The sequence below is a fragment of the Pantoea wallisii genome, from assembly GCF_002095485.1.
Lineage (GTDB): Bacteria > Pseudomonadota > Gammaproteobacteria > Enterobacterales > Enterobacteriaceae > Pantoea > Pantoea wallisii.
Genome location: NZ_MLFS01000004.1, coordinates 56712 through 113699 on the forward strand (window position 1 = coordinate 56712; position 56988 = coordinate 113699).

The 56988-nt window shown below is 56.9% G+C and carries 52 protein-coding genes and 5 pseudogenes (2 of these 57 running past the window's edge); 26 read left to right on the plus strand and 31 right to left on the minus strand.

Annotation, left to right across the window (positions count from 1 at the left end; genetic code table 11):
- On the minus strand, positions 1-245 hold the 5' portion of the coding sequence (locus tag HA48_RS02335; protein WP_128599604.1) for an autotransporter domain-containing protein. The gene continues 448 nt to the left of window position 1, outside the view; the window shows 245 of its 693 coding nt (coding positions 1-245); it begins with the start codon at positions 243-245; its stop codon lies off the left edge, out of view.
- A 142-nt stretch (positions 246-387) separates the two neighbouring features.
- Here HA48_RS02335 and HA48_RS02340 point away from each other — a divergent pair, with 142 nt between their 5' ends.
- The 9 genes and pseudogenes from HA48_RS02340 (at position 388) to HA48_RS02380 (ending at position 9666) form a co-directional block, all read left to right on the plus strand.
- Positions 388-948 (plus strand): DNA-3-methyladenine glycosylase I, encoded by a 561-nt coding sequence (locus HA48_RS02340; RefSeq protein ID WP_128599605.1) that lies wholly within the window; start codon positions 388-390, stop codon positions 946-948.
- 110 nt (positions 949-1058) lie between these two features.
- Positions 1059-1720, plus strand: a pseudogene (locus HA48_RS02345) (OmpA family lipoprotein).
- A 158-nt stretch (positions 1721-1878) separates the two neighbouring features.
- Entirely contained in the window at positions 1879-2874 is a 996-nt protein-coding gene (locus HA48_RS02350) for a LacI family DNA-binding transcriptional regulator (RefSeq protein ID WP_128599606.1), read from the plus strand.
- A gap of 58 nt (positions 2875-2932) precedes the next feature.
- On the plus strand, positions 2933-3958 hold the full coding sequence (locus HA48_RS02355; protein WP_128599607.1) for a LacI family DNA-binding transcriptional regulator: 1026 nt from the start codon (positions 2933-2935) through the stop codon (positions 3956-3958).
- A gap of 245 nt (positions 3959-4203) precedes the next feature.
- A complete protein-coding gene (locus HA48_RS02360) occupies positions 4204-4953 on the plus strand; it encodes a sugar phosphate isomerase/epimerase family protein (RefSeq protein ID WP_128599608.1) in 750 nt (249 codons plus the stop codon).
- Between the two features lie 10 nt (positions 4954-4963).
- Positions 4964-5911, plus strand: a complete 948-nt coding sequence (locus HA48_RS02365) for a sugar kinase (protein ID WP_128599609.1) — start codon at positions 4964-4966, stop codon at positions 5909-5911.
- Positions 5912-6020: 109 nt separating this feature from the next.
- Positions 6021-7301 carry an MFS transporter gene (locus HA48_RS02370; RefSeq protein WP_128599610.1) on the plus strand — a complete coding sequence of 427 codons (1281 nt, stop codon included), beginning with the start codon at positions 6021-6023 and terminating at the stop codon, positions 7299-7301.
- Between the two features lie 61 nt (positions 7302-7362).
- Complete coding sequence (gene ghrB / locus HA48_RS02375; RefSeq protein WP_128599611.1) at positions 7363-8337, plus strand: glyoxylate/hydroxypyruvate reductase GhrB; 975 nt, start codon at positions 7363-7365, stop codon at positions 8335-8337.
- 82 nt (positions 8338-8419) lie between these two features.
- A pseudogene (locus HA48_RS02380) lies at positions 8420-9666 on the plus strand (valine--pyruvate transaminase).
- Here HA48_RS02380 and HA48_RS02385 read toward each other — a convergent pair.
- Positions 9663-11108 carry an aminotransferase-like domain-containing protein gene (locus HA48_RS02385; protein ID WP_128599612.1) on the minus strand — a complete coding sequence of 482 codons (1446 nt, stop codon included), beginning with the start codon at positions 11106-11108 and terminating at the stop codon, positions 9663-9665. The pseudogene HA48_RS02380 and the gene HA48_RS02385 overlap by 4 nt on opposite strands.
- 182 nt (positions 11109-11290) lie before the next feature.
- On the opposite strand from HA48_RS02385, the gene HA48_RS02390 reads away from it, so the two are divergent.
- The 6 genes and pseudogenes from HA48_RS02390 to HA48_RS02415 all read left to right on the plus strand — a co-directional run bounded on the left by HA48_RS02390 (position 11291) and on the right by HA48_RS02415 (position 17006).
- Positions 11291-12757, plus strand: coding sequence for a hypothetical protein (locus HA48_RS02390; protein WP_128599613.1), 1467 nt, complete (start codon positions 11291-11293; stop codon positions 12755-12757).
- A 17-nt stretch (positions 12758-12774) separates the two neighbouring features.
- Positions 12775-14052 (plus strand): ATP-grasp domain-containing protein, encoded by a 1278-nt coding sequence (locus HA48_RS02395; RefSeq protein ID WP_128599614.1) that lies wholly within the window; start codon positions 12775-12777, stop codon positions 14050-14052.
- Positions 14040-14750, plus strand: a complete 711-nt coding sequence (locus HA48_RS02400; protein ID WP_128599615.1) for a class II glutamine amidotransferase — start codon at positions 14040-14042, stop codon at positions 14748-14750. The genes HA48_RS02395 and HA48_RS02400 overlap by 13 nt, the downstream gene beginning before the upstream one ends.
- 5 nt (positions 14751-14755) lie before the next feature.
- Positions 14756-15556 carry a 2OG-Fe(II)-dependent halogenase WelO5 family protein gene (locus tag HA48_RS02405; protein WP_128599616.1) on the plus strand — a complete coding sequence of 267 codons (801 nt, stop codon included), beginning with the start codon at positions 14756-14758 and terminating at the stop codon, positions 15554-15556.
- Positions 15557-15580: 24 nt separating this feature from the next.
- Positions 15581-16080 (plus strand): annotated as a pseudogene (locus tag HA48_RS02410) (YbaK/EbsC family protein).
- Between the two features lie 20 nt (positions 16081-16100).
- Entirely contained in the window at positions 16101-17006 is a 906-nt protein-coding gene (locus HA48_RS02415; RefSeq protein ID WP_128599617.1) for an EamA family transporter, read from the plus strand.
- Positions 17007-17073: 67 nt separating this feature from the next.
- On the opposite strand, the gene ibpA is transcribed toward HA48_RS02415, so the two are convergent.
- Positions 17074-17490, minus strand: a complete 417-nt coding sequence (gene ibpA, locus HA48_RS02420) for a small heat shock chaperone IbpA (RefSeq protein WP_010617843.1) — start codon at positions 17488-17490, stop codon at positions 17074-17076.
- A gap of 283 nt (positions 17491-17773) precedes the next feature.
- Between ibpA and HA48_RS02425 the strand changes: the two genes are divergently transcribed.
- Complete coding sequence (locus HA48_RS02425; RefSeq protein ID WP_128599671.1) at positions 17774-18133, plus strand: YceK/YidQ family lipoprotein; 360 nt, start codon at positions 17774-17776, stop codon at positions 18131-18133.
- On the opposite strand, the gene HA48_RS02430 is transcribed toward HA48_RS02425, so the two are convergent.
- The 7 genes from HA48_RS02430 to yidA form a co-directional block, all read right to left on the minus strand.
- Positions 18111-19373 (minus strand): YidR family protein, encoded by a 1263-nt coding sequence (locus HA48_RS02430; protein ID WP_128599618.1) that lies wholly within the window; start codon positions 19371-19373, stop codon positions 18111-18113. The two genes, HA48_RS02425 and HA48_RS02430, sit on opposite strands and share 23 nt — an antisense overlap.
- A gap of 155 nt (positions 19374-19528) precedes the next feature.
- Positions 19529-20821 (minus strand): MFS transporter, encoded by a 1293-nt coding sequence (locus HA48_RS02435; protein WP_128599619.1) that lies wholly within the window; start codon positions 20819-20821, stop codon positions 19529-19531.
- A gap of 251 nt (positions 20822-21072) precedes the next feature.
- Positions 21073-22221, minus strand: a complete 1149-nt coding sequence (gene dgoD / locus HA48_RS02440) for a galactonate dehydratase (RefSeq protein WP_128599620.1) — start codon at positions 22219-22221, stop codon at positions 21073-21075.
- The gene (locus HA48_RS02445) at positions 22218-22835 is read right to left on the minus strand and encodes a 2-dehydro-3-deoxy-6-phosphogalactonate aldolase (RefSeq protein WP_128599621.1); all 618 of its coding nucleotides are present in this window, start codon (positions 22833-22835) and stop codon (positions 22218-22220) included. The genes dgoD and HA48_RS02445 overlap by 4 nt, the downstream gene beginning before the upstream one ends.
- A complete protein-coding gene (locus HA48_RS02450; RefSeq protein ID WP_128599622.1) occupies positions 22819-23697 on the minus strand; it encodes a 2-dehydro-3-deoxygalactonokinase in 879 nt (292 codons plus the stop codon). The genes HA48_RS02445 and HA48_RS02450 overlap by 17 nt, the downstream gene beginning before the upstream one ends.
- Entirely contained in the window at positions 23694-24392 is a 699-nt protein-coding gene (locus tag HA48_RS02455) for a FadR/GntR family transcriptional regulator (RefSeq protein ID WP_128599623.1), read from the minus strand. Before HA48_RS02455 ends, HA48_RS02450 begins: the two co-directional genes overlap by 4 nt.
- Before the next feature lie 303 nt (positions 24393-24695).
- Positions 24696-25505 (minus strand): sugar-phosphatase, encoded by an 810-nt coding sequence (gene yidA / locus HA48_RS02460; protein ID WP_128599624.1) that lies wholly within the window; start codon positions 25503-25505, stop codon positions 24696-24698.
- Positions 25506-25711: 206 nt separating this feature from the next.
- Here yidA and HA48_RS02465 point away from each other — a divergent pair, with 206 nt between their 5' ends.
- Positions 25712-26065 (plus strand): type II toxin-antitoxin system RelE/ParE family toxin, encoded by a 354-nt coding sequence (locus tag HA48_RS02465; RefSeq protein WP_128599625.1) that lies wholly within the window; start codon positions 25712-25714, stop codon positions 26063-26065.
- The gene (locus HA48_RS02470; protein WP_128599626.1) at positions 26062-26367 is read left to right on the plus strand and encodes a helix-turn-helix domain-containing protein; all 306 of its coding nucleotides are present in this window, start codon (positions 26062-26064) and stop codon (positions 26365-26367) included. Before HA48_RS02465 ends, HA48_RS02470 begins: the two co-directional genes overlap by 4 nt.
- Positions 26368-26401: 34 nt before the next feature.
- Here HA48_RS02470 and gyrB read toward each other — a convergent pair whose 3' ends face one another.
- From gyrB to dnaA, 4 genes are all read right to left on the minus strand, one after another.
- A complete protein-coding gene (gyrB, locus tag HA48_RS02475) occupies positions 26402-28810 on the minus strand; it encodes a DNA topoisomerase (ATP-hydrolyzing) subunit B (RefSeq protein ID WP_128599627.1) in 2409 nt (802 codons plus the stop codon).
- A 17-nt stretch (positions 28811-28827) separates the two neighbouring features.
- Positions 28828-29913: a DNA replication/repair protein RecF gene (recF, locus tag HA48_RS02480; protein WP_128599628.1), complete on the minus strand. Its 1086-nt coding sequence runs from the start codon at positions 29911-29913 to the stop codon at positions 28828-28830.
- A gap of 172 nt (positions 29914-30085) precedes the next feature.
- Entirely contained in the window at positions 30086-31186 is a 1101-nt protein-coding gene (gene dnaN / locus HA48_RS02490; protein WP_128599629.1) for a DNA polymerase III subunit beta, read from the minus strand.
- Positions 31187-31191: 5 nt separating this feature from the next.
- Positions 31192-32595, minus strand: coding sequence for a chromosomal replication initiator protein DnaA (dnaA, locus tag HA48_RS02495; protein WP_128599630.1), 1404 nt, complete (start codon positions 32593-32595; stop codon positions 31192-31194).
- Between the two features lie 601 nt (positions 32596-33196).
- On the opposite strand from dnaA, the gene rpmH reads away from it, so the two are divergent.
- The 6 genes from rpmH (at position 33197) to HA48_RS02525 (ending at position 37844) form a co-directional block, all read left to right on the plus strand.
- On the plus strand, positions 33197-33337 hold the full coding sequence (rpmH, locus tag HA48_RS02500; RefSeq protein ID WP_003849659.1) for a 50S ribosomal protein L34: 141 nt from the start codon (positions 33197-33199) through the stop codon (positions 33335-33337).
- A gap of 15 nt (positions 33338-33352) precedes the next feature.
- On the plus strand, positions 33353-33712 hold the full coding sequence (rnpA, locus tag HA48_RS02505) for a ribonuclease P protein component (RefSeq protein ID WP_128599631.1): 360 nt from the start codon (positions 33353-33355) through the stop codon (positions 33710-33712).
- Positions 33676-33933: a membrane protein insertion efficiency factor YidD gene (yidD, locus tag HA48_RS02510; RefSeq protein ID WP_128599632.1), complete on the plus strand. Its 258-nt coding sequence runs from the start codon at positions 33676-33678 to the stop codon at positions 33931-33933. Before rnpA ends, yidD begins: the two co-directional genes overlap by 37 nt.
- Before the next feature lie 2 nt (positions 33934-33935).
- Positions 33936-35582 (plus strand): membrane protein insertase YidC, encoded by a 1647-nt coding sequence (gene yidC / locus HA48_RS02515; RefSeq protein WP_128599633.1) that lies wholly within the window; start codon positions 33936-33938, stop codon positions 35580-35582.
- A gap of 83 nt (positions 35583-35665) precedes the next feature.
- Positions 35666-37030 (plus strand): tRNA uridine-5-carboxymethylaminomethyl(34) synthesis GTPase MnmE, encoded by a 1365-nt coding sequence (mnmE, locus tag HA48_RS02520; RefSeq protein ID WP_128599634.1) that lies wholly within the window; start codon positions 35666-35668, stop codon positions 37028-37030.
- A gap of 223 nt (positions 37031-37253) precedes the next feature.
- Positions 37254-37844 carry a malonic semialdehyde reductase gene (locus tag HA48_RS02525; RefSeq protein ID WP_128599635.1) on the plus strand — a complete coding sequence of 197 codons (591 nt, stop codon included), beginning with the start codon at positions 37254-37256 and terminating at the stop codon, positions 37842-37844.
- Positions 37845-37881: 37 nt separating this feature from the next.
- On the opposite strand, the gene HA48_RS02530 is transcribed toward HA48_RS02525, so the two are convergent.
- The gene (locus HA48_RS02530) at positions 37882-38391 is read right to left on the minus strand and encodes a flavin reductase family protein (protein WP_128599636.1); all 510 of its coding nucleotides are present in this window, start codon (positions 38389-38391) and stop codon (positions 37882-37884) included.
- Positions 38392-38684: 293 nt separating this feature from the next.
- Between HA48_RS02530 and HA48_RS02535 the strand changes: the two genes are divergently transcribed.
- Entirely contained in the window at positions 38685-39443 is a 759-nt protein-coding gene (locus HA48_RS02535; protein WP_128599637.1) for a 4'-phosphopantetheinyl transferase family protein, read from the plus strand.
- Positions 39444-39474: 31 nt separating this feature from the next.
- Here HA48_RS02535 and HA48_RS02540 read toward each other — a convergent pair.
- Positions 39475-40787: pseudogene (locus HA48_RS02540) on the minus strand (NCS2 family permease).
- Positions 40788-40937: 150 nt separating this feature from the next.
- Between HA48_RS02540 and yieH the strand changes: the two are divergent.
- Positions 40938-41606, plus strand: a complete 669-nt coding sequence (gene yieH, locus HA48_RS02545) for a 6-phosphogluconate phosphatase (RefSeq protein WP_128599638.1) — start codon at positions 40938-40940, stop codon at positions 41604-41606.
- A gap of 113 nt (positions 41607-41719) precedes the next feature.
- On the opposite strand, the gene HA48_RS02550 is transcribed toward yieH, so the two are convergent.
- From HA48_RS02550 to atpE, 15 genes and pseudogenes are all read right to left on the minus strand, one after another.
- Complete coding sequence (locus HA48_RS02550) at positions 41720-42958, minus strand: MFS transporter (protein WP_128599639.1); 1239 nt, start codon at positions 42956-42958, stop codon at positions 41720-41722.
- 119 nt (positions 42959-43077) lie between these two features.
- On the minus strand, positions 43078-43812 hold the full coding sequence (phoU, locus tag HA48_RS02555) for a phosphate signaling complex protein PhoU (protein WP_128599640.1): 735 nt from the start codon (positions 43810-43812) through the stop codon (positions 43078-43080).
- Positions 43813-43826: 14 nt separating this feature from the next.
- Positions 43827-44600: a phosphate ABC transporter ATP-binding protein PstB gene (gene pstB, locus HA48_RS02560; protein ID WP_128599641.1), complete on the minus strand. Its 774-nt coding sequence runs from the start codon at positions 44598-44600 to the stop codon at positions 43827-43829.
- A gap of 44 nt (positions 44601-44644) precedes the next feature.
- A complete protein-coding gene (gene pstA, locus HA48_RS02565) occupies positions 44645-45532 on the minus strand; it encodes a phosphate ABC transporter permease PstA (protein ID WP_128599642.1) in 888 nt (295 codons plus the stop codon).
- Positions 45529-46491, minus strand: a complete 963-nt coding sequence (gene pstC / locus HA48_RS02570) for a phosphate ABC transporter permease PstC (protein WP_128599643.1) — start codon at positions 46489-46491, stop codon at positions 45529-45531. The genes pstA and pstC overlap by 4 nt, the downstream gene beginning before the upstream one ends.
- A gap of 87 nt (positions 46492-46578) precedes the next feature.
- On the minus strand, positions 46579-47622 hold the full coding sequence (gene pstS, locus HA48_RS02575; protein WP_128599644.1) for a phosphate ABC transporter substrate-binding protein PstS: 1044 nt from the start codon (positions 47620-47622) through the stop codon (positions 46579-46581).
- 174 nt (positions 47623-47796) lie between these two features.
- Complete coding sequence (gene glmS, locus HA48_RS02580) at positions 47797-49626, minus strand: glutamine--fructose-6-phosphate transaminase (isomerizing) (protein WP_128599645.1); 1830 nt, start codon at positions 49624-49626, stop codon at positions 47797-47799.
- Between the two features lie 144 nt (positions 49627-49770).
- Positions 49771-51140, minus strand: a pseudogene (gene glmU / locus HA48_RS02585) (bifunctional UDP-N-acetylglucosamine diphosphorylase/glucosamine-1-phosphate N-acetyltransferase GlmU).
- A gap of 230 nt (positions 51141-51370) precedes the next feature.
- On the minus strand, positions 51371-51790 hold the full coding sequence (locus HA48_RS02590; RefSeq protein WP_128599646.1) for a F0F1 ATP synthase subunit epsilon: 420 nt from the start codon (positions 51788-51790) through the stop codon (positions 51371-51373).
- A 24-nt stretch (positions 51791-51814) separates the two neighbouring features.
- Positions 51815-53212, minus strand: coding sequence for a F0F1 ATP synthase subunit beta (atpD, locus tag HA48_RS02595; RefSeq protein ID WP_128599647.1), 1398 nt, complete (start codon positions 53210-53212; stop codon positions 51815-51817).
- A 63-nt stretch (positions 53213-53275) separates the two neighbouring features.
- A complete protein-coding gene (gene atpG, locus HA48_RS02600; RefSeq protein ID WP_128599648.1) occupies positions 53276-54142 on the minus strand; it encodes a F0F1 ATP synthase subunit gamma in 867 nt (288 codons plus the stop codon).
- Between the two features lie 52 nt (positions 54143-54194).
- Positions 54195-55736 (minus strand): F0F1 ATP synthase subunit alpha, encoded by a 1542-nt coding sequence (gene atpA / locus HA48_RS02605; protein ID WP_128599649.1) that lies wholly within the window; start codon positions 55734-55736, stop codon positions 54195-54197.
- 14 nt (positions 55737-55750) lie between these two features.
- Entirely contained in the window at positions 55751-56284 is a 534-nt protein-coding gene (atpH, locus tag HA48_RS02610; RefSeq protein ID WP_128599650.1) for a F0F1 ATP synthase subunit delta, read from the minus strand.
- A gap of 14 nt (positions 56285-56298) precedes the next feature.
- Positions 56299-56769 (minus strand): F0F1 ATP synthase subunit B, encoded by a 471-nt coding sequence (atpF, locus tag HA48_RS02615; protein WP_128599651.1) that lies wholly within the window; start codon positions 56767-56769, stop codon positions 56299-56301.
- A gap of 108 nt (positions 56770-56877) precedes the next feature.
- Positions 56878-56988, minus strand: partial view of a F0F1 ATP synthase subunit C gene (gene atpE / locus HA48_RS02620; protein WP_003849523.1) — the end only. The gene runs 129 nt beyond the window's last position; the window shows 111 of its 240 coding nt (coding positions 130-240); the start codon falls outside the window, past its right edge; it ends in the stop codon at positions 56878-56880.

Sequence of the window (56988 nt, forward strand, 5' to 3'; positions counted from 1 at the left end):
TGCACAATCATTCTGCCGTCGCCCGGCGGATTGAGCGCAGCATCTAACAGGCTGACCTCAGGGTTTTCCGTCACCATCAGGTGATTACTGGAAATTTTTTCAGCCAGTATCGCGTTGTAATCGGGCCCGTTGCTTTGACGCAGTTGATCCTGTGCGAAGCCGGGCGCGGCCACAAAAAGCAGCCACAAACCGCCAAAAGCCAGCGCAAGATTGTGCTGGCCTGTCCGCTGACTTTTCTGCAACATGAGTGACTCCTGACGAGCCGGAAAGGGAACGGGTGTGTAAGTTTTTGGTCTTTCCATTATCGGCACCCATTGATTAACTATTAATCGATTCCGCCATACGTCAAGGAAATAACAGCTTTTTTCATGCGACGGGAGGGATGCAATGCAACGATGTGGCTGGGTAACCGCCGATCCGCTTTATCTGGCGTACCACGATATGGAGTGGGGCGTGCCGCAAACCGATAAGCGCGCCTTATTTGAGATGCTGTGTCTGGAGGGTCAGCAGGCGGGCCTTTCATGGATCACCGTACTGAAGAAACGTGAAAACTACCGTCGGGCGTTTCATGAATTCGATATCAGCGCAGTAGCACTGATGGATGAAGCGGACCTGATGCGGTTACTGCAGGATAGCGGCCTGATTCGTCATCGCGGCAAGCTGACGGCGATTATCGAAAACGCCAAAGCGACGCTGGCGCTGGAAGCAACCGGTGAAGACTTTTCGCGCTTTATCTGGTCATTTGTCGATAATCAGCCGATTTTGCACCATTATGCCGACTATAAACTGGCGCCAACGACCTCTGAGCCAGCAATAGCCCTGTCGAAAGCGCTCAAAAAACGTGGTTTTAAATTCGTCGGCCCGACAATCTGCCACTCCTTTTTACAGGCCTGCGGCCTGATTAACGATCATCAAACCAGCTGTTTCTGCCATCCTGATAATCTTTAACGCAAAACTTTACACTTTAAGAGTGCGCCTCACGCTTTTTTCCATTATTGAACGGCATAATATTGCCGTTTTGGGGTGTTTTCCCCATTGGAATGTGTGAGGGATTTTGCATGAAAAAGCGTGTATTGACGCTGGCCTTGTTATTAAGCGGCAGCGTAGCGCTGTCGGGTTGTACCACCAATCCTTATACCGGCGAATCGCAGGCGGGTAAATCAGGTATCGGCGCCGGCCTGGGCGCCATGCTTGGCGCGGGCGTTGGCGTGCTCTCATCGTCGAAAAAAGATCGCGGCAAAGGTGCGCTGATTGGCGCTGCATCAGGTGCGGCACTCGGCGGCGGCGTTGGTTATTATATGGACGTGCAGGAGGCAAAACTGCGCGATAAAATGCGCGGTACCGGCGTCAGCGTGACGCGCCAGGGCGATAATATTGTTCTGAATATGCCGAATAACGTGACATTTGACTCCAGCAGCGCGAACCTGAAACCGGCTGGGCAAATACCCTGACAGGCGTCGCGATGGTGCTGAAAGAGTATCCAAAAACTGCAGTGAATGTGGTTGGCTTTACCGACAGCACCGGCACGCGGGCGCTGAATATGCGCCTGTCACAGCAGCGCGCCGAAAGCGTTGCCAGCGCGCTGGTACTGCAGGGCGTGGCGCAGAATCGTTTGCGCACACAGGGCTCAGGACCGGATAATCCTGTCGCCAGCAACAGTACCGAAGCAGGCAAAGCGCAGAACCGCCGCGTCGAAATTACTCTCAGCCCGCTGGGATAATCCTGTCGCCGGTCTGCTGTGACAGGCCGGCTTTTTTCCGCGCTTTTCCGCTATTACTGACGCTTTTCGCATCAGAAATCGCTCAAAAATCGCCGGGTAATAGAGCCGAAGATAACTTTATGCTAGCGTGATCAAAATTTGATCAGTGGAACACCATCATGTCACTCAAAGCGATTGCCGCCGCGCTCGGCCTCTCTGTCACTACGGTGAGCCGTGCGCTTAATGGCTTTGATGATGTGGCTGAAGCCACGCGCAAACGTATTGAAGCCGAAGCGGACCGGCGCGGCTATCGCCCCAATGCGGCAGCACGCCGCTTAAAGACCGGCCGCGCCAATGCGGTGGGCCTGGTGTTCCCCGTGAGCAATGCCTCGTTGAATGACAGCTTCTACAGCGAAATGCTGTTGACGCTCGATCAGTGCCTGGCCCGGCATGAGATCGATCTGCTGCTGCTACCGGATAAAAACCCGGACCAGCAGCGCAATCTGCTGCGTATGCTGCGCAGCGGTGCGCTTGATGCGCTGATTGTTACCCACACCACACCGCACGACCCGCGCCTGTTGCGCCTGCAGCAGAAGGGTTTCCGCTTTCTCACGCTTGGCCGCAGCCGCTTACCACAGCCCTACGCCTGGTTCGATTACGATAATCACGCCGGTACGCTGCTGGCCGCGCAGCACGCCCTGCAACAGGGTTATCAAAATCTGGCCTACCTTGGCGGTAATGAACTGAGCACCTACATTCTGGACCGTCGTCAGGGGTTTATGGATGCGCTGATGGCGCGCCCGCTGTCACAGCATATGGCTGCCCTGCCGCCGACACGCCGCTCAGGCTATCAGCAAACCCGCGCCTGGCTGGCGCAGGGCAGCATCCCGGATGCCATCATCACTGACAGCAGCCCGCTTGGCGAGGGTGCTGCGATCGCGCTGCAGCAGGCCGGGCGGCTGAGCGGCGCGCAGGCCATTGCGCTGTATGTCTACGATGGTCTGCCGCATGACTCCATTATCGATGAGCCGGTTAACGCCATTCTGCAATCATCCCAACAGCGTATCGGTGAGCGCGTGGCGGAGATGGTACTGCAACTGCTGGATAATCAGCCGCCCGAACAACTCCAGACGCTGTGGCAGCCCATGCTGCGCCTCACTTCTGACGCACAATGATTGCGTGCACCCCGAGCTGTGATAGTCTTCGCCTGATGCAATTATTCAGGTGTACCCAATGAAAACCAGGCCGCCACGAGCCACAATCAGTGACGTTGCCCGCACGGCAAAAACCGGTAAAACCAGCGTTTCCCGCTATCTTAATGGTGAAGTGCATCTGCTTTCGCCCGATCTCAAGGCCCGTATCGAACAGGCGATTGCTGAGCTGAATTATCGTCCAAGCCAGATGGCGCGTGGCCTGAAACGCGGGCGCACACGCCTGATCGGCCTGATTATTGCTGACATCACCAACCCCTACTCTGTCGATGTGTTGAGCGGTATCGAAGCCGCCTGCCGCGCGCGCGGCTTCACGCTGCTGATGTGTAACACCAACAATGAGGTCGATCTGGAGCAGCACTATCTGCAACTGCTGAGCAGCTACCAGGTTGAAGGCATTGTGGTGAACGCCGTCGGAATGCACGAAGCGGTGCTAAACCGGCTGCAGCAGTCGATGCTGCCGATGGTGCTGATTGACCGCAAGATCCCCGATTTTGACTGTGATGTTGTTGGCCTCAACAACCCGGAAGCGGCGCAGCTCGCTACGCAACACCTGCTGGATAACGGCTACGAAGCGTTACTGTTCCTGAGCGAGCCGCTCGGCAGCGTTAACACGCGCCGGGAACGTCTGGCCGCGTTCTTCGCTACGATAAAAAATGCGCCCCGGGTGGTGGCCGAGAACGCTGAAGTCCCGCTGCATCAGCCGTTACCGCTGGAGACCGCGCTGCGTGCTTTTCATCAGCGCCATGCTGATAAACGTTGCGCAGTGATGGCCGCTAACGGCGCGCTGACGTTACAGGTTGCGCGTGCACTTCAACGGCTGGATCTGCGCTGGGGCGAGAATATCGGCCTGCTCGGCTTTGACGAGCTGGAGTGGGCCGCGCTGGCCGGTGTGGGGATTACCACGCTGCAACAGCCAACGTGGCAAATTGGTTACGCCGCGCTGGAGCAGGTTATCGCCCGCATTGAAGGCAGCGAACAGCCAATTCGCGAACAGGTTTTCTCCGGTGAACTGATCGTGCGCGGCTCCAGCCAGCCGCTGCGCTAACTCCCCCCTTTCTGGTTCACTTCGTGAGCAGGATCATAAATCCGGACTCTGCTGCTTTCCTTTGGAACCGGTTCCATTAAGCTTTTTATATCAAATTGTCGTGGGGTCGCGGATACGGTGCGGGATTCCTGGTCGCGGTGAAAGGCGATACGGCACAAATCCTGTAGGGTGCGCATTCATGCGCACCGGAAAGCGGCTCAGAATATTTGCGGGAGCGCCCGACACGCTCCCGCCGCGGAGAAATCATGAAAAAACCGGAAATCATTGTGGTCACGGCCGCATACGGCACGCAGCAGGTGGCAGAACTGGGCGGCCAGGCGGCGCTGCTGCCGATCATCAAAGATGCTGGCGCGGATGGCGTGGAGATCCGCCGTGAGCTGTTCAGCGATACGGAACTCACCCAGTTGCACGCGCTCGGCCACTCGATTCGTCAGCATCAGCTGAGCGCCAGCTACTCAGTACCGGAAGCGCTGTGGCTGGAAGACGGTACGCTCAACCCGCGCCTGGCGCAGTACCTGCAGGAAGCGGAGCAGCTGGGCGCGCAGCGTCTGAAGCTGGCGCTCGGATATTTTGTTGATCTCTCTGACCGTCAGTTGGTTGAGGTGCTGGCTACCTCCGGCGTGACGCTGGTAGTGGAGAACGATCAGACGCCCGCCAGTAAACTCGCCCCGATGCTGCAATTTTTCCATCGCGCCTGCGATGCCGCCCTGCCGCTGGATATGACATTCGATATGGGCAACTGGCTCTGGACTGGCGAGGACGCTTTACAGGCGGCGGCGCAGCTCAGCCGATATGTGAGCTACATTCATGTTAAGGCCGCGGTTCCTCACGGTGACAGTTTCCGCGCTATCGCGCTGGACGATGCGGATGATCAGTGGCGCACGCTGCTGAATGCGCTGCCTGCCGATGCACCTCGTGGCATCGAATTCCCACTGCAGGGCGATGATTTGCGGGCGGTTACGCGCCATTACGTTGACCTGCTGCGTGCGGTGTAAGGAGTTGAACATGCAACAATCTGCTCAGCTGGATGTGGTAACCATTGGCGAAGCGATGGCGATGTTTATCGCTCAGCAAACCGGCGATCTCGCTGCCGCTGAAAGCTTTGTAAAACGCATTGCCGGCGCTGAACTTAACGTGGCCATTGGACTGGCGCGCCTCGGTCTGCAGGTGGGCTGGGTCAGCCGCGTCGGCGATGACAGTTTTGGGCGCTTCACGCTACAGCAGCTGGCAAAAGAGGGCGTTGATCACCGCTGCGTAACCACTGACAGCCACTACCGTACCGGCTTTCAGCTTAAAGCCCGCGTCGAGGATGGCTCCGATCCGGAAGTAGAGTATTTCCGTAAAGGCTCTGCCGCCAGCCATCTCTCGCCTGACGATTTTAATGCTGACTACTTTGGCAGCGCGCGCCATCTGCACCTGAGCGGTGTGTCTGCCGCTCTTTCGGAGAGCTCTCTGGCGCTCTCTCAATACGCGGCCAAAGAGATGCGCGCCCGCGGCAAAACCATCTCTTTCGATCCTAACCTGCGCCCGGTGCTGTGGCGCAGCGAAGATGAGATGCGTAAGCAGCTGAATCTGCTGGCAGAATATGCCGACTGGGTGCTGCCGGGTGAAAAAGAGGGGTGGATTCTCACCGGTTATCGCCAGCCAGAAGCCATCGCCGATTTCTATCTGGATAAAGGCGTGCGCGCCGTAGTGATTAAAACCGGCTGCGATGGCGCATGGTACAAAACCGCTGACGGTGAAAAGGGACTGATTGAGCCGATTCGTGTGGATAATGTCGTCGATACGGTCGGCGCAGGCGATGGTTTTGCCGTGGGCCTTATCAGCGGATTGCTGGAGGGCAAATCGCTGCCGCAGGCGATTTTACGCGGTAACAGGATTGGCTCGCTGGCGATTCAGGTCGCCGGTGACAGTGAAGGGCTGCCGACGCGCGCCGCGCTCGGCGATTATTAATACAACCGCCAGGGTACGCTGATGCGCATCCGGTAAACATGGTCTCTGTAACCCTATTATTTCGAGGCACATCAACAGAATGTGCCCGCCTCAACCAGAGGAGTCACCCATGAAATCGCAGACAATCGCGCCAAAACGCTGGTGGTATATCATGCCCATCGTGTTTATCACCTACAGTCTGGCGTATCTGGACCGGGCGAACTTTAGCTTCGCCTCTGCCGCAGGGATAAACGACGATCTCGGCATTACTAAAGGCATGTCATCGCTGCTGGGCGCCCTGTTCTTCCTTGGCTACTTCTTCTTCCAGATCCCCGGCGCGGTCTACGCCGAGCGCCGCAGCGTCAAGAAGCTGATCTTCTGGTGCCTGATCCTGTGGGGCGGCTGCGCCTCGCTGACCGGTATTGTCAGCAACATTCCAATGCTGGCGGCAATCCGTTTTGTACTGGGCGTGGTGGAAGCAGCAGTGATGCCGGCGATGCTGATCTACATCAGTAACTGGTTTACCAAATCTGAGCGCTCCCGCGCTAACACCTTCCTGATCCTTGGTAACCCGGTCACCGTGCTGTGGATGTCGGTGGTTTCTGGCTATCTGATCAACTCGTTCGGCTGGCGTGAGATGTTCATCATCGAAGGCTTCCCGGCGGTGATCTGGGCGATCGCCTGGTGGTTCCTGGTTCAGGATAAGCCGGCACAGGCCAAATGGATGAGCGATGAGGAGAAAGCGGCGCTGCAGGCGCAGCTGCAGAAAGAGCAGGAGAACATCAAAGCGGTGCGTAACTACAGCGAGGCGTTTCGCAATCGCAACGTGATTATCCTCTGCCTGCAATATTTCGCCTGGAGCATCGGCGTGTATGGCTTCGTACTGTGGCTGCCGTCGATTCTGCGTAATGGCACACAGATGGGCATGGTCGAGGCCGGCTGGCTGTCAGCGGTGCCCTATCTGGTGGCGACCATTGCGATGATTGTGGTGTCGTGGGCGTCGGACAAGACGCAAAACCGCAAACTGTTCGTCTGGCCGCTGCTGTTGATTGGTGCGCTGGCGTTCCTCGGTTCGTATCTGGTCGGCTCCAGCAACTTCTGGCTCTCTTATGCGTTGCTGGTGATCGCCGGCGGTGCGATGTATGCCCCTTATGGTCCCTTCTTCGCCATCATCCCGGAGATGCTGCCGCGCAACGTCTCGGGCGGTGCAATGGCGCTGATCAACAGTATGGGTGCGCTGGGTTCCTTCATCGGCTCGTGGATTGTAGGCTATCTTAATGGCGCGACCGGCAGCCCTGCCGCCTCTTACATCTTTATGGGTGCTGCGCTGCTGGCTTCGGTATGGCTGACGCTGATCGTCAAGCCGGCGGAGAACAAATCGCCGCCTTTTCCCGGCGCGAAGCCCGCTTAACAGCGCATCAACTCACTCCGGAGGCCTGGCGGCCTCCGCACTATTCTACAGGGAGCAACCGATGAAACCTGCTGTAATTCTGTACAAGAGTCTGCCCGATGATCTGCGTGCGAAACTGGATGACCACTTCAGCGTGACCGAAGTGAAGGATGTCTCGCCGGAAACGGTTAAACAGCATGCGGAGCAGTTTGCCTCTGCGCAGGGCCTGCTGGGCTCCGGCGGCAAAGTCGATGATGAACTGCTGGCCGCCATGCCGGCGCTACGCGCCTGCTCTACCGTCTCCGTGGGTTACGACAACTTTGACGTGGATGCACTCAATCAGCGTCACGTGCTGCTGATGCATACCCCAACCGTGCTGACGGAAACCGTGGCCGATACCATGATGGCGCTGGTGCTGAGCACCGCGCGTCGCGTTCCCGAGCTGGATAAATGGGTGAAAGCAGGTCAGTGGCAGAAGAGCGTTGGGCCTGCTGAATTTGGCATCGATGTGCATCATAAGACGCTGGGTATTCTCGGCATGGGCCGTATTGGCCTGGCGCTGGCGCAGCGTGCACACTTCGGTTTTGGCATGAACATCCTGTATAACGCGCGCCGTCAGCATGAAGAGGCGGAGAGCCGCTTTGGCGCACGCGCCTGCGATTTAGAGACCCTGCTGAAAGAGAGTGATTTTGTCTGCATCAGCCTGCCGCTGACCGAACAGACGCACCATATGATCGGCGCAGCGCAGCTTAAACTGATGAAGCCGAGCGCGATTCTGATCAACGCCGGACGCGGTCCGGTGGTGGATGAGCAGGCGCTGACGGCCGCGCTAAAGGACGGTACCCTGCACGCTGCCGGTCTGGATGTGTTTGAGGTTGAACCGGTGCCCGCCGATGCGGAGATCCTGACGTTGCCGAACGTGGTGGCGCTGCCGCATATCGGTTCGGCTACCCATGAAACCCGTTACGGCATGGCGCGTGACGCCGTGGATAACCTGATCGCGGCGCTGAACGGCAAGGTCGATAAAAACTGCGTTAATCCACAAATCCAGGCGTAACCGCCGCTCTTTAGCCATTGCGCCTGCCCGCAGCGGGCGCTATGGTGGTCTCCCATTCGCGATAACAAAATTTTTACCTCTTATGTCTTTTTCTCAGTTCGGCGATAAATTTACCCAACACACCGGCATCTCACGTCTGATGGAGGACATGGGAGAAGGTCTGCGTACGCCTGGCACCATTATGCTGGGCGGCGGCAATCCGGCGCAGATTCCGGCCATTGATGATTACTTCAGCCAGCTGCTGCTGCAGATGCATCAGGATGGCAAACTCAATGAGGCCCTGTGCAACTACGACGGTCCGCGCGGCAAAGCGCTGCTGCTGGATTCACTGGCGGCGCTGCTGCGTGACGAGCTGGACTGGCCGGTTACGCCGCAGAACATCGCCCTGACCAACGGCAGCCAGAGCGCGTTTTTCTATCTGTTTAACCTGTTCGCCGGTCGCGCGCCGATGGCAGTAAAAAGCGCGTGCTGTTCCCGCTGGCGCCGGAGTATCTTGGCTATGCCGATGCCGGACTGGAGGAGGATCTGTTTGTCTCTGCCCGGCCAACCATTGAGCTGCTGCCGGAAGGCCAGTTCAAATATCACGTCGATTTTGATCATCTGCCGCTGAATGACGACGTGGGTTTAATCTGCGTGTCGCGCCCCACCAACCCAACCGGCAATGTCATCACCGATGACGAGCTGCTGCAGCTGGATGCGCTGGCGCAGCAGCATAAGGTGCCGCTGCTGATCGATAACGCCTACGGCGTCCCCTTCCCCGGCATTATCTTCAGTGAAGCGCGCCCGCTGTGGAATCCCAACACTATCCTCTGTATGAGTCTGTCGAAGCTGGGCCTGCCGGGTGCGCGCTGCGGCATTATCGTGGCGGATGAGAAGACCATCGGCGCGATTGGCAATATGAACGGCATTATCAGCCTGGCTCCGGGCAGCATTGGTCCGTCCATCGCCAACGAGATGATTGTGCGCGGCGACCTGCTGCGCCTGTCTCAGGATGTGATTAAGCCGTTTTATCAGGCTAAAGTGAGCGAAACCATTGCCCTTCTGCGCCGCTATCTGCCGGAGGAGCGTTGTCTGATCCACAAGCCGGAAGGCGCCATCTTCCTGTGGCTGTGGTTCCGCGATCTGCCGATCACCACCGAGGCGCTGTATCAGCGGTTAAAAACTCGCGGCGTGCTGATGGTGCCCGGCCACTTCTTCTTCCCCGGTCTGGAGCAGGCGTGGCCGCATACGCATCAGTGCATGCGCATGAACTATGTACCGGATGCGGACCAGATTGAGCGCGCAGTACAGATTCTGGCCGAAGAGCTGGACAACGCATGGCAGGCTTAACCCGCCGTTAATGAGAGCTGGCACCACTGTGCCAGCTGGCGAATCGCCTCTTCCACCTCAGCATTCCAGCCAAAGCCGGCGTTAAGCCGGAAGCAGTGATCGTAGCGGTGATCGGTAGCAAAAATGTGCCCCGGCGCGATACCGATGCCGGCGTTGCGCGCTTTCAGAAACAGCGCGCGCACGTTCAGCGCCTGCGGCGGCATCTCAACCCACAGCACATAACCGCCCTCCGGCTCCGAGACGCGCGTGCCCGGCGGGAAGTAACGCAGCACGGCCTGACGCATGTGGTGGATCTGGTTTTTCAGCTCGCGCCGCAGCTTGCGCAGATGGGCATCATAGCCGCCGCTGCGCAGCAGTTCGGCAATCGCCGCCTGCGACAGCACCGACGTGCCCATGCTGGTGGTGTACTTTAGCGATGCGAGTTTGCGCATGTAATTGGCGCTGTGCACCCAGCCGATCCGGATACCGGGCGCGACGGTTTTTGAGAAGCCACTGCATAAAATGGCGTTGGGGCTAAAGGCACGCATCGGGAACGGGCGGCGCTCGCCGAATGCCGTATCGCCGAAGATATCATCCTCAATAATCACCACATCGTTCTCATCCGCCTGGCGGGCAATATAGGCTTTTTGTTCATTGGGAATGCTTTTTCCCAGCGGATTATTGATGTTGTTGATGGTGAGATACGCCTGGACGGCTTTGCGCTGAAACAGTCCGGTCAGCTTCGGAACGTTCACGTACCCTTCCGGTCCCGCTTCCACCTCAATGACGCGCAGATTGAGATTGTGCAGCATCTGCAGCAGCACAAAGTAGCAGGGCGACTCCACGGCCACGATATCGCCGGGGCGCGTGGTAGCGCGCAGCGCCAGCGAAATCGCTTCGATGCAGCCATTGGTGATCAAGATGTCATCTGCGCTGATGTTGCAGCCATACTCCACCGCACGCCGCGCAATTTCCGCCTTCAGCGGCCCATAGCCCGTCCCTTTCACCGTATTGCCCAGCAGCGCCGGTTTGCTGTAGCCCATCTGGCGCATCAGCAGGCCGATCTTCTTGACCGGATAGAGGGAGATATCACCGTTAGCGAGGTCAAGCCGCACGCGGCAGTCCGATCCCAGCATCGCCAGATGCAGTTCGGTCTGTTCATCCAGCGGCGCGACCTCACGCGGCTGCTCGCTGGCGGCTGCGGGTAGCTTCATCTCCAGCGGCTGCGGGGCGACAAAAAAACCGGATTTCGGGCGCGCCACTGCGTAGCGCTCATCCTCAAGCGTGCGTAATGTTTTCAGCGCGGTGGTCATGCTGACATTGTACTGCGTCGCCAGCGTGCGCACCGAGGGTAAACGGCTGTCGGGTGCCAGCGATCCGCTGTGAATGGCTTGTTTTATCTGCTCGGCGATCTGACGGTAGCGACTGCCCTGACTCTCCTGTTCACGCGTTTCATCCGTCATCTGTTCCACCCCATATCGTGCTGATCTGTGCATATCCAGCAGATTACATTCAAAGTACTTTAGGCTGCATCTGTTAATTCAGCCGCAGACATTCATTCCGTTGCACCTTCGTGGCCCCTTTTCCCGTCAGTTGCCGCCCGCACGGCAGCTGCGATTTTAATAGCCAAAGGATGAAGTGAAACATGAATAATCTGTCCACCATGATGAGAGAAATTGAAGGATATCTCACCCCTGCGATTATCGAATCAGCCCGCCGCTGCTCTCGCCGCCTGCTTGCCGCCTTGCCCAATCCTGAACATCCGGCCGAAAACCGCGTCCTGCTCGCCTATGGCGGCGGCAAAGACAGCAGCTATATGGTGGCATACGTACGTTACATTCAGGGTGTGATCTGGCAGCAGCGCGGCACCACTTTTCAGCTGCGCATCAGTACCAACCGCCATGCAGCAATGAACGACAGCGTGATGGAGAATATCGACCGCGTTTACCGCGCGCTGCATATTCACGATGACGACTTCACCGAGTGCCTGGTCACTGATGGCCTGCAGATTCGCCATTTTGCGCGCCATTTACCGATGCCCGACAGCGTACGCCAGCAGAATCGCAACGATGTGCTGATGAATGGCCACCGCTTCCGCGCTGACGCCCGCTCCACCTTCTGCAATGCCTGTAACCTGAGCATGGTGAACTCGTTTGGCCTGGCGGCCCACTACGCGGGCGGCGTCGACGTGATTATTACCGGCGACTCCCCGCAGGAGCAGACGGCTTATCTCGCCTGGGCACGCCACCTCTCCCGCCTGTTTGATGCGCCGGTTGCGGATAAATCACGCGGCTTTAGCGGCTTTCTGCACACGCTGGATGGCGTGGCTGAGCGCTACTTCGCGGAGATCTATGGCGCCGATCAGGTCACGCCGGCTCACCGCATTACGTGGCAGCTGGCGCGCGACCCGCTTTTTTTCAATATCTATCAGGACACCGCTTATGAGGCAGGCGCGCACTGGGCGCTGCTGACGGAGTTCATGCATTTCCGCTTCGATGCGCTGATGTTCAGCTTTTCCGAATCGGATTGCGGCAACCCCACGTTAATGGCACATATTCGCGGTCTGCGTGCGGAGACGCTGTTACAGCGCAGCTACGCCGAAGGCATTCGCGAATATGTGCGCTTTGCGCTCGGACTCATGCGGCAGAAAGATTTCCCGCCGCAGCTGATTGAGGAGATGGCCGCGCGTTATCAGGACGATGACGCCATTGCGCGCCAGCGCCAGCGTGCTGCGCAGTTTGCCCTGGCGGCATTTGACCTCAGCGAAACGCAGCTGGTGTGCATGATCTATTCGCCCTTTATCGCCGAAGGCCAGCAGCTGAAAGCCTGGCTGCAGCAGTTGCCTGACGCGCCGGACGAGAACCAGGTGCGTGCGCTGCTCTCCGGCGACAGCAGTGACCTGATGCTGGCACAGCAGCTGACGCAGCTCTCTGGCCTGACGCTGGCACAGATGCGCCACTGCTGGCGCAGCGCGCAGGTGAGTTCACTGCTGGACGGCACGCGCGGCGATGCGCTCTCCCGCGTGCTGCGTTTCGATCCCCATAAAGCAGTGATTCAGGTGAATAACGGTGCGGTGCAGGACATCGTCACTGAAGTGATCTCCGGGCGATAACCCGGTAAGGCGACGCGATGAGAAAGATTTTTCTGCAGATTGGTGCCACGCGCGACGGGCAGAACCCGTACTGCGCCGTGGCAAAGCGTGAAGGGTATTTCACCGTGCTGGCGGAGATGGGTGATTTTGTCGATTACCAGTCGCTTAGCCTCGCGCTGCCGTTCGATCAGATTGTGCGTCTCGATCGCCCGGAAAATCCGTGGGATGTGCTGCAGGCCTGCCTGCACGCCGGATTGCTGGAGCATCCGCAGGTGGTGCTGGCGGGTTTTGAGGCCTATAACGCCAGCGCCGGCCGCGTGCGCGAACTGCTGGCCGGACCGGATGCCGGCCCCTGCTTCATCCCGCCGGACAAATACGCCCAGCGCATGGCGCTGCGTAAAGCCTGTCCGCGCCTGCCGCAGCCGGAGTTCCGCTTCTTCGCCTCGCCGCTCAGCATCCGCGATGCGCGTGAAGCGCTGCTCTACCCCTGCGTTATCAAGCCGGTGGACGGCGGCGGCGGATTGGGCATCTGGCTGGTAGAGGAGGCCAGCCAGCTGGATGCGGCCATCGCGAAACTGCTTAACACCGTCAATTATGGCGGGCGCGGCTTTAGCGGCTTTATCGTTGAGAGCTGCCTTATCGGGGACGAATATTCGCTGCAGGGCGTCGTGAACAAGGGGCAAGCCGTGGCGCTCACCTGCTGTCAGAAGGTAATTGAGCACGCGATCGATGCTGCTGGCTGTATCAGTTTCTACGAATCCGGCCATGTAGCGATGGCCGCACAGCAGCTGCCCGCCGCGTTCGTCCGCCTGATGGACATCTGTTGCGAAACCTTTGGCTATCAGCGCGGCGCTTTTCATCTCGACTTCATCATGGTGAACGGCGAACCGCACTTCCTGGAGATGGGATTCCGGCTGTCTGGCATGGGCGTGGTGAATCTGGTGGAGGAGGTGACCGGCATCAACTGGGCGGATGTCGCCTTCCAGGTGGAGGCCGGACGCGGCATGCCTGTGCTGCACTTCCCGGAGCAGCCGCAGGCGATAGGCCGTTTGCGGCTGCGTCAGCGTTTACAGTACGACGCAGCGGAGCGCTGGATTATGCAGCATCAGCACGGCCAGCTGCTGCCGCCGCTTAATCTGCCCGCTCTTAACGTCTCACCCCGCTCATCGCTGTATGCCGATTTGACGCGCCACGCGGGCATCCTCGCCACGCTGCGGCTCAGCGGCGCCAGTCGCGATGACGTGCTGGACGCCTTTCATCACATTCTTGACGTTACCGATGTTGCCGCATGGAGAGATTTACTATGTGCAGAATGATTCTGGCACACGGCCAGTTTGATGCCTTAGCGGTACTGGAAGCTGCGCGCGCTATGAGCTGCGGCGAAACTGCCTGCCACGATGGCCCGATTAAACAGCACCCGAACGGCTGGGGGTGCCTGTGGCTGGAGCAGGGGCATATCCGCACGCTGCACGGCACCGGCACCTTTGCCGAGGCGCTTCCGGGCATTGAGGTGGATCGCCTGCGGCATAGCCGCTTTCTGGCGGTGCACGTGCGCCATGCGACGCTAAGCAAAAACCACGGCATCGAATTTTCTCACCCACTGTGGCGCACCAGCGGTGCAACGCAGTGGTACATGATGCATAACGGCTTTTTACCCACCGTCTATGCCCAACTGGGGATGGCGGAGTCGCGTTTTGATTCGGCGGAGTATCTGGAGTACATCGTGGATCGCGTTACCCCGGCCGATTTCACCCGCGATTATCTGCGCGGGAAAATGGCGCAGGTTGCGCCTGGCGGCAGCGCGGCCAATGCCATTTTTGTCACCCGTGAGAGAGCCTGGGCCTGGCAGTGGCATCCCGATGACACGCCCTATCCCGACTATTTCACCCTGCATCGTTGCCAGCAGAGCAACAGCACCTTTATCTCTTCTGAACCTGTTTTAACACTGGGCGCGGCGTCGCAATGGCACCGTATGAGCAACCATGAACTTCATGAAATTCCTTTTGGAGAGTGAACAGCATGGCCATATTCAATCAGATTCGCATCATCAATCCGCAGATGTTCGTAGAAAGCACCTGGCTGGACGATATCGTGACCGCACGCGTGCCGCTGCTGGTGCTGCGCAACTTCCTGACGCCGGCGATCCGCCACGCGGTGGTGAATGATTTGCAGCAGTGCCGTGAACAGGTGCGGGTGTCGCACTATCCCAACGGTGCACTGACCACGCTCGGCCCCTATCTGGCAAAGCACACCGCAGCGCCGGAAAACTACTTCACTGAGCTGCGCGATATTCAGCCGGCGTTGCCGGCATCGCTGCACACGCTGCGTGGCCAGATCTATGAGTGGGTACGGCATGCGCTGCGTCTGGAGAGTCTGCAAACCGCCAGCGAGCCCGGTTCAGGTGACTATGCCGGTTCAATCGTGCGCTTTCACGCCGACGGCGTCGCCAATCCCCTGCATAACGACAACATTGTCCGCGATGCCGCCGGCAGTGGTCTGGTCGTGACGAACATTCTGCACCAGCTGAGCTGCGTGGTCTGTTTACAGGAGTGCAACGCGGGGGGTGAGCTGCGCATCTTCAATAAAAAGTGGCAGGCCGCCGATGAGCGCTTCAAAACGCCGGGTGAACTCGGCTATCAGCGCGGCGTCGTGGAACAGAGTGAGATCTGTGAGTTCGCGCCGCGCAGTGGCGATATCTATCTGTTTAACCCTGCGTTTTACCACGAGATTGATCGCGTGGAGGGCGACACGCGTATCACCATGGGCTTTTTCTTTGGCCTGACCGACAAAAAAATGAAACACGCCATTGCCTGGAGCTGATCCGGCCTCGACGAGGAGATAAGCATGACAACCTATGACAACGTAATTGCACTGCTGGATGCGCACCAGGCCAGTTATCGCGTGACAGAGCACGAGGCAATTGGCCAGACCGACGTAATCAGTGCGATTCGCGGTAACGATCTCAATCAGGCCGCCAAAGCGATGGTGCTGGAAGTGACCATGCCGGAAGGCGCCGACGCACGCTACCTGCTGGCGATTGTCCCCGGCGACTGCAAAATCAACTTCAAGAGCGCCGCGCGCGCCATCGGCGGCAAAAAATCGAGCTTTGCCGCGCCAGAGAAAGCGCAGGCGCTGACCGGCTGCGTGATGGGGGCGGTCCCGCCATTCAGTTTTGATGATCGGCTGGCGCTGCGGGTGGACGAACGCCTGCGCGATGTAGGCACGCTGTGTTCAACGCAGGGGCTTTAGAGCGTTCCGTGGCGCTGGATGTGAAGGACTTTTTCCGGATTGTCGGTGAAACATGCTGCGCCGATATCGCCACACCGGTGACGGCAACGGCCTGATCGCGCAGTAAGGAAGAGCTATGTCAGTAAAAGATATGTTGTTAGCGCTGTGCGTGGTAGTGGCATGGGGCGTGAATTTTGTGGTGATCAAACTGGGCCTGCAGGGCATGCCGCCCTTTTTACTGGCGGGATTACGCTTTACCCTGGTGGCCTTCCCGGCCATCTTCTTTGTGCAGCGTCCGACGATTCCGCTACGCTGGCTGGTGGTGTATGGCATGACCATCAGTTTCGGTCAGTTTGCTTTTCTGTTCCTCGCCATCAAGCTGGGCATGCCCGCCGGACTGGCTTCGCTGGTACTGCAGGCGCAGGCGTTCTTTACCCTGCTGCTCGGCGCACTGCTGCTGGCGGAGAAACTGCGCTGGAACCATATCGCCGGCATTCTGGTGGCGACGCTGGGGATGTTTATGCTGGCAACCGCCGGTATGGAGGGTCAGACCACTGCCGGGATCACGCTGACGACGATGATGCTAACGCTGGCGGCGGCGCTATCCTGGGCGCTGGGCAATATCACCAACAAAATCATTCTGCGCAATCGTAAGGTGCCGGTGATGTCCCTGGTGGTCTGGAGCGCACTGGTGCCGATCGGGCCGTTTTTCGCCTGCTCGTGGTGGTTTGACGGCCAATCCGCCATCGTTACCAGCCTGCTGGAGATCTCTCTGCAGACGGTGCTGGCTCTGGTTTATCTGGCGTTTGTCGCCACCATCGTCGGCTACGCTATCTGGGGAAATCTGCTCAGCCGTTATGAGACCTGGCGCGTAGCACCGCTCTCTCTGCTGGTGCCGGTGGTGGGGATTCTCAGCGCGGCGCTGATTCTGGATGAGACGTTATCCGCGCAGGAGATCCTTGGTGCTTCAGTGATTATTTTCGGCCTGCTGGTGAATGTATTTGGCGGCATGGTGAGCCAGCGATTTCTGGTAAGAACCTGAGCCTTAGCGTTATATCGCCCATAAAAAACGCCGCATTGCTGCGGCGTTATGCTTCACTGCTTTATCCTTATTTCAGGATCTCAATCCGGCGCGGTTTCGCCTCTTCAGGGACGATGCGTTCCAGATCGATGCTTAACAGACCCAGTTCGAGACGCGCGTCGCGTACAACGATGTGATCGGCCAGCTGGAATTTGCGCTCAAAGTTGCGCTCGGCGATGCCCTGATACAGGTATTTACGCTCCTGTTGTTCTTCAGGATGCGCGCCGCGTACCACCAGCATGTTGTCATGGGCAGTGATGTCTAATTCGCTCTGGGCGAAACCTGCCACGGCAATGGTGATGCGATAGTGGTTCTCATCCACCAGCTCAACGTTATACGGAGGATAGCCGCCATTTGCCTGATTTTGGTTGGACTCAAGCAGGTTGAACAGACGGTCAAAACCAATAGCAGAACGATAAAGCGGAGAGAGATCAAAGTTACGCATAATAAGACTCCTGATAATCAGCAAGTTTTGGCAACCTTCCACCATGGACAGGTTGTCCGGCCCGCTGCGTCCCTTTCGGCGACAGCCGCGCGACCGTGATCTTAAGATGGGTGCCACGTGGTCGCTTTCAAGAGGTAATGCGTATTTTTTTGCAGCAATCCTGATGATTTGACATACACTCAGGAAACTCTTCATCTGTAAGGAGAGACATTGCCACAGAGCATGCAGACCGCAGATGACACACTTCAGCCAGGGCCACGCCATGACTGTAGGGATGATGATGATGAAAATGATGAAACGTGTTCCGTTCACTGGCCTGCTGATTTGCTGCGCCTGTGCGGCTTCGGGTTGTTCCAGCGTCATGTCGCATACCGGCGCCAGTCAGGGGTACTATCCTGGCACACGCGCCAGCGCGGAGATGCTGACCGATGACCAGACCAGCTGGGCGATGAAACCGCTGGCGCTGATCGATCTGCCGTTTTCGGCGGTGATGGATACGATTCTGCTGCCGTGGGACTACTTCCGCGCTGACGATGACAGAACCAAAGACTCACCGCGTGAGCGCGTATTGCAAAGCGAAAAAATGGCCGGCACGCAGGCCAGCCTTGCCACGGCGGCCTCTATGCCTGCGGAAGCGCACTGACGCTAAACAGCTGACGCCAGCCGTCAATATCACGCATATAGGCAATTTGCTGACCGTCTGGTGACCACACCACCGCATCACCAGACGGCGGCTGCTCGCTCCGCGCCGTCAGGCGAGTACACTGGCCGCTGGCCACCTCACAGCGCATTACGCTGTTATCACAAATAAATGCAATTGCTTCGCCATCCGGCTGCCAGCTAAAGGCCGACTGAATACTGCTGTTCAGCTGCGTAACCTGCCGGGGCTCTCCGCCATTGGGTGAAACTGTCCAGAGCTGAATCACATGCTTATCGTCTGCCAGTAAAAAGGCGATGGCGCTGCCGTCCGGTGAGGCGCGCAGCCAGTGGCGCGGCTGCAGCGCCAGCCCCTGCGTGTGGGTGATACGGCGCTGCTGTACGCCAGCGGGCGGTGCCGGCAATTTTTCCGCCGTGCCCTGCAGGGGCGCCGCACCCGCTTTCGCGTAGTCCGCCAGCGATGCCGGCAGATCTACCACAAAGACCTCCGGCACTTTTTCGCCTGCCGCATTACGCGTATCGCCGATAAAGGCGATAGCCCAGCGTTGCCAGCTGCCATCCGACCGCTGATACCCGCGATCGCCAATCCAGCACTCTTCATAGGCGCGATCGATCTGATCGCTGCCCGGCTGCGGATCGCGCTGCGTCTGGCTCACCAGCACACAGTAATGGCTGCCCTCATATTCACGCGGGTGCTGCTTCGGTGGACACACCGGATGCAGCGGCACGGCGACGCCCACGTTACGCAAATCGTCACGGACGTCCCGCTCATGCATGACGTGATCGTTATAGGTAAAGCTCAGGCGAGAGCCATCCGGGCTGAACACATGCACATGCGAACCGCCCCGCAGCGCGCCGGGCGTATAGGGCGCGGTGATGTCACAGGCGTCGAGGTTTTCGGCCATGCCCTGCTGCACAATCACGCCACGCCGGTGGTGAAAATCGTAGTGCCAGTGCGCATCGGGGTGCTCCGGGCCATGTATGCAAACGTAGCGCGGCGGCAGATCCGGACTGACGGTGACCACGCCAACGTGCGCGCCATCACGAGCCTGAAACAGCACCTCAACCGCGCCGGTTGCAACATTCACACGTTCAATGGTCAGGCTGGTGAACGACGCGCCGGAGGGTCGCACATCAAATGCCAGCCACTGGCTGTCGGCGGTCCAGACGTTGATATTGGTCAGCTGATGATGACGCGCTGTAAAGGTGAGTTGTTTTTCAGACATGAGGGCAACCTTGCTTCGGACTGTTGCCGAACAAACTACGCGATTCCGGGAGGACGTGCAGCAGATTTGCTGCTGTTAAGCGGTCGCCATCAACGGCGACCCTGCAGATGAAAGCCTGTCTCTGGTGCGCATTATCCCGCCCCAGAAACAGATCGCTACCCCACGCGTTTCACATCGCCGACCAGCAGGATATAGGAGAGCGCGCCGACCAGTGCCACGGCAGAGATATAGACCAGCGCCGGGGCGAAGCCGTAATCCTGTGCCAGATAGCCGACCACCAGCGGAACGGTGATGCCGCCCAGACCGCCGATAAAGTTAAACATACCGCCGGTCAGCCCGATTAACCGCACCGGGGCGAGCGAGGAGACCAGCGACCAGGTGATCGAGGCGAAGCCGTTACCGAAGAAGGCGATTGCCATTAGCGTCATAATCCACAGGGGATCGTCGGTGTAATTGGCACCCATGATGCAGGTGGAGATCAGCAAACCGCAAATGATTGGCATTTTACGCGCAAAACCAAGCGATCGGCCGCTGCGCACCAGTCGGTCAGCGACGATGCCGGAAAGAATCACTCCGACGAAGGCCGCCAGAAAGGGCACTGTCGTCATGAAGCCGGCAGTCAGCGCCGCGATATGCTTCTCCTGCGTCAGGTAGTTAGGGAACCAGGTGAGGAAGAACCATAGCGTAGACGTGACGGCAAACTGCCCGAGGTAGACGCCGCACAGCTTACGATGGAACACCAGTTTCCAGTCGGCAGCCGTCAGCTTTGTACGCGCCCTCCTCTCTGCTGGCGCATCGCCATCCACCATTGCGCCGCCTTCCCGGATGTAGTCCAGCTCGGCTTTGTTGATGCCTTTACTGTTTTTCGGCGCCTGATAGACCTTGATCCATACCAGTGACCAGATAATGCCAATGCCGCCAGTGATGATGAACACCCAGTGCCAGCTCAGCAACTCCTGAACCCAGATCAACAACGGCGTAAGAAACGCCAGCCCGACGAATTGTCCGGAGGTATAAAAACCGACCGCCGACGCGCGCTCCTGCTCCGGGAACCAGCTGGTCACCAGGCGGTTATTGGTCGGAAAGGCCGGTGCTTCAAATACGCCGGTAATGGCACGTAAACCGATCAGCGATAAGAGTCCGGTGGCAAACCCCTGAAATAACGTTGCGATTGACCAGCCGAGAATAGCAATAAAATAGGTAACGCGTGAGCCAACGCGATCGAGAAACCAGCCACCCGGAATCTGGCAGAGAGTATATAACCAGGCAAAAGCGGAGAAAACATAACCCATTTCCGCTTTGGTAATACCAAACTCCGCCTGAATATGCGCAGAGGCAACGGCTAAATTTGCGCGATCGACATAACAGATAACAACGGTAATAAAGATCATCAGCAGCGTAATATAGCGGCGCCGCGTTGGTTTGGCCTGAACAGCAGAGAGTTCCATGGTGCATCTCCGTAGGGTGCGCCTGGCACAGGGCGTGCAGAAACGCCTGGCGCGGCACAGGGTAAGATTATCGAATATCAAACCGTTAAAACGGTAATGTTGCGCAGCGCGCTTCAGACGTAATAAAGCGCGCCGCCAGGGTAAAGTCGTGCTGGCCGGGTTTTATTTTTTACCAGCAAAAAAGCGTTAGCGTAATATTCAGCGCTATTTCAGCATCCGCGTGCTGAATTAAAAAATAGATTAAGCGGATATTACCACTCGGCAACCGCGCCATCAGGATAGCGCCATAATGGATTCCGCCAGTCCGGCGCATTTTTGCTGCGCGCAATCACCAGCTCTTCATTAATTTCCACGCCGAGCCCCGGTTTATTTAACGGATAGAAGTGGCCGTCATCCATTTTGAAATCATCTTTATTAATGACGTAATCGAGTAGTTCTGCGCCCTGGTTATAATGGATGCCCATGCTCTGCTCCTGGAACACGGCATTGCGCGAGACAAAATCAACGTGCAGGCAGGCCGCCAGCGCGATGGGGCCCAGCGGACAGTGCGGTGCCAGTGCCACGTCGTAAGATTCCGCCATCGCCGCAATTTTGTAGCACTCGGTGATTCCGCCGGCGTGTGACAGATCCGGCTGCAGAATTGCCAGCCCGCCCGCCTCCAGCACGCGCTTAAACTCAAAACGCGAGAACATGCGCTCGCCTGCCGCAATTGGCAGATGGGTTTGCGCCGCCAGGCGCGGATAGTACTCCGCCTGCTCTGCCAGCACCGGCTCCTCGATAAACAGCGGGCGGTACGGCTCCAGCTCTTTAATCAGTACTTTCGCCATCGGCGCGCTGACGCGACCGTGGAAATCGAGGCCAAACTCAATCTCGCTACCAAATGCTTCACGGATTTGCGCCACGGTGTTCACCGCCGCATCCACTTTGCGCGAGTTATCAATGATGCCCATCTCTTCGCAGCCGTTAAGCTTGAAGGTATCAAAACCGATAGCGCGCAGTTTTCGGATGCCATCGATCACTTCCGCCGGGCGATCGCCGCCGACCCAGCTGTAGGCTTTGATGCTGTCACGCACCAGGCCGCCCAGCAGCTGATAAACCGGCACACCCAGCGCTTTACCTTTGATATCCCACAGAGCCTGATCGATACCGGCAATGGCGCTCATCAGAATCGGACCGCCGCGATAGAAGCCGCCGCGGTACATCACCTGCCACAGGTCATTGATGCGCGCCGGGTCCTGCCCAATCAGGTATTCAGAGAGCTCGTGCACTGCCGCTTCAACGCTGCGCGCGCGCCCCTCAATCACCGGCTCACCCCAGCCAACAATGCCTTCGTCGGTCTCGATTTTCAGGAACATCCAGCGCGGCGGCAGGCGGTAAGTGGTCAGTTTGGTAATCTTCATTTTACAGCGTCCTTATATGCAGCAATAAATGCGCGGGCTTTCTCCACCGTGCGTGACAGCGGCTGACCGGCGCGATAGAGATCGCTGCCGAGGCCGGCGCCGATGCAGCCTGCGGCGATAAATTCATGCAGGTTCTCCGGCGTCACACCGCCCACCGCAAACACAGGCACTTCCGGCGGCAGCACCGCTTTAAGCGCTCTGATATAGCCCGGGCCAAAAGCCGACGACGGAAATATCTTCAGCGCCTGCGCGCCCGCTTTTAAGGCAGTAAACGCTTCCGAAGCGGTCGCGCAGCCGGCGGCGACGATCATGTCTTTTGCCACCGCCTGACGGATGACGGCCGCATCGGTGTTCGGTGTGACCACCAGTTTGCTGTGCAACGTAGCCAACTCATCCACCTGCTCAGGCTCCAGTACCGTACCGGCACCAATAAGGGCTCTCTCACCGAACGTTTGCACCGTTGCCCCGATGCTTTTCGCCCATTCAGGTGAGTTGAGCGGGATCTCGATAGCGTCAAAGCCGGCATCGATCAGAGCGCCAACATGCGCTTCCGCCTCATCCGGCGTAATGCCACGCAGGATAGCGATCAGCGGCAGTTTAGTGGGCCAGGACATGAGCAATACTCCTTATTCCGTGCTGGAAAGCCCGATCGCCCTCCAGCGTGACTGAATCGATATGCATAAAGGCCAGCGCCTGTTGGTAGCGCTGCGCCAGCGCGCTGCCGGCAATAATGGTGATCGGCTGGCTGTGGTGCGCCATCTGCTGCGTCATCTGTGCCACTTCATGTCCAATCAACAAACCCGACAAAAAATCACTGATATGGCGACGATCGCGTGCGCCCAGTACATGTGCGGCGCGCACTTCAAATAATCGTGTCAGAATTGAGCGATCATGCGTGCCCACCTCTAAACCATCACGGAAAGCGGCAGGACTCTCCTGCTGCTCTGGCAAGCCTGCGCCAATCAGCGACTGCTTCAGTAACAGATGGTGCAGCTCGCCCGTCATGACGGTACGGAAATCCAGCACCTTATCCTGCTCCAGCTGTACCCACTTTGCGTGCGTACCCGGCATGACATAGAGCGGTGCAGGATGCAGCGCCAGCGCGCCCAGTAACTGAGTCTCTTCGCCACGCATAACGTTGTAGTTGTCTTCACGTTCGACGCTTAATCCCGGCACGATCCACGCTTTATCCTCTACGCGCGTTAAGCGGCTGCTGATGTCACCCAGCGCAACCGGACAGGCTAAATAGGGCACCGACAGCCAGCCGGCATTGCTGCCGACCATGCCGGCCATTACTACCGGCACCTCGTTTACCGGCCAGCCAGCCGTGATACTGGCAAAGACCTGCGCCGGCGTGCGGTCGCCCAGGCGCGTTACGCCGGCTTCCGAGCGGCGTTCATCAACACAGACGCCCTGCTGATAGTGCCAGGCGCGCAGATTGGTTGATCCCCAGTCAATGGCAATGTAGTGGGTCACAAAATCTCCTTGAGTCGTGCCGTTGAGCTGGCAATCATCGCTTTTGCTGCCTGTTCCGCTGCATCGCTATTCTGGTGGCGAATGGCATCGAATAAGGCTTTATGTTCGGCTAACGTGCGCGGCATGTTGCCGGAGTCCGCCATGTAGGTTTGCGTGAACACGGCTCTTTGTAGCTGGCTAATCGCCACATTAAGCTGCTGCAGCACCGGGTTATGCACCGATGTCATTACCGCTTCGTGATAGCGGATATCAGCGTCGTTAAACGCTTCCCGATCCAGATGGTTGGCCACCATGTCGTTATAAGCCTGCTCAATGGCGGCCAGATCGGTTGAGGTGGCGCGCTCTGCGGACCAGCGCGCGATCTGCGGCTCCACCAGCACGCGTACCTCGTTCATGGCGGCAATCAGACGCGGGTCCTGATCGTGGGCCAGCGCCCACTGCAGTACATCGCTGTCGAGGTAGTTCCACTGATTCCGTGAGGTGACATAGGCGCCGCGATAGCGCTTCATCTCCATCAAACGTTTGGCGATCAAGGCGCGATGCACTTCGCGGATGATGTTGCGCGAGGTGCCAAAGCGTTCGCACAGCTCTGCCTCTGCGGGTAACGCCGCGCCCGGGGCATATTTTCCGGCGACAATCTCTTCGCCCAGGGTATGAATGATGCGCTCGGTTTTACTGAGTTGTTCTTGCGTCATGAGGTTCCGTTCCATGCAGGATGATTGCTCATCAGATTACTGCGTTCGCGCAGTGAAACCTAACGGCTGCCTGAACCATTGAGGATGATTGTAGTACTATTAGAATTGTTTGTACTACAATATGGATCACAAAAAAGACAATCCATATAGGGTTTACCGGTGAACTAATGGAGGGTGTGTGAGGAATCGCTGGCGGCTTACGAAAGGCCAGGATGGGTCGCAGCAGTGCTGATGACTAAGAAAGCAGAGAGAATGCAGTGGCGACCTGTCAGGGCCGCCAGATGTGGTACGTAATGTGAAAGGTTACAGCACCAGCTCTTCAATGGCGTGCGCAACGCCATCTTCCATATTGGTTTTAGTGACAAACTGAGCAATCTTCTTTACGGAATCAATGGCGTTACCCATCGCTACGCCGGTTCCGGCATACTCAATCATCGCCAGATCGTTCTCCTGATCGCCAATCGCCATCACCTCCGACTGCTGCAGGCCAAGTTTTTCCGCCAGCATTTTCACGCCGTAGCCTTTGTTCACCAGCGGGTTAAGGATTTCCAGATAGTAAGGCGCGCTTTTTAAAATCGTATAGCTGTCGCGGGCACGCGCAGGCAGGCCGGCAATAGCTTTATCCAGCAGCTCTGGCTTATCGATCATCATAATTTTCGGGAAGCGCGTAGCCGGGTCCATCTCCTCTACCGCACGATAGCGCACCGGAATGCCGGTCAGGCTGGCTTCATGGATAGTGTATTCGCTGATGTCTTTGTTCGGCGTATAGAGGAATGATTTATCAAACGCCTGGAAATGCACGCCAAGTTCACGCGCCAGCTGCTCAAGATATAGGTAGTCGTCAAAGCCCAGCGTCTTCTCCGCCACTACGTCGCCGCTGTCGGCACTGTGTGCCAGCGCACCGTTATTGCTGATGCAGTACTGGCCCGGCTGGCGTAGATCCAGCTCCATCAGATAGCGCTCAACCCCAACAAACGGGCGGCCCGTTGCCAGTACAATTGAAACGCCCTTATCGCGTGCGCGCCCAATCGCTGCTTTTACCGCCGGAGTGATTTCGTGCTGCGGATTGAGCAGCGTGCCGTCCATATCGATCGCAATCAGTTTTATCGCCATAACGTCCTCGGTTAATACAGGGTTTGGCTTTAATGCTAGCGTGATTCAGCTCACATTGACCAGTTAATCGACGTAGCCAGCCGCATATCCTTTGTGCCACTGATTCCGGATCGTCGCGCTGGTCATTTACACGCGGCTGGATGCTTGACCATATAAGTGATTGCTTATAAATTTATATAAGCAATCACTTATAGGGAGATTGCGTTATGTGGGAAATTATGTTTTCCAGTCACTTTAAGGAGTGGTTGCTGATACAAGAAATAAACCTGAAAAAGCGCCTTGCTTCAGCGCTTCTGAACCTTGAGCACTACGGGCCTTTGCTGCCGCGCCCGTATGCCGATACGGTTCACGGCTCCAGATATCACAATATGAAGGAGCTCAGGCTCCAGCACGCCGGCCGGCCAATCCGGATTTTTTATGCCTTTGATGCAGCGCGAAAAGCGATTGTACTTTGCGCCGGCGATAAGCGTGGAGATAAGCAGTTTTATCAGCGCATGATTGCACTTGCAGACCAGATCTTCACCCAACACCTCGCACAAACAGAGGAAAGAAACAAATGAGCGACCTGAAGAAGTTTCTCGATACCGAGTTTTCTGCAGCTGAAAGAAGGGAAATTCAGTTGCAAGCCGAGGAGTTAATACTGGAAACCGGCCTGCAGTTATTGAGAGAAGAGCTGCAGTTATCGCAACTGAAAGTGGCTGAAGCAATGGGCGTGAAACAGCCGCGGATTACACAAATTGAGCAGGGCGGTGCCGATCAGCGGTTAATCACGATTAAACGCTATATCGAGGCGATGGGCGGCAAACTGAGTCTGGTTATTGAGATGCCGGATGGTTCAGGAGGCAGGACGATACGGGTATAAAAAACCCTTCCCGGGCGGGAAGGGTTTCGGTACATCAGATATCGATGTTGGCAGCTTTCAGCGCATTCTCTTCGATGAAGGCGCGGCGCGGCTCAACCGCATCGCCCATCAGCGTAGTAAACAGCTGGTCAGCAGCAATCGCGTCCTTGATGGTGACGCGCAGCATACGGCGGCTGTCCGGGTCCATGGTGGTTTCCCACAGCTGATCCGGGTTCATCTCGCCCAGACCTTTATAACGCTGTACTGACAGGCCGCGCGTGGACTCCTTCACCAGCCACTCAATCGCCTGCTCAAAGCTGGTTACCGGCTGACGGCGCTCGCCACGCTCGATGAAGGCATCCTCTTCGATCAGGCCGCGTAACTGCTCGCCCAGCGCGCAGATCTTGCGATATTCCGGACCCGCGATGAACTCGCTGTCCAGCGGATAATCGGTATCCACGCCGTGCGTGCGTACGCGCAGCACCGGCTCGAACAGCTGCTGCTCACGGTTTTCACGCACCTGCGCCATATAGCTGCTGCCGTGCGCTTCACGCTCGTTGAGGTAAGCCACCAGCTCATCCAGCCAGGTTTTCACTGCGGCTTCGTTGCTAAGCTCGCTCAGCGTCGGGCGATAAACCAGCGCGCGCAGCAGCGCAACCGGATAGCGGCGCTCCATACGCTTGATCATCTTCTGCGTGCTGTTGTACTCAGCCACCAGATTCTCCAGCGGTTCGCCGCCCAGGGCTGGAGCACTGGCGTTGGTGTGCAGCGTGGCACCGTCCATGGCGATGGAAATTTTGTACTGATCCATCGCCTCATCATCTTTGATGTACTGCTCTTGCTTGCCTTTCTTCACTTTGTACAGCGGCGGCTGAGCAATATAGACATGACCGCGCTCGATGATTTCCGGCATCTGACGATAGAAGAAGGTCAGCAGCAGCGTACGGATGTGCGAGCCATCGACGTCCGCATCGGTCATGATGATGATGCTGTGATAGCGCAGCTTGTCCGGGTTGTACTCATCGCGACCGATACCGCAGCCCAGGGCGGTGATCAGCGTGGCGACCTCCTGCGAAGAGAGCATTTTATCAAAACGCGCTTTCTCTACGTTCAGGATCTTCCCTTTCAGCGGCAGAATCGCCTGGTTTTTACGGTTACGACCCTGCTTGGCTGAACCGCCCGCAGAGTCACCCTCCACCAGGTAGATTTCAGACAGCGCCGGATCGCGCTCCTGACAGTCCGCCAGCTTGCCCGGCAGGCCAGCCAGATCCAGCGCGCCTTTACGGCGGGTCATTTCACGTGCACGACGCGCCGCTTCACGCGCGCGTGCTGCATCGATAATTTTGCCGACAACGATTTTGGCGTCTGACGGATTTTCCAGCAGGTATTCGCTCAGCAATTCGTTCATCTGCTGCTCAACCGCCGATTTCACCTCAGAGGAGACCAGCTTGTCTTTGGTCTGTGAGGAGAACTTAGGATCGGGCACTTTAACCGAGACAACCGCGACCAGACCTTCACGTGCATCGTCACCGGTCGCACTGACTTTGGCTTTTTTGCTGTAGCCCTCTTTATCCATGTACGCGTTGAGCGTACGCGTCATCGCCGCACGGAAACCGGCAAGGTGCGTACCGCCATCACGCTGTGGGATGTTGTTGGTAAAGCAGTAGATGTTCTCCTGGAAGCCATCATTCCACTGCAGCGCCACTTCTACGCCAATGCCATCTTTCTCGGTTGAGAAATAGAACACGTTCGGGTGAATCGGGTTTTTGTTACGGTTCAGGTACTCAACAAAGGCTTTGATACCGCCTTCGTAGTGGTAGTGATCGTTCTTGTCGTCACGTTTGTCTTCCAGACGAATCGATACGCCGGAGTTCAGGAACGACAGCTCACGCAGACGCTTCGCCAGAATTTCGTATTCGAAATCGACTACGTTGGTGAAGGTTTCATGGCTTGGCCAGAAACGTACGCGCGTACCGGTCGCATCGGTATCACCGGTCACAGCCAGCGGAGCCTGCGGCACGCCGTGCACGTAAGTCTGCTGATGCACTTTACCGTCACGACGAATGGTCAGTTCCAGCTTCTGGGACAGGGCGTTAACCACGGAGACGCCCACGCCGTGCAGACCGCCGGAAACTTTATAGGAGTTGTCATCGAACTTGCCGCCGGCGTGCAGGACGGTCATGATCACTTCCGCCGCGGAGACGCCCTCTTCCGGGTGAATGCCGGTCGGAATACCACGTCCATCATCCTGTACGGAAACGGAATTGTCGGCGTGAATGGTCACCATGATGTCACTGCAGTGACCCGCGAGCGCTTCGTCGATGGCGTTATCCACGACCTCGAATACCATGTGATGCAGACCGGTGCCGTCATCCGTATCGCCGATGTACATACCCGGGCGTTTGCGTACCGCATCAAGTCCTTTCAGGACTTTGATACTTGAGGAGTCATAAGAATTCGACATCAACGTTTCTCGCTCATTTAATCTTCAGGTTGAACCGCTATTTTACCCTGTTCCACGCGGAACATCTTGCCCTTTTCGTCACTCATATCGATTACATGTTCGACACCAATGGCGCTGACAAATACCTGAGCCTGCGTGGCTTTCAGGCGCTCGGCGAGCAGGCGACGACGGGTGTCATCGAGCTCGGAAGCAAAGTCATCAATCAGGTACAAACAGCGACGTCCGCTGCTGCGCGTCAGGTATTCGCCCTGCGCCAAACGCAGCGCGCACATCAGCAGCTTTAACTGACCGCGTGAGAGTAAATCTTCTACCGGCGTGCCCTCCGCACGGATGCGGAAATCAGCTTTATGCGGGCCGCTGGCGGTGTACGTTAGCGCGCGATCGCGCTCAAAATTGCGCTCCAGCAGTTCACCGTAGTCGCTCTCTTTGTCCCAGCCGCGCTGGAACGAGAACGTCAGGTCGAACTCGGGTAAAAACTGGCCGCAGGTGGTGGTGATTTCGCTGGCGATGGCAGCGCTGTATTCGGCGCGCCACTGGCTGATCTGATCGGCCAGCGGCACCAGCTCCTGATCCCACGGGCGAATCTGGTTATAGCGCGAAACCTGGCGCAGTGCGGCGTTCCGCTGTTTGAGCAGACGCCGTAAATTGCTCCAGGCCAGGAAGAAACCAGGGTACGCATGAAAGCAGCCCCAGTCGATATAGGCTCTACGGTATTTGGGGCCGCCGTTGAGCAAAGTAAACCCCTCGGGCGTAATTAACTGCATCGGCAGCAGCTGCGCCAGCTCTGCCACTTTGTGACCGTCGCTGCCGTCAATGCGCACTTTGCTGTCACCGGCACGATTTTTGGTCAGCCCGACCGCCAGTTCACGCTCCGTACCGTCAATACGTCCGTGCAGGACAAAAGCATCCTGATCGTGGCGAATGACGCGCCCGGCCTGCAAGCTGCGGAACGCCCGGCCATGACCGAGTGTATAGATCGCCTCCAGCACGCTGGTTTTACCGCTGCCGTTAGCGCCTACAAGGAAATTGAAGCCCGGCGCTAGCATGAGATCGGCTTGCTCGATATTGCGGAAATCTTTAATCAGGAGGCGGGTTAAAGCCATGAATCATTCCAGCCAGAAGGGGGTTGCCTAACATTAACAATCCAGGCCGTCGGCGGCGCAGGCAGTCTGGTCACGGCCAGCGCGCAGGCCCCGGGAGCATACTGAAGTATGTGACCAGGGGCGAGCACTGCCCGGGACCAGAATGGCAAGCAAGCCAGGCCGATATTTTCTACTACAAGCGCATTGGCATGACTACGTAGGCCGCTGCTGGACTGGCGACATCTTCAATCTGCACACTGGAAACCGAATCCGTCAGCAGTAAGCGAACGTTTTCGCACTTCAGTGCATTCAGCACGTCCAACACATAACTGACGTTGAAACCGATCTCCAGCTCGGTGCCGTTGTACGACACATCCAGCATCTCTTCTGCCTCTTCCTGCTCCGGGTTGTTGGCAGTAATGCGCAGCTGATTTTCGGTGATATAGATACGAACGCCGCGGAACTTCTCATTGGAGAGGATTGCCGCACGGGCAAACGCCTGCTTCAGCAGATCGCAACCGGCTTCCAGCGCTTTATCCGGGTTTTTCGGCAGTACGCGGCGATAATCCGGGAAACGGCCATCAACCAGCTTCGATGTGAAGATAAAATCGCCGACGTGCGCGCGGATGTTACTGCTGCCAATCTGCAGCTGCAGCGGCGTTTCACCACCATCCAGCAGACGCACCAGCTCAATCACGCCTTTACGCGGTACGATCACCGAATGGTTCGGCAGCGCCTGACCGATCGGCATCGAACAGACCGCCAGACGGTGACCATCGGTAGCCACGGTACGCAACTCTTCGCCTTCGGTTTCAAACAGCATGCCGTTCAGGTAGTAGCGTACATCCTGATGCGCCATTGAAAACTGGGTGGCTTCAATCAAGCGCTTCAGTGTCGCCTGCGGCAACGTGAATTCGACTTCGCTTTGCCAGTCATCCAGGTTCGGGAAGTCGCTGGCGGGCAGCGTTGAAAGCGAAAAGCGGCTGCGGCCGGAGCGCACCAGCATGCGGTCGCCCTCCAGCGTCAGGGTAATTTCTGCGCCTTCCGGCAGTCCCCGGCAGATATCGAGGAATTTGCGCGCCGGTACGGTGGTCGCGCCTGGCTCATGCGGCTGGGTCAGCGCGACGCGCGCTACCATCTCCATCTCCAGGTCGGTACCGGTCAGCAGCAGCGTGCCTTCATTGACCTGCAGCAGTAAATTTCCGAGGATCGGCAGCGTCGGGCGTCCGCCAAGCGGGCCACTCACCTGTTGCAGCGGCTTCAGCAACTGCTCACGTTCAACAATAAATTTCATATGCGTCAGGAAGATAAAGTTCGAATAAGGTTAGAGAAATCTTCTTTGATGTCGTGGCTCTCTTCACGCAGCTGCTCGATTTTACGGCAGGCGTGGAGCACGGTGGTATGGTCGCGGCCACCAAACGCATCGCCAATTTCCGGCAGGCTATGGTTGGTCAGCTCTTTCGCCATCGCCATCGCCATCTGACGCGGACGTGCCACCGAGCGCGAACGGCGTTTCGACAACAAATCCGCCACTTTAATTTTATAATACTCAGCCACCGTCTTTTGAATATTGTCGATGGTGACCAGCTTCTCCTGCAGCGCCAGCAGATCGCGCAGCGCTTCGCGCACGAAATCGATGGTAATGGCGCGGCCGGTGAAGTTTGCGTTGGCGATAACGCGATTCAGTGCGCCTTCCAGCTCACGCACATTGGAGCGCAGACGCTTGGCAATAAAGAAAGCCACTTCACCCGGCAGGCGAATATCGTTTTCGTCGGCTTTCTTCATCAGAATCGCTACGCGCGTCTCCAGTTCCGGCGGCTCGATCGCGACAGTCAAACCCCAGCCAAAGCGCGATTTCAGACGATCTTCCACACCATTGATCTCTTTTGGATAGCGATCCGATGTCAGAATGATCTGTTGATTGCCCTCCAGCAGCGCATTGAAGGTGTGGAAAAACTCCTCCTGCGAGCGCTCTTTATTCGCAAAGAACTGAATGTCATCGATCAGCAGCGCATCAACAGAGCGGTAGTAGCGCTTAAACTCTTCAATTGCATTGTTTTGCAGCGCTTTTACCATGTCCTGCACAAAGCGCTCAGAGTGCATATAGACCACTTTGGCATTCGGCTTACGCGCAATGATGCCGTTACCCACCGCATGCAGCAGGTGCGTTTTACCCAGCCCGGTACCGCCATACAGGAAAAGGGGGTTATATGCCCCGCCGGGATTATCAGCCACCTGGCGTGCCGCCGCGCGCGCCAGCTGGTTCGATTTACCCTCAACGAAGTTGTCAAAGTTGTGGCGGTTATTCACATTGGAGCGGTAAGTGACATCAGCCGGGGCCGGAACCGAATCCCAGCTTGGACGCAGAGGCTGTGCCGGGGCCGGACGGTTTTCCACGGGCGCCGGCGCACTGACGCTGCTGGCCATTACCGGCTGCGTGGCCGCCATCTGTGCGGCCGGGCGCGTGCCCACTTCAAAACGCAGCGTCGGCACGTTCGCACCGCAGAACTCATTCAGCAGCCCATTAATACTGTTGAGGTATTTATCCCGAACCCAGTCGAGTACAAACCGATTTGGTGCATACAAGGCCAGCGTATTGTCGTTCAATTCAGCCTGCAGTGGACGAATCCACATGCTGAATTCGGTGGCAGGAAGCTCATCCTGCAAACGGGCAAGACACTGTTGCCAAAGCGTAAGTGACACGGCGGACTCCACTCGTACAAAATCGATAAGAATTTCAGGCGCTAATAAATAGAAACTGTCTTTTTGACACAGGCGATCAGAAAGCGCCTGCGACCGCTATCTGCGGTAGTCATCCCTGATGATCGGCGGTGAGGATCGTCAGCGGAAGGGCGGATCATAGCGCAAAGCGCCTCAGAGATCTTCCCTTTCTACACAGTTTTGATCCAATTTATCCACAGGGTACTCAACCGCTATTGAGTTTACGCGCTCTGGAGAAAAAGCGAGCAGGATGCAGGCTGAAAGCGACAAATTTTCAGGCGACCTCTCGTTTTCTTCACCCCGATCGCGCATTTGATCGCAAGAAGATCCTGGACGATCCTTGCGCTTTCCTTTATAGCCCGTATAATTCTCCACCCGGCATTGGCGCGTGAAGCCTTGATGCCCGGAATTAGCGGGCTGTATCAGGGTTTTCAGGTTCCGCGACCAGCGAAGTAAATTGACTCCGGACTGTACAATTATTACAATCCCGCCTCTTTATTTAAGACACATTGAGGCGTTGGTCGTTTTACTGGCCCGAAAACGCGTCACCCAGTGAAATTTTCAAGTTTAGGTAGAAATCGCCATGAAACGCACTTTTCAACCGTCCGTACTGAAGCGCAACCGTTCACACGGCTTCCGTGCTCGTATGGCAACAAAAAATGGTCGTCAGGTTCTGGCACGTCGTCGTGCTAAAGGCCGTTCTCGTCTGACCGTTTCTAAGTAATAAAAGCTAACCCTCGTGGTTAAGCTCGCATTTCCCAGGGAGTTACGTTTGTTAACTCCCGCTCAATTCACTTTCGTCTTCCAGCAACCTCTTCGGGCTGGCACGCCGCAAATCACCATCCTCGGCCGCCTTAATTCGCTGGGGCATCCCCGCATCGGTCTTACTGTCGCTAAAAAGCATGTGAAACGCGCCCATGAACGCAACCGGATCAAGCGATTGACCCGCGAAAGCTTTCGTCTGCGCCAACACGAGCTGCCTGCGATGGATTTTGTCATCGTCGCAAAAAAAGGGATTGCTGACCTTGATAACCGTGCGCTGACGGAAGCGTTGGAGAAATTATGGCGTCGTCACTGTCGCCTGGCGCGCGGCTCCTGATCGCCCTGATACGCGTTTATCAACGCGCCATCAGCCCACTGCTGGGACCTCATTGCCGGTTCCATCCCACCTGCTCGCAGTATGGGATTGAGGCCTTACGTCGCTTTGGCATCGTAAAAGGCAGTTGGTTGACGATTAAACGCGTATTAAAATGCCACCCTTTGAACCCGGGTGGTGACGATCCTGTGCCGCCAAAAACCTTTGATACCAGAGAACATTAACGATGGATTCGCAACGCAATCTCTTTCTCATCGCTTTTCTGTTCGTGTCTTTTATGATCTGGCAAGCCTGGCAGACGGACCACGCTCCGCAGCCACAGCAGACTCAGACCACGCAGAACACAAGCAGCACAGCGGGTGATGCCGCCACTTCCGGCGTGCCGGCCAGCGGCCAGGGCAAAACGATCACCGTTAAGACTGATGTCCTGTCACTCAACATTAACACCCGCGGTGGTGACATTGAGCAGGCGCAGCTGCTGACTTACCCGGATAAACTGGGTTCAGACGCACCGTTCCAGCTGCTGGAAACAACCCCGGCATTCGTTTATCAGGCGCAGAGCGGCTTAACCGGTCGTAACGGTCCGGATAACCCGAACAATGGCGCGCGTCCGCTGTATACCACCTCTCAGGATCACTTTGAGATGGCAGACGGCCAGACCGAACTGCGTGTGCCACTCACCTGGACCGGTGAAAATGGCGTGGTTTACACCAAAACCTTCGTTTTCAAGCGCGGCGAGTTTGCGGTTAACGTTGACTACAACATCAATAACGCCTCACAGCAGCCGCTGGAAGTCGCGATGTTTGGTCAGCTGAAGCAGACCATCGACCTGCCTAAGCACCGTGATACCGGCAGCAACAACTTTGCTCTGCATACGTTCCGTGGCGCAGCGTACTCAACCAGCGATGCAAAATACGAAAAATACAAATTCGATACCATCGCGGATAACGAGAACCTGAGCACCACTACCAGCAATGGCTGGGTGGCGATGCTGCAGCAGTACTTCGCAACGGCCTGGGTGCCGCGTACGCAGGGCAATAACACCCTGTACACCAGCAACCTTGGCAACGGCGTGGCGGCAATCGGCTATAAATCAGCACCGATCACCATCGGCGCAGGCGCACAGCAGGATCTCGGCGCTACCCTGTGGGTAGGTCCGGAAATCCAGGACAAAATGGCGGCTATCGCACCGCATCTGGATCTGACCGTAGATTACGGCTGGCTGTGGTTCATCTCTCAGCCGCTGTTTAAACTGCTGAAGTTCCTGCACAGCTTTATCGGTAACTGGGGCTTCTCCATTATCGTTATCACCTTCATCGTACGTGGCATCATGTACCCGCTGACCAAAGCGCAGTACACCTCAATGGCGAAGATGCGCATGCTGCAGCCGAAGATTCAGGCGATGCGTGAACGTCTGGGTGATGATAAGCAGAAGCAGAGCCAGGAGATGATGGCGCTGTATAAAGCGGAGAAAGTGAACCCGCTGGGCGGCTGTCTGCCACTGGTTATCCAGATGCCAATCTTCCTGGCGCTGTACTACATGCTGTCCGGTTCGGTTGAGCTGCGCCATGCACCGTTTGTACTGTGGATTCATGACCTCTCCGCGCAGGATCCGTACTACATCCTGCCGGTTATCATGGGTATCACCATGTTCTTCATTCAGAAGATGTCACCGACTACCGTGACCGATCCGATGCAGCAGAAGATCATGACCTACATGCCGGTTATCTTTACCGTGTTCTTCCTGTGGTTCCCTTCAGGTCTGGTGCTGTACTACATCGTCAGCAACCTGGTGACCATCCTCCAGCAGCAGATGATCTATCGCGGCCTGGAAAAGCGTGGTCTGCATAGCCGCGACAAGAAGAAAGCGTAACGCCCCGCTCCGCTGAGCAGGACGTATAATCAAGGGGCGACATTTATGTCGCCCTGTTTTTTTGTGTGACGATAAGGTGAATTATGAGCCACAGCGACACGATCATCGCCCAGGCAACGCCGCCCGGCCGCGGTGGCGTTGGCATTCTGCGTATCTCCGGCGCCAAAGCGGCAGAGGTGGCGCAGGCTGTTTTAGGCAAGCTGCCGAAACCCCGCTATGCCGACTATGTGCTATTCAGCGATGCCGATGGCAGCGTGCTGGATCAGGGCATTGCGCTGTGGTTTCCCGGACCGAACTCCTTTACCGGCGAAGATGTGCTGGAGCTGCAGGGACACGGCGGCCCGGTGATCCTTGATCTGCTGCTGAAGCGCATTGTCGCGCTGCCCGGCGTGCGCATTGCCCAGCCAGGTGAGTTTTCTGAACGCGCTTTCCTGAACGATAAGCTTGACCTCGCCCAGGCTGAAGCGATTGCCGATCTGATCGACGCCAGCTCTGAGCAGGCAGCCCGCTCCGCTGTCAATTCGCTGCAGGGCGCGTTTTCCATGCGCGTTAATGCGCTGGTGGAAGCACTTACTCACCTGCGTATCTATGTGGAAGCCGCTATCGACTTCCCGGATGAGGAGATCGACTTCCTGTCTGACGGTAAAATCGAAGCGCAGCTTAATGCGGTGATCGGTGACCTGAATGGCGTACGTGCCGAAGCACGCCAGGGCAGCCTGCTGCGTGAAGGGATGAAGGTCGTGATTGCTGGTCGCCCGAATGCGGGCAAATCGAGCCTGCTGAATGCGCTGGCGGGTCGTGAAGCCGCTATCGTCACCGATATTGCCGGCACCACGCGCGACGTCCTGCGCGAACATATTCATATCGACGGTATGCCGCTGCACATTATTGATACCGCCGGCCTGCGTGAAGCCAGTGACGAAGTCGAACGTATCGGTATTGAGCGCGCGTGGCAGGAGATTGAACAGGCCGATCGCGTGCTGTTTATGGTTGATGGCACCACCACCGATGCCACCGAAGCCGCCGCTATCTGGCCCGACTTTGTGGCGCGTTTACCGGCCGAACTGCCCATTACCGTGGTGCGTAATAAAGCCGATATGACCAGCGAGACGCTGGGCCTGACAGAAGTAAATGGCCACTCACTGATTCGCCTCTCCGCGCGTACCGGAGAGGGCGTGGACGCGCTGCGCGACCATCTGAAACAGAGCATGGGCTTTGCCGGCAATATGGAGGGCGGTTTCCTTGCGCGTCGCCGTCATCTGCAGGCGCTGGAGCTGGCCGCTACGCACTTGCAGCAGGGCAAAGATCAGCTGCTGGGCGCCTGGGCAGGCGAACTGCTTGCCGAAGAGCTGCGTCTCGCACAGCAGGCACTGAGCGAAATCACCGGCGAATTTACCTCTGACGATCTGCTGGGCAGGATTTTCTCCAGTTTCTGTATTGGTAAATAGCCTCTTTCTCAGGTCGCCATTAATGGCCACCCTACAGGAATCTCTGCGGTTCTGTAGGGTGCGCATTATGCGCACCGGGGTCGTTGTAAACATACATCTTTGTTATTTGGCTCCCCCTCTCCTTTGCCGTATAACGGTTGATGGTCGTTGCTAAAGCGCAGCGGCCGCATCCACTATTCATGCTAAACATCAGGTACGGTTTGTACCTGAACAGGAGAGAAACATGAGTACACCGCTCGACAGCGTGGCGCTGAATGCGCTGTTTAATGAAGCCCGCACCCACAGCTACTGGCAGGACAAGCCAATTTCTCAGGACGTACTGAAGCAGCTCTACGCGCTGACCGCGCTGGGCCCGACTTCGGCGAACTGTTCGCCGGGCCGCTTCGTGTTCGTCACGTCACAGGAAGGCAAAGAGAAGCTGAAACCGGCGCTCTCCTCGGGCAATGTGGATAAAACCATGGCGGCACCGGCGACGGTGATTGTGGCGTGGGATCCGGCGTTCTACGAAGCGCTGCCAAGACTGTTTCCGCACGGCGATGCGCGTAGCTGGTTCACCAGCAGCCCGGATCTGGCCAAAGAGACCGCGTTTCGCAACAGCAGCCTGCAGGCGGGCTATCTGATTCTGGCGGCACGATCGCTGGGACTGGATGCCGGCCCGATGTCCGGTTTCGATCCGGCCAAAGTCAACGACGCCTTCTTTGGCGACAGCAAATGGCAGGTTAACCTGTTGATCAATCTGGGCTACGGTGAAGCCAGCAAACTGCATCCGCGTTTACCGCGCCTGAGCTTTGAAGAAGCCGGCAAATTTGCCTGATTCCGTCGCGTCGTGCCGCGGCACGACGCGCTTACGCTTATCCCAGCGAGTGAAAACCGCTGTTGAAGTAGATCATCGGTGCTGCCGCTTCGCCCGGCAGGGCAATGCCGACAATACGCGCCAGCAGCACGCTGTGTGTGTTCCACTCCACAACCTTCTCCAGCTGACAGTCAAAACTTACCAGCGCATCCGCCAGCACCGGGGCACCGGTATTCAGCGTATGCCATTCGCCACTGCCAAAGCGTTCATCGCGGCGCGTGGACTGACTGAACTGCGCGCAGAGATCGTCATGCTGTTCGCGCAGCACGTTTACGGCAAAATGACCTGCCTGTAAAAATGCATCGTGGCTGGATGCACTGCGGTTAACGCACACCAGCAGACTGGGTGGCTCGGCAGCCAGCGAGCTCACCGAGGTGGCGATTAATCCCAGCTTTTCGCCCTGATATTCGGTGGTTACCAGCGAAACACCGGCGGTAAGACGGCGCATGCCGTGACGAAATTCATCAAGCGAGATCGATTCCTGGCGAACAGGCGAGGTAACTGACATAACAACTCCGACGTGCATAGTTTGCGATGCGCACGATTGGCAGATGGGTGAATAATCGTTTATGCACTTCGAGGTGCTTTTTTTACCGCCCAAATCCTACACCACAACGGCCGCTTCATCACCCTATCCGACATGAACATGCAAAAGCTTCATATGCTAATACAACATGCAGAATTATCACTTTTTCGGCGTTATCTGAATTTATCCCCTTTCCCTCTAAGCCGGATGCAAACTGATGAGAAAATTCTTACAATGCGGTTGATGATTATCCGACCATTTTCACGGAGCGACAGATGGCTAGTCATTTTGTTCGTTGGATGGGTAACCCGCCCCTCTCCTCTGAGACAACACGGGTGCCACAGGATGTGATTAACAGCGCCGGACGCTTGCCCGATAAGCGCCGTGGACGTTTTCTTGCTGCGCGCGAACTGCTGGCGCAACTGATGCTGCGGGTTTACGGCATTCGTGAACTTCCCGCGCTGATTGCCAGCAGCAGCGGCCGCCCCTGCTTTGCCGATCCCCACCTGCCCGATTTCAGTATCGCCTATGCCGGCAATATGGTTGGCGTACTGCTGGCGGAAGAGGGAGGACGCGCCGGGCTGGACATGGAAATTGTGCGCGCGCATAGCCGTCAGGCACAGGATGCCCTGACGCAGGATCTCTCCTCGGGTGAGAAAGCCTGGATCAATGCACAGCAGGATTTTATGGAGGCAGTGACGCAGATCTGGACGCTGCGCCAGAGCATCCTTAAGCTGACGGGCACGGCGGAGAGCAGCAATTCGCTGCGCCTGCATCCGGCTGCCGGTCGCCTGCGTTCCAGCGTGTATCCCGATATCCAGGCCGTATGCGATGCCGAACCGACGCTGGTATGGTCATGCGCGCTATCGCCAGGCAGTGAGCGATTACGGCTGTGGGAGATTGATGCGCAGCAGCAGTGGCAGGCACTGCGCGATGTCGAGATGAGCAAACCTAATATCGGGCCGCGTACGCTACGGCTTACCAGCCTGCCCGGTGAGCGTACCCTCAGCGCCCCGGAGATGGGACATCCCTGAGAAAACAGGCCGCAAACGCGGCCTGTTCTGTTTAGTGCGCGTCGATAAACGCAATCTTCAGTACAAACAGCAGCGCCACCACCACCACGCACGGGCTGATTTCACGCCAGCGACCGGTTCCCAGTTTCATGACGCAGTAAGAGATAAAGCCCAGCGCGATCCCCTCAGTGATGGAGAAGCTGAACGGCATCATCGCGGCCGTGACAAACGCAGGCACAGCTTCAGTGAGATCATCCCAGCGCACGCGCGACAGCGAAGCGGTCATCAAAACACCAACGTAGATCAGCGCACCTGCCGCCGCGTAAGCGGGCACCATCGCCGCCAGCGGTGACAGGAACATCACCAGCAGGAACAAAATACCGGTGACTACCGCCATCAGCCGGTGCGCCCGCCAATTGCCACACCGGATGAGCTTTCGATATAGGCGGTAACCGACGATGTACCCGCCAGTGAACCGGTAACCGAACTGATGCTGTCGACATACAGCGCCTGCTTCATACGCGGGAAGGTGCCCTTTTCGTCGGTCAGCCCGGCTTTATCGGTCACGCCAATCAGCGTGCCGGAGGAGTCAAACAGATTCACCAGCATAAAGGAGAAGATCACCCCGGCCATACTGATGTTAAATGCCCCTTTGATATCCACCTGGCCGACCACCGTGGTAATCGCCGGCGGCGCCGCAAACACGCCGGTGAATTTCACGTCGCCCGTCAGCAAGCCAATTGCGGTGGTCACGACTATCGAGACCAGCACCGCCGCGTGGATGTTGCGCGAGGCCAGAATCGCGATGATGAAGAAGCCAAGCGCACCCAGCAGCACGCTGTGCGAAGCCAGATTGCCTACCGTCACAATGGTGTCGGCGTTTGGCACAATAATCCCGGCATTTTTCAGCCCCATCATAGCGATGAACAGGCCGATACCCGCGGTAATGCCAACCCGCAGGCTAAGCGGAATATTGGCAATCATCCAGTAACGCACACGCAATAGCGTCAGGATCAGCAGGCCAAGCGCACCCCAGAAGATGGCACCCATACCAACCTGCCAGGAGTAGCCCATTGCGCCAACCACCACGAAAGCGAAGAAGGCGTTCAGGCCCATTGCTGGTGCCAGCGCCACGGGAAGATTGGCCACCAGCCCCATCAGGATGCTGCCAAACGCCGCAATCAAACAGGTGGTAACAAACACCGCCTGGGTATCCATGCCCGCAACGCCCAGAATCTGCGGGTTAACAAAAACGATGTACACCATCGTCAGGAAGGTGGTGAAACCGGCAATCACCTCGGTGCGCACCGTGGTACCGTGTTCCTGCAGCCTGAAGATACGCTGCAAAAGGCCCTGATTTGTCATTTCGCTATTCCGATGAAAAATTTATCGCCGCGTATCCTATAGGCTTTGGCGCGGCAAAACACGGATTTTTCGCAACCGGTTGCCCGGGTCGCTTTCTGCGCTCAGTGCGCTAGAGTGACAGCTGATTGTTTACTAAAAGGATGATGCACGATGTCAGTTGAATGTATTTTTTTTGATTGCGACGGCACGCTGGTCGATAGCGAGATGATCTGTACGCAATCCTACGTCAACACCTTTGCCCGCTACGGTATCGAGCTCTCGCTGCAGCAGATGTTTGAACAGTACAAAGGGGTCAAGCTTTACGACATCATCCGCGATGTGATGGCGCAGCACCAGGTTGAGCTGCCGCTGGAAGAGGTAGAGGCAGCCTATCGCGCTGAAGTGGCGCGGCTGTTTGATCTCGATCTGCAGCCGATTGCCGGTGCGAAAACGCTGGTTGAGCGCGTTAAGGTTCCGATGTGCGTGGTGTCGAATGGAACGGTGAAGAAGATGCAGCATTCGCTGGGATTAACCGGCATGCTGCCGCACCTTGAGGGCCGGCTGTACAGCGGTTACGACATCAACCACTGGAAGCCCGATCCAGAGCTGATGTACCACGCGGCAGAGCAGATGCAGGTACCGATTGAGAAGTGCATTCTGGTAGATGATTCTGAAGCGGGCGCGCGTGCCGGGATTGCAGCGGGGATTCCGGTGTTTTATTACTGCGCCGATGCGCATAATCCGGTGATCGACCACCCGCTGGTGACGCGTTTTGACGATATGGCGCAGTTGCCAGATCTGTGGCAGGCGCGTGGCTGGGATTTAACCCGCTCGGCATAAATACCGACCCTACAAGGTATGTGTATGTGGTCGGCATGAATGGCGACCCTACAGGGTTGCGCATCGTGTTATGTAGGGTGCGCATTCATGCGCACCGGATCCAGGCAACAACCTCAGCCAATCGCGCCCAGTGAATCTTCGTTGCCCTGCTTCTTCGGCAGCAGGAACAGCGTGGCAACGATATCCAGCAGATAAATCAACGCCAGCAGCGTAATCGCCGCGGTAAACGAAATATTTGCTGCCAGCATACCGATCACCAGCGGGCCAAAGCCGCCCACGCCGCGTCCCAGATTGAACAACACATTCTGCGCTGTGGCGCGCGCCTGCGGCGGGAACGTGTCAGAGATCAGCGCGCCGTAGCCGCCAATCATGCCGTTAACGAACATCCCCATAATCGCACCGGTAAACAGCATCACTGTGGGATCGCGCAGCTGCGCGTACACTACCACCATCGCTACCGCGCCGAACTGATACAGCAGGAAGATTTTCCAGCGCGCAAAGCGGTCCGCCAGCACGCCGAACAGCCAGATACCGAACGTCATGCCGACCACCGTGACAGCCGTCCACAGGCCGGATTTGGTCAGGCTAAAGCCGAAGCTGGAGGATAGGTAGCTCGGCATCCAGATCATCAGGCCGTAGTAACCAAAATTCTGTACCGAACAGAGAATAAAAATACCCAGACTGGCTTTGCTGGTGGCGCGATCGGCAAACAGCAGCCTGATACGCGCGGTAAACGACAGCTGCGGCGTTTTCTCTGCCACGCGGGTAAAGCCCTCCGGCTCGCCCATGCTGCGGCGAATGACAAACGACACCAGCGCCGGCAGCAGACCGACAAGGAACATGCCGCGCCAGCCAATCACGCTCAGCAGCGGCGGCGTGATAAATGCCGCCAGCAGCACACCAAGCTGCCAGCCGATACCAACCCACGCTGAGGCGCGGTTGCGCTTCTCTTGCGGCCAGGCTTCGGCGATCAGCGCCATGCCGATCCCAAACTCACCGCCCAGCCCCATGCCGGCCAGCGTGCGGTAAGCCAGCAGATCCCAGTAACCCTGCGCCACGGCGCACAGCCCGGTAAACAGTGAGAACATTAAAATAGTGATAGTCAGAATACGGATACGGCCAAAACGATCGCTGAGATGGCCAAACACGATGCCGCCGATCACCGCGCCAATCAGCGTCCAGGTGACCAGCGAACCGGCCTGAGAGGGATCGAGCGCCAGCGATACGCTGATTGCCGGTAACATAAAGCCGAGAATCAGCAGGTCAAATCCATCCATGGCGTAGCCGCTGATGGCCGCCAGCATCGCTTTCGCCGGCGTCACGGCAGTTTTTTTGGGGGTTGCAGAGGACATATCACAGCACCTGGCAGAAAAAAGTGCGCCAAGTATAAAGAGAGGCTAACGCGGAGAACAGGTACAAATCGCAACGGCTGCCGGTTAGCCACAGAGGTAACAGGCAGCCGCAGCGGCGATCAGGAGGGTTTATTGCTGCCGTCATCGCCGGACAGCAGTTCATCCAGCCTGTCTCCGCCAACGTGACGAAAATCCTGTCCTTTTACGAAATAGAAGATGATTTCGCAGATGTTCTGGCAGCGATCGCCAATACGCTCAATCGCGCGCGCGCAGAACAGCGCGGTCAGTACGCTGGGGATGGTGCGCGGATCTTCCATCATGTAGGTCATCAGCTGGCGCACAATGCCTTCGTACTCTTTATCCACCTTCTTATCTTCGCGGTAGATGTTAATGGCTTCATTAAGATCCATGCGCGCAAAGGCATCCAGTACGTCATGCAGCATCTGCACGGTGTGGTGGCCAAGGGATTCAAGGCTCACCAGCAGCGGTAAATGCTGCTGACCGAACTTCTCCAGCGCGGTGCGGCTAATCTTCTCCGCCACATCGCCGATACGCTCCAGCTCAGAGATGGCTTTGATGATCGCCATCACCAGGCGCAAATCGCTGGCGGTGGGCTGACGTTTGGCGATGATGCGCACGCAGGCTTCATCAATCTCCACTTCCATCATGTTGACCTTCTGGTCGCCATCGATTACGCGGCGCGCCAGCTCAGCGTCCTGATTGTGCATGGCGGTGATCGCATCAGTAAGCTGCTGCTCCACCATGCCACCCATGATCATCACCTGAGTGCGAATGTGCTCCAGCTCGGCATTAAACTGACCGGAGATGTGTTTGTTCAGATTTAAATTATCCATGTGCGTCTCCTGAATCAGCCGTAACGACCGGTGATGTAATCTTCAGTCTGTTTCTGTGCGGGCTTGGTAAACAGTGTATCGGTATCGCTGAACTCAATCAGCTCGCCCAGATACATAAAGGCCGTGTGGTCAGAACAGCGCGCCGCCTGCTGCATATTGTGTGTCACGATCACTACGGTGTAATCCTGCTTCAGCTCGGTGATCAGCTCTTCAATGCGGCCGGTTGAGATAGGATCCAGCGCCGAGCACGGCTCATCCAGCAGCAGCACTTCCGGACGAATCGCGATGCCGCGCGCGATGCACAGGCGCTGCTGCTGACCGCCGGAGAGACTGTAACCGCTCTGATGCAGCTTGTCTTTGGTTTCATTCCACAGCGCCGCTTTGGTCAGCGCCCACTGCACGCGCTCATCCATATCCGCGCGCGATAGCTTCTCAAACAGACGCACGCCAAAGGCGATATTGTCGTAAATCGACATCGGGAACGGCGTCGGCTTCTGGAACACCATGCCGACGCGGGCGCGCAGCAGGGCGATATCCTGATGCGAGGCCAGAATGTTATCGCCATCCAGCAGAATGTCGCCTTCCGCGCGCTGCTCCGGATAGAGCGAATACATTTTGTTAAAGGTGCGCAGCAGGGTTGATTTGCCGCAGCCGGACGGGCCGATAAATGCCGTCACCTGGTTTTTTGCGATATCCAGATTGATGTTTTTCAGCGCGTGGAACTTACCGTAATAGAAGTTCAGATTACGCACCTGGATTTTGCCGGCAGCCGTGTTTGCCATACTCATTGCTCATCTCTCATGTGCAGCGCCGCCGAAGCCGCGCCGGAAAATTAATGTTTGCCTTTGGCGAAAACGACGCGCGCTACGATGTTCAGCAGCAGCACGCACACCGTAATAATCAGTACGCCCGCCCACGCCAGGCTCTGCCACTCGGCAAAGGGGCTCATGGCGAATTTAAAGATGGTCACCGGCAGGTTAGCGATAGGCTGCATCATGTCGGTGCTCCAGAACTGGTTCGACAGCGCGGTAAACAGCAGCGGTGCCGTTTCACCGGCAATGCGCGCAATCGCCAGCAGTACGCCGGTGATAATGCCAGAGACCGAGGCTTTCAGCGTGATAGCGGAGATCATCTTCCACTTCGGCGTGCCCAGCGCGTACGCGGCTTCACGCATGCTGTCCGGTACCAGACGCAGCATGTTTTCGGTAGTGCGGATCACGATAGGCACCTGCAGCAGAGCCAGTGCCACTACGCCGGCCCAGCCGGAGAAGTGCTGCATCTGCGACACCACGATGGTGTAAACAAACAGGCCAACCACAATCGACGGAGCCGACAGCAGAATGTCGTTGATGAAACGAATCACTTCCGCCAGCCAGTGCTTACGTCCGTACTCGGCCAGATAGATACCGGCCATGATGCCCAGCGGCGTACCGAAGAAGGTGGACCAGAAGATCAGCAGGCCGCTGCCCGCCAGCGCGTTCGCCAGCCCGCCGCCAGCGGTATTCGGCGGCGGCGTTGACTCTGTGAACAGCGACCAGCTCAGGCCATCGATCCCTTTGGTTACCGTGGTGAACAGAATCCAGATCAGCCAGAACAGGCCAAATGCCATGGTCAGCAGGGATAACGTCAGGGCAATTTTATTTTTGGTGCTGCGCCACGCCTGCATTTTACGGCGTGAAGCCGCCAGCTCAGCGCGCGCCTGCATTTCAATTGCTGTCATGAACGGGCTCCTTCACTCTTCGCCAGACGCAGGATCATCAGTTTGGAGATCGCCAGTACGATAAAAGTAATCACGAACAGGATCAGCCCCAGCTCCATCAGCGCTGCCACGTGCACGCCCGACTCGGCTTCAGCAAATTCGTTCGCCAACGCGGAGGTGATGCTGTTACCCGGCATAAACAGCGAGGCGCTGTCGAGCTGGTAGGTATTACCGATGATAAAGGTCACTGCCATGGTCTCCCCCAGCGCGCGGCCAAGTCCGAGCATCACGCCGCCAATCACCCCGTTTTTGGTGAACGGCAGCACGATGCGCCAGATCACCTCCCAGGTGGTGCAGCCGATGCCGTAGGCCGACTCTTTCATCATTACCGGGGTTTGTTCAAATACGTCACGCATCACCGAGGCAATGTACGGGATGATCATGATGGCGAGGATCACCCCGGCCGCCAGAATACCGATACCGAATGCCGGGCCGGAGAACAGTGAGCCAACAATTGGCACATTAGCCAGTACATCGCCCACCGGCGTCTGGAAATATTCGGCAAACAGCGGGGCAAAGATAAACAGTCCCCACATGCCGTAAACGATGCTGGGAATGGCTGCCAGCAGTTCGATGGCGGTTCCCAGGGGACGGCGCAGCCAGCCGGGTGCCAGCTCGGTCAGGAACAGGGCAATACCAAAGCTCACCGGCACTGCGATGATCAAGGCAATTAGCGAGGTCACGAGGGTGCCGTAGATCGGCACCAGCGCACCAAATTCTTCATTTGGCGCATCCCAGGTTTTGGTCCACAGGAAGGAGAGTCCAAACTTCTGGATGCTCGGCCAGGAGGAGAAAATCAGGGAGACGATAATGCCACCCAGCAGCAGTAACACAATCAGCGCAGATAGCTTTACCAGCGCGCCGAAGATCATGTCGCCTTGCTTGCCCGGTGCTTTAAACGTCGGCTTAGTGGCAGCCATAGAATTCTCGTTCTCAGAAGGTAATCAGGGCGGCGATAGCGCCGCCCCTCAGATTGGCCCGCTGCAGTCGCAGGCCAGGTGGTTCACTTACTGGTACAGCGCTTTACCGGAGCTGTCTTTGATGTTGGCTTTCCAGGCGGCACGAATCTGATCCGCTACGCTCTCAGGCAGCGCGGCGTAATCCAGCGCGGTTGCGGTTTTGCTGCCGCCTTTGTAGGCCCAGTCAAAGAACTTCAGCACTTCGCTGCCCTTCTCCGCGTTCGCCTGATCTTTGTAGATCAGGATGAAGGTGGTAGAGGTGATTGGCCATGCGTCGTTGCCCTTCTGGAAGGTCAGGTCCTGGGCAAAAGATTTGCTCCAGTCTGCGCCTTTAGCCGCGTTGGCAAAGCTGGCTTCGCTTGGTGCCACCGGCTTGCCATCTGCGTCCATCAGTTTGGTGTAGGTCAGGTTGTTCTGCTTGGCGTAAGCGTACTCAACGTAGCCAATCGAGCCTGGCAGGCGCTGAACAAAGGCCGCCACGCCGTCGTTGCCTTTACCGCCCAGGCCGGTTGGCCAGTTCACGGTATTGCCTTTACCGATTTTGCTGTTCCACTCTTCATTCACCTTCGCCAGATAGCTGGTGAAGACGAAGGAGGTACCGGAACCATCCGCGCGGCGCACCACGTTGATGTTGGAATCAGGCAGCTTTACGCCCGGGTTCAGCTTAGTGATTGCCGGGTCATTCCACTTTTTGATGGTGCCCAGGTAGATATCGCCCACGGTCTTACCGTCGAGCGTCAGCTCACCGGATTTCACGCCAGGGATGTTCACCGCCAGCACCACACCACCAATGACGGTAGGGAACTGGAACAGGCCATTTTTCTGCAGATCTTCATCTTTCATCGGCGCATCGGACGCACCGAAGTCAACGGTTTTGGCAATGATTTGCTTCACGCCGCCCGAAGAACCAATACCCTGATAGTTAATTTTGCTACCGGTGGCTTGCTGGTACTCTGCTGCCCACTTGGCATAAACCGGTGCCGGGAATGTCCCGCCTGCGCCTGTGAGATCGGTGGCTGCGAATGCAGATACCGCGCTAACAGCGAAGGTGGCGGCGAGGATTCGGGCTACGGTGCTACGCATCAGTGTCATGTTCCCTCCAGGGGATTTAAAAATCAGGCTCGATGCCTTTTTAGTAAGAGTCAGTGATTGCTGCTGGAGGGAAAATAGGACAGTTTGATGACAGTGAAATGTACGAATTGTGACAGTTATATGACACTGGTGAAAAAGCAGGCGAGCCCGTTGCAGGCCCGCCCTGAGGACGAATTATTCGACCGTTACTGATTTTGCCAGGTTACGCGGCTGGTCAACGTCGGTGCCCTTAATCAGCGCCACGTGATACGACAGCAGCTGCAGCGGCACGGTGTAGAAGATTGGCGCAATCGCCTCTTCCACGTGCGGCAGCGGGATGATTTTCATCCCGTCGCTGTCACTGAAACCGGCATCCTGATCGGCAAACACATACAGCAGGCCGCCGCGTGCGCGTACCTCTTCAATATTGGATTTCAGCTTCTCCAGCAGTTCGTTATTCGGTGCGACCACAATCACCGGCATGTCAGCATCAATCAGCGCCAGCGGGCCGTGCTTCAGCTCGCCCGCGGCGTACGCTTCAGCGTGGATGTAGGAGATCTCTTTCAGCTTCAGCGCGCCTTCCATTGCAATCGGATATTGATCGCCACGGCCAAGGAACAGCGCATTATGCTTGTCAGAGAAGCCTTCGGCGAGGCTCTCAATCACTTTGTCCTGCGCCAGCATCTGCTCGATACGGCTTGGCAGCGCCTGTAACGCGTGCACGATATCGTGCTCGGTTTCCGGCTTCATGCCGTGCAGACGGCCCAGTTTTGCCACCAGCATCAACAGCACGGTGAGCTGAGTGGTGAAGGCTTTGGTCGACGCCACGCCAATTTCCGTGCCCGCTTTGGTCATCAGCGCCAGATCCGATTCGCGCACCAGCGATGAGCCTGCCACGTTGCAGATAGCCAGCGAGCCCAGATACCCCAGCTCTTTTGACAGACGCAGGGCCGCCAGCGTATCGGCCGTTTCACCGGACTGCGACAGCGTAATCAGCAGGCTATTTTTACGTACTGCGGATTTGCGATAGCGGAATTCAGAGGCGATCTCCACGTCACACGGAATGTTTGCCAGCGATTCAAACCAGTAGCGTGAGACCATGCCCGAGTTGTATGACGTCCCGCAGGCGATAATCTGGATGTGCTCCACTTTGCTCAGCAGCGCTTCGGCATGCTCACCCAGTTCGCTGAGATCCACAATGCCATCGTGGAAGCGGCCGGCCAGGGTGTTCTTGATGGCGTTCGGCTGCTCGTAGATCTCTTTCTGCATGTAGTGGCGATAGATACCTTTATCACCGGCATCATACTGCGCGGTAGATTCAATCTCTGCGCGCTGCGCCTGTTTGCCATCGCGATCGATAATCGTTACTTCGCGGCGGGTGATCTCAGCAATATCGCCCTCTTCAAGGTAGATAAAGCGGCGCGTTACCGGCAGCAGTGCCAGCTGATCGGACGCAATAAAGTTCTCACCCACGCCACGGCCAATCACCAGCGGGCTGCCGGAACGGGCGGCCACCAGCACTGACGGATCGCGGCTGTCCATGATCACCATGCCATAAGCACCGCGCAGCTGCGGGATCACGCGCAGAATCACTTCGCGCAGTGTGCCGCCCTGTTTCTGCTCCCAGTGCACCAGATGGGCCACCACTTCGGTGTCCGTTTCCGAAGCAAAGCGATATCCCCGCTCAATCATCTGCGCGCGCAGCGGCTCGTGGTTCTCAATGATGCCGTTATGCACAATGATGATGTGCTCAGAGACATGGGGATGCGCATTGGCTTCTGACGGTTCACCGTGCGTTGCCCAGCGGGTGTGCGCGATACCGGTGCCGCCAATCAGCGGCTGCTCTTCTGCGGCTTCCGCCAGGTTAGCGACTTTGCCAAGACGACGCAGGCGCGTCATGTGTCCCTGGCGATCAACCACCGCCAGACCGGCGGAGTCATAACCGCGATACTCAAGACGACGCAGGCCTTCCAGCAGAATTTCTGCGATGTCACGCTGCGCTACTGCACCAACAATTCCACACATAATAGTTTCCTGACTTCATGGCTTTCGGCCATTGCGTTGTCATCTGACCTGATTTCCGGCTACGCCGGTTCCCCGAGCCTTGTAGAGAGTGGGGATATCGTTATGGCACTGCTAAACGGGCCGATCTTTGCCGGCCCTTAAAATTTATTTTTTCTTCACCGGGCGCTGCCAGCCCGCTTTGTGATTCTGCTCTTTGCGGTTATAGACCAGCTCCGCTGTGGGCACATCCCTCATTACCGTGGTACCGGCAGCGATGGTGGCGCCTGCGGCAACGGTGACCGGTGCCACCAGCTGCGTATCCGATCCCACAAACACGTTATCGCCAATGATGGTTTTAAATTTGTTCGCGCCATCGTAGTTGCAGGTAATGGTGCCGGCGCCGATGTTAACGCCTGCCCCAATCTCCGCATCGCCGAGATAGGAGAGGTGTCCGGCTTTTGAGCCTTTGCCCAGCGAAGCCTTTTTCATCTCAACAAAGTTACCCACGTGCGCCTCTTCAGCCAGCTCGCTCCCCGGACGCAGGCGCGCAAACGGCCCCACGGTACAGGCCGCCGCCAGCGTAGCGTCTTCGATAACCGAATAAGGCTGATCTCACAGTCATCGGCAATCACGCTGTTTTTAATGATGCAGCCTGCGCCGATTTTCACCCGGCTACCCAGCGTTACGTGGCCTTCAATGATCACATTGGTATCGATATCCACATCACGTCCGTGCTGCAGCGTACCGCGCAGATCGAAACGCGCCGGATCGCGCAGCATGACGCCCGCCAGCAGTAGCTTTTCAGCCTGCTCGCTCTGATAAGCGCGCTCCAGGGTGGCCAGCTGCAGGCGATTGTTGACGCCGTCAGTTTCAGTGTTGCGAGCGGGATGCACCGCATTAATGATGCGGCCTTCATGGTGGGCCATGGCGATGATGTCGGTGATATAGAACTCACCCTGCGCATTGTTGTTGTTCAGCTGCGCCAGCCAGCGCTTGAGGTCGCCGCCATTGGCGATCAGGATACCGGTGTTGATCTCCTGAATGTTCAGCTGTTCAGCGGAGGCATCTTTTTGCTCGACAATGCCGGTCACCGTACCGTTTTCCCGCACGATGCGGCCGTAGCCCGTCGGGTTATCCAGCACAACCGTCAGCAGACCAATGCCGCCCGCCGGTTTGGCTTCGCGCAGACGCTGCAGCGTCGGCTGCGAGATCAGCGGCACATCGCCGTAAAGCATCAGAATATCTTCGTCATCAGCAAAGAACGGCGCGGCCTGCTGCATCGCATGCCCCGTACCCAGTTGCTCAGCCTGCAGCACCCAGTTCAGCTTGTTGTGGGCCAGTTTCACCTGCAGCAACTCACCACCGTGACCATAGACCAGGTGCACCTGTTGTGCACCGAGGCCGGTAGCGGCATCAATCACATGCTGAACCATAGGTTTACCTGCCAGCGCATGCAGCACTTTAGGCAGATCGGAATACATACGGGTGCCTTTGCCAGCGGCCAGGATCACCACACTCATTGCGTTAGTTGACATAACTATCCAGACTCAGTTTAGCTTGCGAAAGTGTAAGGTTTACCCCTGAGATTACTACATTTTTCTCGCGACAAAATTAGCGGATGCAGAGGAGAGGGCAGTTTGTGCAGGCGATCGCCGTTCATGACCGCGCTGCATTGATAGCGCACGGTTTGCGACAGATATCTCTGTGTGGCAGGTAAAAAAATGCCAGCCCAATGGGCTGGCATTTCGTGACGCATAAAGCCTGATTACATCGCTTTTTTGGTCAGCTCGATAACGCGCAGTTTCGCGATAGCTTTCGCCAGTTCCGCAGAAGCCTGAGCATAGTCCACGTCGCCGTGGCTGCTGTTCATGTGGTCTTCTGCTTTACGTTTCGCTTCCAGCGCGCGCGCTTCGTCCAGGTCTTCACCGCGGATCGCGGTGTCGGCCAGAACGGTCGTGCTGCCCGGCTGTACTTCCAGCACGCCGCCAGAGAGGTAGATATACTCCTCTTCGCCGTGCTGTTTCACGATGCGAATCATACCAGGCTTGATGGCAGTCAGCAGCGGGGCGTGACCAGGATGGATACCCAGCTCACCTTCGCTACCTGACACCTGGATACGCTGCACCAGACCGGAGAACATTTGCTGCTCCGCGCTGACCACGTCCAGATGATAAGTCATAGCCATACCACTCCTCCCGGGAAACCGTTATTACAGTTTCTTCGCTTTTTCTACCGCTTCTTCGATAGCGCCGACCATGTAGAACGCCTGCTCTGGCAGGTGGTCGAATTCGCCTTCCATGATGCCTTTAAAGCCACGGATGGTGTCTTTCAGCGTCACGTATTTACCCGGAGAACCGGTGAAGACTTCAGCAACGAAGAACGGCTGGGACAGGAAGCGCTGAATCTTACGCGCACGTGCCACCAGCAGTTTGTCTTCTTCAGACAGCTCGTCCATACCGAGGATGGCGATGATGTCTTTCAGTTCCTGGTAACGCTGCAGCAGAGACTGCACGCCACGCGCAACGTCGTAGTGCTCCTGACCCACGATCAGTGGATCCAGCTGACGGCTGGTTGAATCCAGCGGGTCAACGGCCGGGTAGATACCCAGAGAGGCGATCTGACGGCTCAGCGTAACGGTTGAGTCTAAGTGAGCAAAGGTAGTTGCTGGTGACGGGTCAGTCAGGTCATCCGCAGGGACGTAAACGGCCTGTACGGAGGTGATTGAACCGGTTTTGGTGGAGGTAATACGCTCCTGCAACACACCCATCTCTTCGGCCAGCGTTGGCTGGTAACCTACCGCAGATGGCATACGACCCAGCAGTGCTGATACTTCAGTACCGGCCAGGGTGTAACGGTAGATGTTGTCGATGAACAGCAGAACGTCACGGCCTTCATCACGGAATTTTTCCGCCATGGTCAGACCGGTCAGTGCTACGCGCAGACGGTTACCCGGCGGCTCGTTCATCTGGCCATACACCAGCGCTACTTTATCGATAACGTTGGAGTCAGTCATTTCGTGGTAGAAGTCGTTACCCTCACGAGTACGCTCACCCACGCCGGCAAATACCGAGTAACCTGAGTGCTCAGCCGCAATGTTACGGATCAGCTCCATCATGTTTACGGTTTTACCTACACCCGCACCACCGAACAGACCAACTTTACCGCCCTTAGCGAACGGACACATCAGGTCGATAACCTTGATGCCGGTCTCCAGCAGTTCCTGCGAGTTAGACTGATCTTCATAAGAAGGCGCAGCACGGTGAATAGAGGAGACCTCTACTGTGGTGCCGTCGTCATTCTGCAGGTCGCCCTTCATGTCGATTGGCTCACCCAATACGTTCATGATACGGCCGAGGGTAGCTTTACCAACCGGAACCTGGATCGGTTTTTTCAGGTCAGCAACTTCCAGACCGCGCTTCAGGCCGTCAGAAGTACCCATGGCGATGGTACGCACCACGCCACCGCCCAGCTGCTGCTGAACTTCCAGCACCAGACGAGCATCACCATTCTTAACCTCGAGAGCGCTATATACCTGCGGTACTGCGTCCTGAGGGAATTCGACGTCAACTACGGCGCCGATAATCTGGACAATCTTTCCAGCTGCCATCTTGAATCCTCTACCTAATTCGAGAATATCCGGCCGCGCATGCGCGACGGGATATATGCCTGGTTATACCGCGGAGGCTCCCGAGACGATCTCGGTAAGTTCCTGAGTGATGCTGGCCTGACGAGCTTTGTTGTAAACCAACTGCAGCTCTTTGATCAGGTTTCCGCCGTTATCGGTTGCAGCTTTCATTGCCACCATACGTGCGGCCTGCTCACTGGCCAGGTTTTCCACCACACCCTGATAAACCTGCGATTCGACATAACGACGCAGCAGGGTATCCAGCAGCGCTTTCGGATCGGGTTCGTACAGGTAATCCCAGGTCTTCGCCTTCATCTCTTCTTCACCTTCCGCTGGCGGTAACGGCAGCAGTTGGGTAATGGTCGGAGTCTGAGACATGGTGTTATTAAACTTGTTGCCGACGATATACAGCTTGTCGATGCGGCCTTCATCATAGGCCTGCAACATCACTTTTACCGGGCCGATCAGATCAGACAGCGCAGGCTTATCACCCATGCCAGTGACCTGAGCCACGATGTTGCCACCTACAGAGCCGAAGAATGAAACGCCTTTTGAGCCGATAATGGCCAGATCGCTCTGTACGCCTTTATCCGCCCAGCCTTTCATTTCCGCCAGCAATTTTTTGAACAGGTTAATGTTCAAACCACCACAAAGCCCGCGGTCAGTCGAAACGACCAGGTAGCCGACGCGCTTAACGTCGCGCTCATCCAGGTATGGGTGCTTGTACTCCAGATTACCCAGAGCAAGGTGACCAATCACTTTGCGCATGGTATCTGCATACGGACGGCTGGCCGCCATGCGTTCCTGCGTTTTACGCATTTTGGAGGCGGCGACCATCTCCATCGCTTTGGTGATCTTCTGCGTATTTTTTACGCTGCCGATCTTGGTACGTATTTCTTTTGCGCCGGCCATTAGCTTCTCCTCAAAGCCTTGCGGCCTGCCTTTTCAGACAAGCCGCCAGACATTACCAGGACTGGGTTGCTTTAAACGTTTCGAGGAGGCCTTTCAGCTTCTCTTCGATCTCGTTGTTGTAGTTACCCGCCTGGTTGATTTCAGCCATCAGCTCAGCGTGTTCGCGATCCGCGAATGCCAGCAGAGCGGCTTCGAAGCTGCCGATTTTCGCCAGTTCAACGTCGTTCAGGAAGCCGCGCTCAGCCGCGAACAGTACCAGACCCTGTTGTGCAACAGACATCGGTGCATACTGTTTCTGCTTCAGCAGCTCGGTCACTTTCTGACCATGGCTCAGCTGCTTACGCGTTGCGTCGTCCAGATCGGAAGCGAACTGAGAGAACGCTGCCAGTTCACGATACTGTGCCAGAGCGGTACGGATACCACCGGACAGTTTCTTGATGATCTTGGTCTGTGCAGCACCACCAACACGGGATACAGAGATACCCGGGTTAACGGCCGGACGGATACCGGAGTTGAACAGGTTCGATTCCAGGAAGATCTGACCATCAGTAATCGAGATTACGTTGGTCGGAACGAATGCAGAAACGTCACCTGCCTGCGTTTCGATGATCGGCAGAGCGGTCAGAGAACCGGTTTTGCCTTTCACTTCACCGTTGGTGAAGCGCTCAACGTAGTCAGCGCTTACGCGTGATGCACGCTCCAGCAGACGAGAGTGGAGGTAGAACACGTCGCCCGGGAATGCTTCACGGCCTGGCGGACGGCGCAGCAGCAGAGAGATCTGACGGTAAGCAACAGCCTGCTTGGACAGGTCATCGTATACGATCAGCGCGTCTTCACCGCGGTCACGGAAGTACTCACCCATCGCACAACCGGCGTAAGGTGACAGGTACTGCAGCGCTGCAGATTCAGAAGCAGAAGCCACAACCACGATGGTGTTAGACAGCGCACCGTGCTCTTCCAGCTTACGCACTACGTTAGAAATGGTTGACGCTTTCTGGCCAATCGCGACGTAGACACACTTGATGCCTGAATCACGCTGGTTGATGATGGCGTCGATTGCCATTGCGGTTTTACCGGTCTGACGGTCACCGATGATCAGCTCACGCTGGCCACGGCCGATTGGAATCATCGCATCGACAGATTTGTAACCGGTCTGAACAGGCTGGTCTACTGACTGACGGTCGATAACGCCCGGTGCAATCACTTCAACTGGCGAGAAGCCGTCGTTGTCGATTGCGCCTTTACCGTCGATCGGTGCACCCAGGGTGTTCACCACACGGCCCAGCAGGCCACGGCCTACCGGTACTTCAAGAATACGACCCGTACACTTAACCTTCATGCCTTCGGCGAGGTCAGCGTACGGGCCCATCACCACTGCACCTACAGAGTCACGCTCGAGGTTCAGTGCGATAGCGTAACGGTTACCCGGCAGGGCAATCATCTCACCCTGCATGACATCGGCCAGGCCGTGTACGCGGATGATACCGTCACTTACAGAAACAATAGTACCTTCGTTGTGAGCTTCGCTCACCACATTGAACTGAGCAATGCGCTGCTTGATCAGTTCGCTGATTTCGGTGGAATTCAGTTGCATATGCTCCAGTCCCCTTAAGACTGCAAGACGTCTGCCAGACGGTCAAGACGGCCGCGCACGCTGCCATCAATCACCAGGTCACCCGCACGGATAACCACACCTGCCATTACAGACTTGTCAATTTTGCAATTCAGCTTAACTTTGCGTGACAGACGTTTTTCCATCGCGGCGCTGATTTTAGTCAGCTGGCTGTCACTCAGCGTACTGGCGGAGATCACGTCAACTTCGGCTGTCGCTTCATAAGCGTCGCGCAGTTGAATGAACTGTTCCAGTACCGCTGGAAGCGCTGTCAAACGTCCGTTCTCCGCCATAACCTTGATCAGGTTCTGAGCGTATTCATCAAGTTGATCACCACAGACTGCATTGAAAGAGGCAGACAAGGCTTCCGGTGCCAATGCACCGGAAAGGAGTTCTGCCATCTGTTCGTTGCGAGCCACTTCTGCGGCAAACGCCAGCATGGATTGCCAGCGGTCGATACTTTGATGCTCAACAGCAAAGTCAAAAGCTGCTTTGGCGTAGGGGCGAGCTACAGTAATCAGATCAGACATCAGCCCCTCCCTCCTTACAGTTCAGCGACCAGTTTATCAACGATGTCGCTGTTAGCAGCTTCATCCACGGAACGTTCGATGATTTTCTCGGCGCCAGCTAATGCCAGCAACGCGACTTGCTTACGCAGCTCTTCACGTGCACGTGAGCGCTCGGCTTCGATTTCTGCCTGCGCCTGAGACACGATGCGGTTACGTTCAGTCTCAGCTTCAGTTTTGGCTTCGTCCAGAATCTGGGCACGGCGTTTGTTCGCCTGCTCGATAATGACCTGAGCTTCGTCTTTCGCTTTTTTCAGCTGGTCGGTCGCATTGGCCTGCGCAAGATCCAAATCTTTCTTCGCGCGTTCAGCAGAAGCAAGGCCTTCAGCAATTTCTTTCTGGCGCTTTTCGATGGCAGCCATAATCGGCGGCCATACGTACTTCATGCAGAACGCGACAAACAGGATGAACGCGATGGCCTGGCCGAGGATTGTTGCATTAATGTTCACAGCACAATGCCTCTTATTAAGTTAACTTGCTCTGCCGCTATCAGTGATAAACGGCAGAATCCGTCCCTCATCACACTGCGTGCCATGAGTGAACCACGGCTACAGGCTTTAGGCGACAGCAAACATCACGTAGAGACCCAGACCAACAGCGATCATCGGGATTGCATCCACCAGACCCATTACAACAAAGAACTGCGTACGCAGCAGAGGGATCAGATC

Excerpts from the sequence above, each read along its gene's own strand:
- HA48_RS02340 (WP_128599605.1), top strand. The coding sequence starts at position 388 with ATGCAACGATGTGGCTGGGTAACCGCCGATCCGCTTTATCTGGCGTAC.
- HA48_RS02350 (WP_128599606.1), top strand. The coding sequence starts at position 1,879 with ATGTCACTCAAAGCGATTGCCGCCGCGCTCGGCCTCTCTGTCACTACG.
- HA48_RS02355 (WP_128599607.1), top strand. The coding sequence starts at position 2,933 with ATGAAAACCAGGCCGCCACGAGCCACAATCAGTGACGTTGCCCGCACG.
- HA48_RS02360 (WP_128599608.1), top strand. The coding sequence starts at position 4,204 with ATGAAAAAACCGGAAATCATTGTGGTCACGGCCGCATACGGCACGCAG.
- HA48_RS02365 (WP_128599609.1), top strand. The coding sequence starts at position 4,964 with ATGCAACAATCTGCTCAGCTGGATGTGGTAACCATTGGCGAAGCGATG.
- HA48_RS02370 (WP_128599610.1), top strand. The coding sequence starts at position 6,021 with ATGAAATCGCAGACAATCGCGCCAAAACGCTGGTGGTATATCATGCCC.
- ghrB (WP_128599611.1), top strand. The coding sequence starts at position 7,363 with ATGAAACCTGCTGTAATTCTGTACAAGAGTCTGCCCGATGATCTGCGT.
- HA48_RS02385 (WP_128599612.1), bottom strand. The coding sequence starts at position 11,108 with ATGACGGATGAAACGCGTGAACAGGAGAGTCAGGGCAGTCGCTACCGT.
- HA48_RS02390 (WP_128599613.1), top strand. The coding sequence starts at position 11,291 with ATGAATAATCTGTCCACCATGATGAGAGAAATTGAAGGATATCTCACC.
- HA48_RS02395 (WP_128599614.1), top strand. The coding sequence starts at position 12,775 with ATGAGAAAGATTTTTCTGCAGATTGGTGCCACGCGCGACGGGCAGAAC.
- HA48_RS02400 (WP_128599615.1), top strand. The coding sequence starts at position 14,040 with ATGTGCAGAATGATTCTGGCACACGGCCAGTTTGATGCCTTAGCGGTA.
- HA48_RS02405 (WP_128599616.1), top strand. The coding sequence starts at position 14,756 with ATGGCCATATTCAATCAGATTCGCATCATCAATCCGCAGATGTTCGTA.
- HA48_RS02415 (WP_128599617.1), top strand. The coding sequence starts at position 16,101 with ATGTCAGTAAAAGATATGTTGTTAGCGCTGTGCGTGGTAGTGGCATGG.
- ibpA (WP_010617843.1), bottom strand. The coding sequence starts at position 17,490 with ATGCGTAACTTTGATCTCTCTCCGCTTTATCGTTCTGCTATTGGTTTT.
- HA48_RS02425 (WP_128599671.1), top strand. The coding sequence starts at position 17,774 with ATGAAAATGATGAAACGTGTTCCGTTCACTGGCCTGCTGATTTGCTGC.
- HA48_RS02430 (WP_128599618.1), bottom strand. The coding sequence starts at position 19,373 with ATGTCTGAAAAACAACTCACCTTTACAGCGCGTCATCATCAGCTGACC.
- HA48_RS02435 (WP_128599619.1), bottom strand. The coding sequence starts at position 20,821 with ATGGAACTCTCTGCTGTTCAGGCCAAACCAACGCGGCGCCGCTATATT.
- dgoD (WP_128599620.1), bottom strand. The coding sequence starts at position 22,221 with ATGAAGATTACCAAACTGACCACTTACCGCCTGCCGCCGCGCTGGATG.
- HA48_RS02445 (WP_128599621.1), bottom strand. The coding sequence starts at position 22,835 with ATGTCCTGGCCCACTAAACTGCCGCTGATCGCTATCCTGCGTGGCATT.
- HA48_RS02455 (WP_128599623.1), bottom strand. The coding sequence starts at position 24,392 with ATGACGCAAGAACAACTCAGTAAAACCGAGCGCATCATTCATACCCTG.
- yidA (WP_128599624.1), bottom strand. The coding sequence starts at position 25,505 with ATGGCGATAAAACTGATTGCGATCGATATGGACGGCACGCTGCTCAAT.
- HA48_RS02465 (WP_128599625.1), top strand. The coding sequence starts at position 25,712 with ATGTGGGAAATTATGTTTTCCAGTCACTTTAAGGAGTGGTTGCTGATA.
- HA48_RS02470 (WP_128599626.1), top strand. The coding sequence starts at position 26,062 with ATGAGCGACCTGAAGAAGTTTCTCGATACCGAGTTTTCTGCAGCTGAA.
- gyrB (WP_128599627.1), bottom strand. The coding sequence starts at position 28,810 with ATGTCGAATTCTTATGACTCCTCAAGTATCAAAGTCCTGAAAGGACTT.
- recF (WP_128599628.1), bottom strand. The coding sequence starts at position 29,913 with ATGGCTTTAACCCGCCTCCTGATTAAAGATTTCCGCAATATCGAGCAA.
- dnaN (WP_128599629.1), bottom strand. The coding sequence starts at position 31,186 with ATGAAATTTATTGTTGAACGTGAGCAGTTGCTGAAGCCGCTGCAACAG.
- rpmH (WP_003849659.1), top strand. The coding sequence starts at position 33,197 with ATGAAACGCACTTTTCAACCGTCCGTACTGAAGCGCAACCGTTCACAC.
- yidD (WP_128599632.1), top strand. The coding sequence starts at position 33,676 with ATGGCGTCGTCACTGTCGCCTGGCGCGCGGCTCCTGATCGCCCTGATA.
- yidC (WP_128599633.1), top strand. The coding sequence starts at position 33,936 with ATGGATTCGCAACGCAATCTCTTTCTCATCGCTTTTCTGTTCGTGTCT.
- mnmE (WP_128599634.1), top strand. The coding sequence starts at position 35,666 with ATGAGCCACAGCGACACGATCATCGCCCAGGCAACGCCGCCCGGCCGC.
- HA48_RS02525 (WP_128599635.1), top strand. The coding sequence starts at position 37,254 with ATGAGTACACCGCTCGACAGCGTGGCGCTGAATGCGCTGTTTAATGAA.
- HA48_RS02530 (WP_128599636.1), bottom strand. The coding sequence starts at position 38,391 with ATGTCAGTTACCTCGCCTGTTCGCCAGGAATCGATCTCGCTTGATGAA.
- HA48_RS02535 (WP_128599637.1), top strand. The coding sequence starts at position 38,685 with ATGGCTAGTCATTTTGTTCGTTGGATGGGTAACCCGCCCCTCTCCTCT.
- yieH (WP_128599638.1), top strand. The coding sequence starts at position 40,938 with ATGTCAGTTGAATGTATTTTTTTTGATTGCGACGGCACGCTGGTCGAT.
- HA48_RS02550 (WP_128599639.1), bottom strand. The coding sequence starts at position 42,958 with ATGTCCTCTGCAACCCCCAAAAAAACTGCCGTGACGCCGGCGAAAGCG.
- phoU (WP_128599640.1), bottom strand. The coding sequence starts at position 43,812 with ATGGATAATTTAAATCTGAACAAACACATCTCCGGTCAGTTTAATGCC.
- pstB (WP_128599641.1), bottom strand. The coding sequence starts at position 44,600 with ATGAGTATGGCAAACACGGCTGCCGGCAAAATCCAGGTGCGTAATCTG.
- pstA (WP_128599642.1), bottom strand. The coding sequence starts at position 45,532 with ATGACAGCAATTGAAATGCAGGCGCGCGCTGAGCTGGCGGCTTCACGC.
- pstC (WP_128599643.1), bottom strand. The coding sequence starts at position 46,491 with ATGGCTGCCACTAAGCCGACGTTTAAAGCACCGGGCAAGCAAGGCGAC.
- pstS (WP_128599644.1), bottom strand. The coding sequence starts at position 47,622 with ATGACACTGATGCGTAGCACCGTAGCCCGAATCCTCGCCGCCACCTTC.
- glmS (WP_128599645.1), bottom strand. The coding sequence starts at position 49,626 with ATGTGTGGAATTGTTGGTGCAGTAGCGCAGCGTGACATCGCAGAAATT.
- HA48_RS02590 (WP_128599646.1), bottom strand. The coding sequence starts at position 51,790 with ATGGCTATGACTTATCATCTGGACGTGGTCAGCGCGGAGCAGCAAATG.
- atpD (WP_128599647.1), bottom strand. The coding sequence starts at position 53,212 with ATGGCAGCTGGAAAGATTGTCCAGATTATCGGCGCCGTAGTTGACGTC.
- atpG (WP_128599648.1), bottom strand. The coding sequence starts at position 54,142 with ATGGCCGGCGCAAAAGAAATACGTACCAAGATCGGCAGCGTAAAAAAT.
- atpA (WP_128599649.1), bottom strand. The coding sequence starts at position 55,736 with ATGCAACTGAATTCCACCGAAATCAGCGAACTGATCAAGCAGCGCATT.
- atpH (WP_128599650.1), bottom strand. The coding sequence starts at position 56,284 with ATGTCTGATCTGATTACTGTAGCTCGCCCCTACGCCAAAGCAGCTTTT.